Below are 56116 nucleotides of genomic sequence, written 5' to 3'. Positions count from 1 at the left end.
GGCGACGCCGAAGGCCTTGCGGATGATGATCGAGCACCACGGCACCGTCGCCTGATAAACGGCGGCAATGGCGCGGGCGCCATGGCGGATGGTACCGCTCTGCTCGGCTTCCGGCCCGATCAGGAAGCCCGGAATGTCGACGAAGTTGACGACCGGCAGATGGAAGGTTTCGGCCAGATCGACGAAGCGGGTGATCTTGTGGCTGGCATCGGCCGTCCAGCCGCCGCCGTAGTGATAGGGGTCGCTGGCGAGGATGGCGACCGGCCAGCCGTCCAGGCGCGCCAGTCCGGTTATGACCGAACGGCCGTAGAGCCGTCCCATCTCGAAGAAGCTGCCCTCGTCGACGCAGGCCTCGACGATGTCGCGCATCTTGTAGACGCGGCGGCGGTCGCGCGGCACGATGGAAATCAGCCGTTCGTCGCGCCGGTTCGGATCGTCCTGCGACGCAGTCCGCGGCGGCAGCTCATAGACCGATTGCGGCAGATAGGAGAGGAAACGCCGCGCGGCGGCGAAAGCCTCCTGCTCGCTCGCCACGGCGAGATCCACGGCGCCGGCGCGCATATGGATGTCGGTGCCGCCGAGTTCCTCCTTGGTCATCTCCACGCCGGTACGCGCCACCACCGGCGGTCCGGCGATGAACATCTGCGAGATGCCCTCCACCATCACCGAGAAATGGCTGGTGACGGTGCGCGCCGCACCCAGGCCCGCAACCGAGCCCAGCGCCAGGGAGATCACCGGTACGGTGGAGAGATTGGCCACCGCATGTTCGAAACCGGGCAGCAGCGGCACATAAGTGCGGCCTTCCATTTCCAGCGACTTCACCGACCCGCCGCCGCCCGTGCCGTCCACCAGCCGGATCATCGGGATGCGCAGCTCGAGCGCCATCTGCTCGGCATGCACCTGCTTCTGCCAGATCGCTGCATCGGCGGCGCCGCCGCGCACGGTGAAATCGTCGCCGCCAACCACCACCGGCCGGCCATCGATACGGCCGCGGCCGAAGACGAAATTCGTCGGGCTGAAATCCACCAGCTCGCCTTCGGCGTCGTATTTCGCCCGGCCGGCAATGGCACCGATTTCGTGGAAGGAGCCGGCATCGAGCAGCTGGTCGATGCGTTCGCGCACCGTCAGCTTGCCGCCGTCATGCTGGCGTTTGACCTTGTCAGGGCCGCCCATGCGGCGGGCGAGTTCCTCGCGGCGCCGGAGTTCGGCAATTTCAGCTTCCCAGCTCATAAAAGCCTGCCCCTTTGGCACTGGAAAGCGATGGAGTCTAACCGGCCGGCGCGGCCCGGACAATGGCCCGGATTGCCCACCGCTGCGTCAGAACCGGGGCCGTCCCGGGCGTATAGCCGGATTACACCCGCGCGATCGTCGCCAGGGCCGTGGCGACGATCTTCTCCACCCCGTCCCTGACGGCATAGACATCGGCGCGGGTCACTACCTGTCGCGCGCCGGCCTTTACCACGCTGCCGGTCGCCCGCAGCTTCTCCCCTACTGCCGGGGCCAGCAGATTGAGCTTGTACTCCGACGTCACCACGTCGCCGACCGCGGACGCGGCGGCCCAGGCACAGGCGGTATCGGCCATGTAGCCGACCAGGGCACCGTGCGCGAAACCGTGGTGCTGTGCCATCTCAGGCCGGATATCGATCTCGACGCCAACCTGGCCGTTCGAAAATGCAGTGACCCTTGTTCCGACCCATTTGGTGAAGGGGCTGATCTCGATCACCTTCTCCAGCTGCTCGCGGGTGAGCCGGACCTTCGGCACGGCAGCGACACTCATTGCAGACTCCTTTGCAGCAGGCGTCCGATCCGCCGCAGCGGCTCGGCGGATTTGCTCGTGCGCGAGAGAATGATCGCGCCTTCCAGCGAGGCGACGGCCCAGAGCGCCAGATCGGCGGCCTCCTGCGGCTTCCGGCCCTCTTTCTGCAGTTCCCGGACAATCAGGTCGGTCCAGGCCTCGTAGCCGGCCGAACAGGCCAGCCGCAGCTTTTCGACGAAGGCGCCGGTCTCGACGGCGACGATGGTGATCGGCGAGCCGTCCCGGAAGCCGGAGCGCTCCATCCAGCCGGCGATGATCCCGGCAACATTGCCGATGGCCTCGGCCATCGAACGGGCGCGGCCGATCTCCTGCTCCAGCGTGGCGGTGAACAGTCCGGCCGACCAGGCGACCGCTTCGGCAGCCAGCTGTTCCTTGCCGCCGGGGAAATGATGATAGAGCGAGCCCTTCGGCGCGCCGCTTTTCGCCACGATCTCGTTCAGACCGACGGCGGCATAGCCGCGTCGCGACATCAGCCGCGCCGTCATGTCGACGAAGCGCTCCCTGGTGGATTGCGGCTTGCGGGCGGAGCGCGGCAGGGTATTAGCCATGCCAAGATTATACAGACTGGTCTAGTTAGAGCAAGCGCCAGGAAACAGGGAGGCCTGCACCTCCCTGTTTTCCGGAAATCAGAAGGTTCCCGGATAGGCGCCGCCGTCCAGCAGGATGTTCTGCGCCGTCAGGTATGCGGCCGGAACCGAGCAAAGGAAGGCGCAGACCTGGCCGAACTCCTCCGCCGTGCCAAAGCGGCGGGCCGGGATGGTGGCGGCCTGCTTTTCGATCTCGGCTTCCAGTTCGGCGCCGGATTTCTTGCTCTGGTGGCCGATGGTTCCCTTCAGACGGTCGGTGAGGAAGCGGCCGGGCAGCAGGTTGTTGATCGTGACGCCATCCCTGGCCACCTGCCGCGCCACGCCGCTGATGAAACCGGTCAGGCCGGCCCGGGCGCCGTTGGACAGGCCGAGATGCGGGATCGGCGCCTTCACCGAACTGGAGGTGATGTTGACAATGCGGCCGAATTTCCGCGCTGCCATGCCGTCCACCACCGCCTTGGTCAGGAGGATCGGCGTGATCATGTTGGCGTCTACCGCCTTGATCCAGGCATCGCGGTCCCAGTCGCGGAAATCGCCCGGCGGCGGACCGCCGGCGTTGTTCACAAGGATGTCGATCTCGCCCGCGGCAGCCAGCGCCTGCTGCCGCCCCTCTTCCGTCGTGATGTCGCCCGCCACGGTTTTCACGGTGACGCCTGGCGCGGCGGCGCGGATCTTCGCTGCTGCTTCCTCCAGCGCCTCCCTGCCCCGCGCGGTGATCGTGACGTTGACGCCTTCCTTCGCCAGCGCCAGCGCGGAGCCGTAACCGAGGCCTTTGCTGGCGGCGCAGACCAGCGCATTGCGTCCCTTGATGCCGAGATCCATTCTTTCCTCTCCCGATTGCTACATGGCCCGATCCAGCATGGCGCGCAGCAGTACATTGCAGCCCGCCGCCAGATCTTCCGGCGTTGCGGATTCCACCTCGTTGTGGCTGATCCCGTCGGCGCAGGGAACGAAGATCATCGCCGTCGGCGCCACCCGGCAGATATGACCGGCATCATGTCCGGCGCCGGAGACGATATCCAGGTGCGCATAGCCGCATTCCTCCGCCGCCCTGCGCACCGCCGCGATGCAGTCGGGATCATAATGCAGGGCCGGCGAGTGCCAGATCTCGCTGCAGTCATGGCTCAGCCCCAGCGCGCTGCATATCTCACCGCACGCGGCCTCAAGTGCGGCCTTCATCTTTCCCAGGCCCTCGTCAGAGGGATGCCGGAGATCGACACTGAAGAAAACCGAGCCGGGAATGGTATTGCGCGAATTTGGCGAGACCTGCAGCAGACCGACGGTGCCGACGCCGGGCGGATGATCCAGCGCGATGCGGTTCACGGCATCGACGATCCGCGCCGCACCCAGCATGGCATCCCTGCGGCGGTTCATCGGCGTCGTGCCGGCATGGCTCTCGCTGCCGGTAACGGTCACCTCGAACCAGCGGATCCCCTGGATGCCCTGCACCACGCCGATGGCCTTCCGCTCGGCCTCGAGGATTGGTCCCTGCTCGATATGCGCCTCGAAGAACGCGCGAAACGGCCGGCCGCCAACCGGCTGGTCGCCGGCATAGCCGATGCGCTTCAGCTCCTCGCCGATGGTCTTGCCATCCAGATCGGCACGGCTGAGGCCGTATTCCTCGGTGAATAATCCGGCAAAGACGCCGGAGGCCACCATGGCCGGCGCAAAGCGCGAGCCTTCCTCGTTGGTCCAGACCGCCACCTCGAGCGGCGCCTCGGTCTCGATCTTCATGTCGTTGAGACTGCGGATGACCTCCAGTCCGGCCAGCACGCCGTAGACGCCATCGAACTTGCCGCCGGTCGGCTGGGTGTCGAGATGGCTGCCGGTCACCACCGGCGGCAGGTCATTGTTGCGACCGGGCCGGCGGGCGAAAATGTTGCCCATGCGGTCGATGCTGATGCTGCAGCCCGCCTCGCGGCACCAGCGCACGAAGAGATCGCGGCCCTCGCGGTCCAGATCGGTGAGCGCCAACCGGGCGCAGCCGCCCTTCGGCGTGGCGCCGATCTTGGCCATCTCCATCAGGCTGTGCCACAGCCTGTTGCCGTCGATCCGCAGGTTGGACTGCACCATGTCCGCGCCTATTCGCCGGCCGGCTGCAGGGTCGCGGCCGTGATGCCCCATTCCGCCAGCGCCTCGTCACCGCCCTCGCCGCGGACCGGCGGCTTGCGCCGGATGCCGGCGGGCGTGCGCGAGAAGCGCGGCGCCGCGGCGGGCTGCACCACGCCCTCGGGTGCGACGAAGGTCTGGCGAGCGGCCATATGCGTGTGCTGCGGCGCTTCCTCCAGCGAGAGCACCGGCGCGAAGCAGATGTCGCTGCCTTCCATGATGGCGCACCATTCATCACGCGTCTTCGTGCGGAAGGTGGCCGCAATCGCCGCGCGCAGGCTCGGCCAGCGCTTACGGTCGTGCTGTTTCGGCAGCGTCTTTGGATCGAGCCCCAGCTTTTCGATCAGTTCGGCGTAGAACTTGCCTTCGATCGAGCCGATGGCGACATAGCCGCCATCCTTGCATTCATATGTGTCGTACCAGGGCGCGCCGCTGTCCAGTATGTTGGCGCCGCGCTGGTCGGACCACATCCCGGCACCTTTCAGGCCGTAGAACAGCGTCATCAGGGACGCCGCGCCATCCACCATGGCGGCGTCCACCACCTGCCCCTTGCCCGACTGCTGCCGCTCATAGAGAGCTGCCAGAACGCCCATGGCGAGATAGAGCGAGCCGCCGCCGAAATCGCCAACCAGATTGAGCGGCGGCACCGGCTTGCCGCCCGCATTGCCGATGGCATGCAGCGCGCCGGTCAGGGCGATGTAGTTGATGTCGTGGCCGGCCGCCTTGGCCAGCGGTCCTTCCTGGCCCCAGCCGGTCATGCGGCCATAGACCAGTTTCGGATTGCGCTGCTGCGCCTCATCGGGCCCGAGGCCCAGCCGCTCCATCACGCCGGGGCGGAAGCCTTCCAGCACGACATCGGCTTTCGCAAACAGGTCGAGCACCAGCGCAATCGCCTTGGGATCCTTCAGATCCAGCGCCAGCGAACGCTTGCCGCGGCCGAGCAGCTCGTATTTCGGCTCCACCGGCAGGCCGAGATCGACCTCGCCGGTACGGTCGATGCGCAGCACATCGGCCCCCAGGTCGGCCAGCAGCATGCCGCAGAACGGCACCGGGCCGATCGCCGGCATCTCGATGACTTTCAGTCCGGCAAGGGGTCCGCCGCTCACTTCTTCTCTCCCCCGGCCTTGGGCTGACGCGGCTTCCATTCCGTCACCGGCAGGCCCGCCTTCTTCCACTCGCCCAGCCCGCCCTCGATATGGGCCAGCCGCTTCAGTCCCATATCCTTCGCGGTCTTGGTCGCCAGCGCCGAGCGCAGCCCGCCGGCACAGTAGAAGATGAACTGCTTGTCCTCGGCGAAGACCGGCTTGTGGTACGGGCTTTCCGGATCGATCCAGAATTCCAGCATGCCGCGCGTGGCATGGAAGGCGTTCGGGATCATGCCGTCGCGCTCCAGTTCCCGCGGGTCACGCAGATCGACGAAGACGGTATCCGGCTTGTCGAGATGCTTGGCCGCTTCGGCCGGGGTCAGTGTCACGATTTCCGCCATGGCTTCATCGAGCATGGCTTTATAGCCCTTGGGCATTGGCTCCTCCGTCTGGTTGCGACGATATTAGGTCCAAAAGGCAGCGCCACTCCAGAGTTCGCCGCGCCTGGCCGCCTGCCGTCACGGGTTCAGGCAGTTAAGGCAGGGCTGGGTTATCCCCAGCTTTCTTCCCGCGGTGGTGAACCGGAAGCGGCCTTTCGGGTTGGAGTCAAACGCTACGGCAAGTCCTGTCCCCGATGAGAGAATCCTGATGGCCCGAATTCTAGTGGTTGAAGATGATGCCGATATCCGAGAAATCCTCCGCGACCAGCTGGAAAGCGCCGGCCACGACGTGGTCGAGGCAGCCAACGGCAAGGCGGGCCTTCTGGAAATCCGGCGCCGGAACTGCGACCTCGTCATCACCGACATCTACATGCCCGAGAAGGACGGCCTCGAACTGATCAACGAAATGCATGCCGCCGACCATCCACCGCCGGTGATCGCCATCTCGGGCGGTGGCGACCGCGACCTCGCGCTGCGGATGCTGACCCTGTCACCGGTGCTGGGCGCCAAGGCCGTTCTGGCGAAACCCTTCACCGAGGGAGAGCTGCTGCAGACCGTCGAGGCCGTCCTGAAATCCATGAACTGGCGCCACTAAGCGCCTCACAGCGGCAGCAGCGACTGCCAGTCCCGCGACGGTCGCGGCCACAGGACCGGTTGCCAGGTCCAGCCTGCGGCGAGCACGGTGGCGCGCACGGATGCCAGCAGCGGATCCTCCGGTTCGATCAGCAGCGGGTTGTTCGCCCAGCGCTCCGGCGGGGTAAACCCGGCAGCGCCCTCCGGCGCTTCGCCGGCGCGGCCGACCAGCGGCAGGGCCTGCACGCTGCGCGCCTCGGGATCGAAGACCAGCTGCAGGCCGGTCAGCCATTTCCGCCCGGCGAGATGGTCGAGGTCCAGACCGCGCGGATCGTCGACACGACCCGACAGCATCATCGCGCCGGTGCCGTCCGGCAGAATCACCTGCAGCCGGTCGCGATGCTGCTCCAGCAGCATGACTCGATTGCGCAGCTCCGCCTCCGGCAGCGGTTCGCCCGTTCCGTGCTGCAGGGTCGTCCGTTCGAGAAGGACGCTGGCCAGTGCGAGATGCGCGGCGATCCAGACCGTGACGAGGAGGAAATGTCCCGTCCGGCTGTGCAGCAGCCGGAGCGGCCCCGGGAAGCGCCGGGCGCGCAGGGCCGGTGTCGCCTGCCGGCGTCGCGCCAGCGCCGCGGAATCCGGCGCATAGAAGGCGAACAGCGTATCGCCGATCACCAGCCACTGGCCCCTGGCGTAGGAACTCCCCTGGCGCTCTTGCCCGGCCCGGAAGGAAATGCCTGCCTCGGCATATTCGACGCCCGCGGCGGCAAAACTGGCAAAGCGCTGCTCGGCTGCCTCGGCGGCTGCTTTGGGCGAGCGGAAACGCGCCGCGATGGTGGCCGTGCTGTCGTGAAAGCGCGCCAGCTCCGCAGCCTGCGCGCCGGGAAACAGCGGCCGGATATCGCGGTACTCGCTGGCATGGCGGCCGAACACGGCCCAGGAATTCATGAAACCGCCAAAGCGGGTTGCCAGCGCCACGGTATCGACCTGCAGCCGGCGCGAGGCCCAGCGGTCGAACAGGTTGTAGAGCAGCACCGGCAGGGCGACGCCGCTGACCAGAACCAGCAGCATGGCGAGCCAGGGCCCGTCACCGCTCCAGTTCACCGCTATCCAGTCGATTGATTCCAGGGCCGTCAGGCCTCCCCACCCCTGTTACCTGTTACCCCGCAAGTCATTGGGCTGACAAGAGATCGGCCGGCGGGCAAGACGTTAACGATTTCTTTCCGCCAGCCGGGCTATTGGCTTGGCCATGGCACCCATTCCTCCGTCCTTCCACGCCGGCATGCGCCCGGAGACCTACCGGGTCGGCGGCCATCAGGTCAGCTACGAGCTGCTGACGACGCTGAAACAGGCCAGCCACCGCACGGGGGTGGATTTCGCCTATCTCGTCGCCCAGGCCGGACAGGAAAGCGGATTCAGGGCGGATGCCCAGGCACGGACCAGTTCGGCCCGCGGCCTGTTCCAGTTCATCGAAAGCACCTGGCTGGAGGTCGTGCGCGACCACGGCGCCAAATACGGCCTCGCCCACCATGCCCGGCAGATCGCCACCGACAGCGACGGCCGCGCGCGCGTCCACGATGCCGCGGCGCGGCGCGAAATCCTGAGTCTGCGTGACGATCCGCGCATCGCCGCGGCCATGGCGGCCGAATATGCCCGCATCAACCAGCAGACCCTGTCGCGCGAACTCGGCGTCGACCTGAAGAAGACAGATCTCTATCTCGGCCATTTCCTCGGGCCGGCCGGTGCCGGCAAATTCCTGTCCGCGCTGAAGGACAACCCGGCCCAGGATGCGGCTGCGCTGCTGCCCGAAGCCGCTGCCGCCAACCGCAGCGTTTTCTACACCGAAGACGGCCGCCCGCGCAGCGTGGGCGACATCTATGCCGGCTTCGAACGCAAGCTGGAGGCCAATGCGCGTGGCCTCGCCGCCGTGCCGCTGGATACCACTGCAGCCGGCAGCAACCGCTCGGCCGTCCAGAGCCACCTGGATGAGCAGCGCCGCATCATCGATCACAATGTGAAGATGATGGCGATGGAAATGCTGCACCGGATCATGCGTGGCGATCGCGACCGGGTCGGCCGCGATCTCGATTCCAGCTTCTGATCAGACCACCCGGGTCAGCACCGGCTGGCCGTCGAAATGGGCGGCCAGGTTCTTCAGCACCAGTTCGCCCATCGCATTGCGGGTCGCATGAGTCGCCGACCCCACGTGCGGCGCCAGCGCGACCGAATCCAGCTTCAACAAAGCTTCCGGCACATTCGGCTCATCGGCGAAAACGTCGAGGCCCGCACCGGCAAGCCGGCCCTCCACCAGCGCCTTCACCAGTACCGGTTCATCGACGACGCTGCCGCGCGCGATGTTGACGACGTAGCCTTTCGGGCCGAGCGCTTCGATCACGGCGGCATTGACGAGGTTTTCGGTCGCCTTGCCGCCCGGACAGGCAATCATCAGGATGTCGACATCCTTCGCCATGGCCACGAGGTCGTCGTAGTAGCGATAGCTGACGCCTTCCTTGCGGCGCGGACCGAAATAGCGGACCTCGACGCCGAAGGGCTCGGCGCGGCGGGCGATGGCCTGGCCGATGCGCCCGAGCCCCACGATGCCCATCACCTTGCCGCCCAGCTTGTCGGTCAGCGGGAATTTCTCCTTCGGCCAGCGGCCCTGCCGCACGAAGTGGTCGCCCTGGGGAATCCGGCGCATCATCGCCAGCGTGAGCGCCATGGCGATGTCGGCGACATCGTCGGTCAGCACATCGGGCGTGTTGGTCACGATAACGCCGCGCTCCTTCGCGCAGCCGATATCGATCGGGTCGTAGCCGACGCCGAAACTAGAAATGATCTCGAGCTTGGGCAGGGCCTCGATCAGGGCGCGGCTGGCGCCCACGCTGCCCGACGTCACCATCCCGCGCACCCGCGGCGAGACCTCCGACAGCAGAGCCTCCCGGTCCCTGGCCTCCCATAGCCGATGGATCGTATAGCGCTTCTCCAGTTCCTGCTGAATCGCCGGCGGCATGCCAACGGCCTGGACAATCTCGATACCCATGCAGGCGCTCCTCTCTGACAGTTCATCGGAGCCTAGCGGCAGGCTCGTTGCCCCCGCAAGCAGCAGGCAGACAGAAGGCGCGTTGCTGCGGCGCATCAGGCCCGTCATAATCGGGCGATCTTCCGACGGAGCCCGAATCATGCGCCCTGCCCTTCTCGCTCTCAGCCTCGCCGCAGGATTTCTCGCCGCCCTTCCGACGGCCGCACAGGAGAAGGTCGTCAACGTCTACAACTGGTCGGATTACATCGACCCAGAGGTGCTGAAGGAGTTCGAGGCGGAAACCGGCATCCGGGTACGCTACGACGTCTACGATTCCAACGATACGCTGGAATCCAAGCTGCTGGCGGGCAGGACCGGCTATGACGTCGTGGTGCCGACGCAGTATTACATGGCGCGCCAGGTCCAGGCGAAACTGCTGCGCCCGCTGGACATGGCGAAGCTTCCGAATGCGAAGCATCTCGATCCCGCGCTCATGGAGCGACTGGCGAAATTCGACCCCGGCAATCGCCACGCGGTGATCTATCTCTGGGGCACCAGCGGCATCGGGCTGAATGCCGACAAGATCAGGCAGCGCATGGCCAACCCGCCGGCCTATTCCCTGCGCATGCTGTTCGATCCTGAAGTGGTTTCGAAATTCGCCGATTGCGGCGTGGTGATGCTGGACGCGCCGGATGAAATCATGGTCGCGGCGCTGAAGTATCTCGGCCTCGATCCGAATGCCAAGGATGCCGGCAGCATTGCCAGAGCCGAGGAAGCGGTGATGAAGGTACGGCCCTACATCCGCAAATTCCATTCCTCCCAGTACATCAACGATCTGGCCAACGGCGACGCCTGTCTGGCCTACGGCTACTCGGGCGACATCCTGCAGGCGCGCAGCCGCGCCGAGGAAGCGAAGAACGGCGTCCGGGTGCAGTATCTGCTACCGCGGGAAGGCGCCCAGCAATGGTTCGACGTGATGGTGATTCCGGCCGACGCGCCGAATCCCGATCACGCCCATGCCTTCATCAATTACCTGCTGCAGCCGAAGGTGATCGCGAGGATCACCAATGCCGTGCAGTATCCCAATGCGGTTCCGGACTCGCTACCCTTCGTCGACAGGGAGGCCATGGCCGACAAGGATGTGTTCCCGCCGCCGGAAGCGATAAAGACGCTCTACACCGTACAGCCCTTCAGCCAGAGCGAGCAGCGCCTGCTGACCCGCGCCTGGACCCGGATCAAAGGCGGCCGCTGAGCGATGCCGCTGCTCAGTGTCGAAGGCCTGTGCAAGCAGTTTGGCGGCGAGACGGCAGTCGACCATGTCAACCTGACGGTCGAATCCGGTGAATCCCTCGTGCTGCTGGGTCCGTCCGGTTGCGGCAAGTCTACCCTGCTGCGCATGATCGCCGGGCTGGAGATGCCCGATGCCGGCCGCATCCTGCTGGATGGCGATGACATCACCCAGCTGCCGGCGCATCGCCGACCGGTCAACATGATGTTCCAGTCCTATGCGCTGTTCCCCCATCTCAGCGTCGCCGACAATGTCGCCTTCGGGCTGCGCCGCGAGGGCCTGCCGAAGGCGGAGATCGCGCACCGCGTCGATGAGGCCCTGTCCATGCTGGAGATCGCCGCCTTCGCCGGCCGCAGGCCGCACCAGCTGTCCGGCGGCCAGCAGCAGCGGGTGGCGCTCGCCCGTGCTCTTGTGAAACGCCCGCGCCTGCTGCTGCTGGACGAGCCGCTGGCGGCCCTGGACAAGCGCCTGCGGCAGCAGACCCAGGCCGAACTGCGCCGACTCAACCGCCAGACCGGCATCGCCTTCGTTTTCGTGACCCACGACAATGACGAGGCCATGGCGCTGGCCGACCGCATCGCCGTGATGCGTGCAGGCCGCATCTGCCAGATCGACCATCCGCGCCGCATCTATGACCGCCCGGTCGACCGTTTCGTCGCCAGCCTGCTGGCCGACATCAACCTGTTCCGTGCGGACGTGGACGAAATCCGCGACGGGCTGGCGTGGGCGCGCTGCGGCGAGCTGCGGCTCCATTTTCCCCGGCTACATTTTCCCGGTGGAGCTCCGGGCACCCGGCTGCTCGGCCTGCGCCCCGAGCAGATCGAGATCGCCCGCGAGCCGACGCCGCCCGCCGCAAATACCGCTTCGGGGATCGTCAGCGACATCGACTATATCGGCGACATGACCACGATATCCGTCCGGCTTGCCGACGGACAGGTGATCCGCGCCGCGCAGCTCAATGCGCTGCACGAGCCGCTGCTGGAACTGGACCAGCCGGTCTGGCTGAGCTGGGATCCGGACGCGCTGATTCCGCTGGCGGACGACTGAGCCATGACGCGCCGCGGCCTCGCGCTGATCGCATTCCCTGCTCTCTGGGCGGTGACCTTCATGGCCCTGCCGCTGGCGCTGGTGCTCAAGATCAGCTTTGCCGAGCCGCTGCTGGCGCAGCCGCCCTATACGCCGCTCTTCGAGGACGGCCGGCTGAACCTGCAGCTTGGCAATTACGCCCTTGTCTTTGCCGATGCGCTGTATGCCCGTGCCCTGCTCAACAGTCTGCTCTATGCCGGAATGACGACCCTGCTCTGCGTCGCATTCGGGTTGGCCATCGCCCAGGCAGTGACGCGGATCGCGCCGCGCTGGCAGCCCCTGCTGCTGACCTTGATCATCCTGCCCTTCTGGACCTCCTTCCTGATCCGCGTCTATGCCTGGATCGCGCTGCTCAAGCCGGAGGGACTGATCAATGCCGCGCTGCTTGGGCTCGGACTGATCGACGAGCCGCTGGTGATGGTCAATACCGGCTTCGGCGTGGTGATCGGCATGACCTACACCTACCTGCCGTTTGCCATCCTGCCGATCTATGCCAGCCTCGCCGGCCAGTCGCCGCGCCTGACCGAGGCCGCCATCGATCTCGGCGCCTCGCCGCGTGAGGCCTTCTGGCTCGTCACCGTGCCGCTGGCACGGCCGGGCATTCTGGCCGCGGCGCTGATGGTCTTCATTCCCACCATGGGTGAATTCATCATTCCCGATCTGCTGGGCGGTTCGGCCACCATCACGCTGGGCCAGACGGTCTGGACCGAATTCTTCTCCAACCGCGACTGGACCATGGCGAGCGCGCTGGCGATCCTGCTCATGTTGCTGCTGCTCGCCCCCGCCATCGCCCTGCAGCGGCTCGAACTGGGCGGCCGGCGATGAGAACCGGACCCGGCAAATTCAATATCGGCGCGCTCGCGCTCGGGCTCGCCTTTCTCTACCTGCCGATCCTGCTGGTGGTGATCTACTCCTTCAACGCTTCAAGGCTGGTGACGGTCTGGGGTGGCTTTTCGCTGCACTGGTACGAAGTGCTGTTCTCCAATCCGGCCTATCTGGAGGCGGCACTGAATTCGCTGCAGGTTGCGGTCGCCGCGGCCACGCTGGCCACCGTCATCGGCACGCTGGGTGCGCTGATGCTGACGCGGCTCGGCCGCTTTCCCGGCCGGCAGACGCTTGGCGGCCTGCTGCTGGCGCCGATGGTTCTGCCGGAGGTGATCCTCGGCGTCAGCACCCTGATGCTGTTCGTCGCCGTCGGGCTGGACCGCGGCATGCTCACGGTGGCGCTGGCCCATGCGACCCTCGGGACCGCCTTCGTGCTGGTGATCGTGCAGGCGCGGCTCATCGGGCTCGATCCCGATCTGGAAGCCGCGGCCCGGGATCTGGGCGCCGGACCGGTGCGCGCCTTCCTGCTGGTCACCGTGCCCAGCCTGGCGCCGGCACTGGCGGCCGGCTGGCTGCTCGCCTTCACCCTGTCGCTGGACGACGTGGTGATCGCCTCGTTCGTCAACGGTCCGGGTGCGACGACCCTGCCGGTGCGCGTCTATTCCGCCGTGCGGCTCGGCATCTCGCCCGAGATCAACGCGATCTCGACCATCATGCTGGCCATCGTCAGCATATTGGTGATCGTCGCCAGCCTGCTCGCCAAGCGCTCCTGGCCCGGGCGGCGCTAGCTCCCCGTCGCCGCATCGAAGCGGCGCCAGAATTCGGCCTCGTCGGCCGGCAGGCCGAAACGGACCCAGGCGGGATTGTAGTCGAAGATGCGCGTATGGACGCCCTGCTCGCGCAGCCTGGCCGCCAGCGCAGCCGCATCTGCCTTGGCGAGCCGGAACAGCGCGGTGCCGCCGAGTACATGGATGCCGCGATCGCGCATGGCCTGATCGAAACGCCGCATGCGGGCGCGCAGCTCCTGGCGCATGCTCTCCTGCCATGCCGTATCCTGCAGCGCTGCAGTTCCGATCATCATGGCCGGGCCGCTGACGGCCCATGGCCCCAGCGCCTGCTCCAGCGCAGCGGTTACGGTGCTGTCGCCCAGCACGAAGCCAAGGCGCACACCTGCGAGGCCGAAGAACTTGCCGAAGGAACGCAGGATGACGAGGCCCGGCCTGCCTGCATCGGCCGCCATGGAAACCTCCGGCACCACATCGGCGAAAGCCTCGTCGAGGATCAGCCAGCCGCCGCGGCTGTTGAGTTCGGCATGCCAGCGTCGCAGCAGTTCGGGGCCGAGCGCCCGGCCATCGGGGTTGTTCGGATTGACCGCGACCAGCACATCGATATCGCGCAGGCTGGCCGGAAGCGCATCCAGCACCGTCGCCGTATGGCCGCAGCTGCGCCAGACATGGGCATGCTCCGCATAGGTCGGCCCCAGCACGGTGACGCGGGCAGGCGCGAACAGGCGCGGCAGCCACTGGATCGCGGCCTGGGTTCCCGGCGTGGCGACGATGCCGGCTTCCGCCGGGCAACCATAAGCCTCCCGCGCGGCCAGCAGCAGCGCCTGCATTGCTGCCCGGTCCGGCAGCCGCGCCCAGGCATCCGGAGGCAGTTCGGGAAGCGGATAGGAAAACGGATTGATGCCGGTGCTGAGATCGATCCAGTCGCCGGCGTATGCGCCGGGAGCCGTGCGGAAGGCATCCAGGTCGCCGCCATGGGCGGGCCGATCCGGTTGACGGTCCGGCACCGCGTCGCCCATGGTGGCTGCATCCTTCATGGCGGGCGATCTTACGGTGGACGCTGCTGCAATCAACCTCTGGATCCTGCTCGTCGCGCTGGCCGCCGATGCGGCCTTCGGCTGGCCGGACACCTTGCATCGGCTGATCCGGCATCCGGTGGTGTGGTTCGGCGCAATCATCGGCAGGCTCGAAGCCCTTCTCAACCGGCCTGCATGGCGCAACTGGCAGCGCCGACTGGCCGGAGCCTTCACGGTCGCTGTTCTGCTCCTGATCGTTGGCATCGCGACCACGACGATCAGCGGCGTCCTGCGAGGCTTCGCCTATGGCTGGCTGATCGAAGCCCTGCTCGCCGCCAGCCTGGTCGCGCAACGAAGCCTGCATGATCATGTCGCCGCAGTCTCAAAGGCACTGGAACAGGATGGGCTGGGCGGCGGCCGCAAGGCCGTGGCGTGGATCGTCGGCCGCGATCCGGACAGCCTGGACGAGGCCGGCGTCAGCCGCGCGGCCATCGAGAGCCTGGCCGAGAATTTCTCCGACGGCGTCGTGGCGCCGGCCTTCTGGCTGGCGATCGGAGGGCTGCCCGGCATCGCGCTGTACAAGGCGATCAATACCGCCGACAGCATGATCGGACACCGGTCCGACCGCTACCGTGCCTTCGGCTGGGCGGCGGCAAGGCTGGACGATCTGGTCAATCTGCCCGCCTCGCGGCTCTCGGCTTTGCTGCTGATCCTGGCGGCCTGGTTCCGCGGCGGTGCGTCATCGCTTGGCGCGTTTGCGGCCGTCGAGCGCGATGCCGGACGCCACCGCTCGCCCAATGCCGGCTGGCCCGAAGCCGCCATGGCCGGCGCGCTTGGCCTGAAGCTGGCCGGGCCGCGCCGCTACGGCGAGCATTGGGTGGAAGACCACTGGATGGGCGACGGCCGGGAGATTGCGGATGCCGGCGACATCCGCCGTGCACTCGGCCTTTTCCGGAGCGCCTGCCTCGTCCTGGGGGCCGTCGTGCTGCTCAGCGCGCTGCTGCCATGAGGCTGTCGACGTCAAGATGCCGCTCGATGGCAGTCGCCAGCTCGTCCAGCGCCCGGTCCACGCCGGCCTCGTAATCGCCGGCAACAATCTGCCGGCCTGAAAGCTGCTCCAGCCAGGCCCTACGGAAGGCGTCGCTGCCGAACAGGCCATGCAGGTAGCAGCCCGCCACGCGGCCATCCGGCGACACGGCACCGTCGTGCCGGCCGCCGAGGCGCAGCAGAGGCCGCTGGGCATCCGGTCCGGTCGTGACACCGACATGCATTTCATAGCCGCGCACCGTTTCGCCGCTGAAACGCTCGATGCCCGAGACTTCCGTCAGAGCCTTCTCGCCCGTCAGCACGGTTTCGACATCCAGCAGGCCGAGGCCATCGATGCTTTCCGGCGTGCCTTCGATGCCGTTCGGATCGGCGACGCGTCGTCCCAGCATCTGGTAGCCGGCGCAGATGCCGAGCACACGCCCGCCGCGGCGCAGATGGGCGGCAAGATCAATATCCCAGCCCTGTGCGCGGAACGCCTTCAGGTCGGCAATGGTCGCTTTCGAGCCGGGAAGGATGACCAGCGCCGCATCGCCCGGCAGCGGTTCGCCCGGCGGCACGAAGACCAGTTTCACGCCCTCCTGCTGCCGCAGCGGATCGAAATCGTCGAAATTCGCGATATGGGGCAGGCGCGGCACGGCAATGACGATGCCCTCGCCCGGCTTCCCGGCAGCATCGAGGCTCAGCGTATCCTCGGCCGGAAGCCGCGATACCGCGGCAAGATGCGGCAGGATGCCGAAACTGCGCCAGCCCGTGCGCTGCGTAATGATCCTCAGCCCGTCATCGAACAGGCCGGCATCGCCGCGGAACTTGTTGATTACATAGCCGGCAACCAGCGCATGTTCCTCCGGCTCCAGCAGCGCCGCGGTTCCGACCAGGCCGGCGATCACGCCGCCGCGCTCGATATCGCCGACCAGCACCACCGGTACGCCCGCACGCAAGGCGAAGCCCATATTGGCGATGTCGTTGGCGCGCAGGTTGGCTTCAGCCGGCGACCCCGCACCCTCAACGATGATGAAGTCGGCTTCCCGCTGCAGCTTCGCAAAACTCTCGGCGACGAAAGGCCAGAGTGAGCGCTTCCTCTGCAGATAGGCGCGGGCATCGTCCTGCCCCTGCATGCGTCCCTGCACGACGACCTGCGCGCTCCGGTCGCCCTGCGGCTTCAGCAGCACCGGATTCATGTGCACGCTGGGCGCCACGCCGGCGGCACGCGCCTGCAGAGCCTGGGCGCGGCCGATCTCGCCGCCCTCCGTCGTGACGGCGGCGTTGTTCGACATGTTCTGGGGCTTGAAAGGCAGCACGCGATGGCCGCGTTTCGCCAGCAGCCGGATAAGCCCGGCGCAAAGCACCGATTTGCCGACATCCGAGCCGGTGCCCTGGATCATCAGCGCGCGGGCCGTTGCGCGCCCGGCCGTCATTTCAGGACGAGGGGCAGCCCCGCCGCCATGAAGATGACGTGGTCGGCTATGGCGGCCACCTGCTGGTTGAGGCGGCCCTGGCGGTCGCGGAACTCACGCGCCATCTGGTTCTCGGGAACGATGCCGAGTCCCACCTCGTTCGACACCACGATGACCGGGCAGCGCGCGCCGTTCAGCGCGGCCAGCAGACTGTCCGTCTCGGCATCGAGATCACCACCGGCATGCATCTGGTTGGACAGCCACAGCGTCAGGCAGTCGATCAGCACCGCCGCGGCATCGATCGGCACGGCCTGCAGTTCCTCAGCCACGCCCAAAGGCGCCTCGATGCTGCGCCAGCGACTGTCGCGGCGCCGCCTGTGCTCGCGGATCCGCTCGCGCATCTCCTCATCCCAGGCTTCCGCGGTCGCGATATAGACGAGCGGCCCGCTCTGTTCCGTGGCCAGCTGCTCGGCGAGCTGCGACTTGCCGGACCGTGCGCCGCCGATGATCAGGGTGACGCGGGCATCGCTGCGCAGCCCGGGAATGGCCGGGGCCATGGTCAGGCCTGTACCGGCTCGCGGACCTTTTCGCGCAGGGTAACGAATTCCTCGGCCGCGGTCGGGTGTATGCCGACCGTGGCATCGAAATCCGCCTTCTTCGCGCCGGCCTTGATGGCGATGGCGATGCCCTGGATGATCTCGCCGGCCTCCGGCCCGACCATATGGGCGCCGACGACGCGGTCGGTCCGGGCATCCACCACCAGCTTCATCAGGATGCGCTCCTCGCTGCCCGACAGCGTGGCGCGCATCGGCCGGAAGATGGTGCGATAGACATCGATCTCGCCAAATTTCTTCCGCGCATCCGTATCGCTCAGGCCGACCGTGCCAACATTCGGCTGGCTGAACACGGCGGCAGGGACGTATTCATAATCAGCCGCACGCGGCTTCTTTCCAAACACCGTGTCGGCAAAGGCATGGCCCTCGCGGATCGCAACCGGCGTCAGATTCATCCGGTTGGTGACATCGCCGACAGCATAGATGTTCGGTACGCTGGTCTGCGACCAGGCATTGACCACCACGGCCCCGTCGCGGTCGGTCTCGACGCCGACAGCCTCCAGGCCGAGCCCGTTGGTATTCGGGCTGCGGCCGGTTGCCGCCATGACGCAATCGACTTCCAGCGTACTGCCGTCGGTGAGATGCACGATCAGGCCGCCGTCGCCCTGCTCCACGCTGGTGACATCCGATTTTACCCGCAGGTCGATGCCGGTCTTGACGATCTCGGCCGCGAGGTGATTGCGGATGTCGTCGTCGAAACCGCGCAGGATCTGCTCGCCACGGTACAGAACCGTGACCTGGGAACCGAAGCCGTTAAAGATGCCGGCGAATTCCAGCGCGATATAGCCGCCGCCGATGATCACCACCCGCTTCGGCAGGTCCTTGAGGTGGAAGGCCTCGTTGGAAGTGATCATCAGCTCGGCGCCCGGCACCGCGGGCTTCACCGGATGGCCGCCGGTGGCGATCAGGATCTTGTCGGCGGTGACGGTCCTGTCGCCGATCACCACCGTATGCTCGTCCTTCAGTGTGGCGCGGCCATCGAAGGTCTTGACCCCGGCATTCTCGAACAGACCGCGATAGATCTTTTCCAGTCGCGCGATTTCCCGGTCCTTGGCCGCGATCATCGCCGACCAGTCGAAGCGGACCGGCGGCACGGTCCAGCCGAAACCGGCGGCATCCCGGAAGGCATGGGCGTATTCGGAGCCGTAGACCAGCAGCTTCTTCGGCACGCAGCCGCGGATCACGCAGGTGCCGCCGTAGCGATATTCCTCGGCCACGGCCACGCGGGCGCCATAGCCCGCCGCGATCCGGCCGGCGCGCACGCCGCCCGAGCCGCCGCCAATGACAAAGAGATCGAAATCGTACCCGCTCATGCCCGTCCAGGTCCTTCCTTGCTCTCCGGCGCAGCTTCTTCGACAGGCAGTTCATGCCCGCGACCGACGCTGGAGATCAGAGTCCGAACCTCGGGATAGCGGCGCGCCACAGCAATGTGGTGCAACCGCATCGCTTCGACAAGCGCGCCAGCCCGGCCCAGCAGCCGGTCGGCATGGGCGATCATCGCCGAATTGGGCCAGGCCCGCGGCCGAATGTCGCCCAGAGCCTCGAAGATCTCAGCCTCGCGACCGGGATTGCGCTGGGTCATCAGGGTAACGGCCGCAGCGGTGGAGCGCGACACGCCGGCAAAGCAATGGACCAGCAGATGGTTCACGTCGGTTCCCGCCAGACGCTCGCCCACTTCCAGGATCGCGGCGACGTTGTCCTCGCTCGGCATCGCCCGTTCCGGCTCATCCAGCACGATGTCGTAGAAACGGAAACCGGTACAGACGGCCCTGGGATGGAACAGCTGGTACTGCGGCTCCGGGGTGCCGGGATCGAGAATGCCCAGGATATGGGTGACATCGCCGGCAAACTGGTGCAGCTCGGCGACGCCGCAGATGCTCAGACGGAACGGCAGAAGTCCACGCTCAAGAACACTCATTCAACCGTCACCGATTTCGCCAGGTTGCGCGGCTGGTCCACGTCGGTCCCCTTCAGTACGGCCACATGATAGGCGAGCAGCTGCACCGGAATGGCGTAGAGGATCGGCGCCACGAAAGGATCCACCTCGGGAAGCTCCACGGTCGCGAAGGTACGCTCGTCGATATGGCCGAAGCCCCTGCGATCCGACATGAAGATCACCTTGCCGCCACGCGCCATCACCTCCTGCATGTTCGAGATCGTCTTCTCGAACAGGGCGTCGCTGGGCGCGATCACGATCACCGGCACGCCTTCGTCGATCAGCGCAATGGGACCGTGCTTCAGCTCGCCGGCGGCGTAGCCCTCAGCATGGATATAGGAGATTTCCTTCAGCTTCAAAGCCCCTTCCAGTGCCAGCGGGAAGCACGGGCCGCGGCCGATATAGAGTACGTCACGGGCGTCCATGATCTTTTCCGCCAGTGCGAGCAGGTCGTCGTCGTGATTCAGCACCTCCGCGGCATGGGCTGGCACCTCGATCAGCGCCGCCATCAGCCGGGCAGCCTCCTCCGCCTGCATCACCTTGCGGGCCTGCGCCACCGCCAAACTGAAGGCTGCCAGCGTCACCAGCTGGCAGGTGAAGGCCTTGGTCGAAGCGACGCCGATTTCCGGTCCCGCCTTGGTGAGCAGGCAGCCATGGGCCTCGCGTGCCATGCTGCTTTCCGGCACGTTGATGATCGCCAGCGTGCGGCCGCCGTTGTTCTTCACGTAGCGCAGGGCAGCCAGCGTATCGGCCGTTTCACCCGACTGTGAAATGAAGATGGACAGGCTGTTCGGATCGACCGGCGCCTCGCGGTAGCGGAATTCGGATGCCACGTCGACCTCGACGCCGATACGGCCATAGCGTTCCAGCCAGTATTTCGCCACCAGGCCCGAGTAATACGACGTGCCGCAGGCAACGATGGTGATGCGCGAAAGTTTGGCCAGGTCGATACCCAGATCGGGCAGATGCACGAGGCGGTCGGTCGGGCTGACGACAGTGTTGATGGTATCGCCCATCACCGCCGGCTGCTCGTAGATCTCCTTCTGCATGTAATGGCGGTAATTGCCCTTGCCGATCATCGCGCCGCTGATCGCCGTCGGGCGGATGGCGCGCTCGGTCGGCTTGCCGTCCTGATCGAAGAATTTCGCGTCGGTACGGGTCAGGACGACGCTGTCGCCTTCCTCGAGATAGGCGATCCTGCCTGTCAGCGGCGCCAGCGCCAGCGCATCGGAACCCAGATACATCTCGCCGTCGCCGAAACCGACCGCCAGCGGCGCGCCCCGGCGGGCGCCGATCAGCAGGTCTTCCTTGCCGTGAAACAGGATGCCGAGCGCGAAGGCGCCACGAAAACGGTTCAGCGCCGCCTGCACCGCCTGCTGGGGATCGTTCCCCTCTGCCAGATACTGGTCGATCAGGCGCAGGGCGACCTCGGTATCGGTCTGACTGTAGAACCGGTGGCCCTTGGCAAGCAGTTCCTCGGCGATCTCGCGGTAATTCTCGATGATGCCGTTATGGACCAGCGCCACGCGTTCGGTGGCATGCGGATGGGCGTTCTCCTCGTTCGGCGCGCCATGGGTGGCCCAGCGGGTATGGGCAATGCCGATCAGGCCATCGAGCGGCTCCTGGCTCAGCCGGGCTTCCAGCTTTGCGATCTTGCCTTCGGCGCGACGCCGTTCGATCGCGCCGTTCTTGCCCAGCGTCGCAATGCCGGCGGAATCATAGCCGCGATACTCCAGGCGCTTCAGGCCGTCGACCAGCAACGGCACCACGTCCCGCGTTGCCACAACGCCGACAATTCCGCACATACGCTTTCTCCTTAACTCTTCTTTCTGGCTGCGCGGAACCGCGCGGCATAGCCGGCGACACTCTCCTGGCGGCCGCGGGCAATCGCCAGAGCGTCGGCCTCAACGTCCTTCGTCACCACGCTGCCGGCGGCGACCATGGCGCCGTCACCGATCTTCACCGGCGCCACCAGAGCCGAATTCGAGCCGATGAAGGCGCCGGCGCCGATATCGGTGTGATACTTGCCGAAACCGTCGTAGTTGCAGGTGATCGTGCCGGCGCCGACATTGGCTTTGGCACCGACGCGGGCATCGCCGATATAGGTCAGGTGATTGACCTTGGCGCCGGCCTCGATGCGCGACTTCTTCACCTCGACGAAATTGCCGATATGCGCCTCCGGCCCGATCTCGGCGCCCGGACGCAGCCGCGCGTAAGGGCCGACCGTGGCGCCGGCCTCAATGCGCGCGCCGACGATGTGGCTGTGGCCCAGGATGGTGACATTGTCGCCGACCGTGACGCCAGAGCCGAAGATCACGAAAGGCTCGATCACCACGTCGCGGCCGAACACCGTGTCGGCCTGCAGGAATACCGTCTCGGGCGCCACCATGGTGACGCCGGCCAGCAGGGCGCGCTCGCGCAGGCGCCGCTGCATGGCGGCTTCGGCCACCGCCAGTTCGGCGCGGTTGTTGATGCCCATGACCTCGACCGGATCGGCCTCCACCACGCGGCAGGTCCAGCCGCGGGCGTTGGCATGCTCGACAATGTCGGTCAGCAGGTATTCGCCCTGGGCATTCTCGGCGCTGAGCTTTTCCAGCAGGGCTGGCAGGCGGGCGCCGTCAATGGCCATCAGTCCGGCATTGCAGAGCCGCACGGCGCGTTCCTCCGCACTGGCATTCCTGAACTCGACAATCCTCTTCAGCGCACCGTCGGCGGTGATGAGACGGCCATAGGCGGCGGGATCTTCCGGCGTGAAGCCGACGATCACGGCCGCCGGATTTCCGTCCGCCCGGCGCGCCGCCAGCAGGCGGGTCAGCAGTTCAGGCGTCAGCAGCGGCGTATCGCCGAAGATCACGATGACATCGCCGCTGAAATCCTGCAGGGCCGGCATCGCCGCCATGACGGCATGGCCGGTGCCGCGCGGCGGATCCTGGATGGCGGTAATGGCCGGAGCGGCCGCCCTGGCCACATCCTCCTGGTCACGGCCGATAACGACCACGACATGCTCGGGCCCGAGTGCGGCAGCGGCATTCAGTACATGGCGCAGCATCGGCAGCCCGGCCACAGGATGCAGCACCTTGGGCAGCCGCGACTTCATGCGCGTGCCCTGCCCCGCGGCCAATACGACGACAGCTACACCTGGTTTCGTCATGCTCCGGTTCCGTGTATGAAGGCGCGAATCACCCCTCGCGCGGCGGAGAGTGTCATTCCCGCGGGCGGGAACGGAAGTAAAAAGGTTTTTCCATCTGTTTCAGGGTCTTACCAATTGTAACCATGATCCGTAAAGCCATACTCTTCGATCTCGACGGCACGCTGGTGGACACCGCACCGGATCTGGCCGCAGCCACCGACTACGCGCTCCAGCGGGCCGGCCGGCCGGCCGTCGGCCTTGACGCCATCCGGCAGATGGTGGGCGACGGCGCCCGGGTCATGGTCGAGCGCGGTTTCGAGACCACCGGCGGCCAGCCCCCGGCCGAGGTGTTCGAGGCCGCCATGGCCGACTTCTTTGCCTGCTATGAAGCCAATCTGGCCGACAGGAGCCGCCCCTTTCCCGGCGTGACGACCTGCCTCGCCGAACTGGCCGAGCGCGGCTATCTGTTGGCGGTCTGCACCAACAAGTACGAGCATTTCAGCCGCTCGCTGCTGGATCAGCTCGGCCTGAGCGGCTTCTTTGCCGCAATCGTCGGCGGCGACAGCCTGCCCGTGCGCAAACCCGATCCGGGCCATCTGCGCGGCACTCTCGAGAAAATCGGCCAGCCGGTAGAGTGGGCCGCCATGGTGGGCGATTCAGCCAATGACATCGACGCCGCAAAGGCAGCCGGTCTGCCCAGCGTCGCCGTCAGTTTCGGCTATACGCGCATTCCGGCCCATCAGCTGGGAGCGGACCGGCTGATCGATCACTTCGCCGAACTGCCGGGTGCACTCGAGGCACTGGGCGGCTGAACGGTGATCACACGGGCGGGCGGCAGATGAACGCTGATCCGGGTTCCCTCACCGGACACGCTCTGGATGCCCAGCCAACCCTCATGCAGCCGCACCAGCCGGTCGCTCAGCGGCAGGCCGAGGCCGGTACCTGACTGGCTGCGGGTCAGCGCATTCTGGATCTGGCCGAAAGGCTGCAGCGCGATCTTGACCTGCGCCGGCGTCATGCCGATGCCGGTGTCCCGCACCACATAGGCAAAGCCGCCGCCCTCGGTCAGCTCAGTCGACAGCACGACCGTTCCCTGCGGGGTGAACTTGACCGCGTTGCTCGTCAGGTTGATCAGCACCTGCAGCAGCGCGCGGCGGTCGGCATGAAGCCGGATCGGCTGCTCGGGCAGCAGGATCTCCAGCCGCGTGTCCTGCTCCTCGATCCGTTCACGGGCCAGCCGGCCGGCCACCAGCATGATCTCGTCGGCGTCGAAATCCTCCTCCACCAGCTCGAACTTGCCGGCCTCCACCTTCGAGAGGTCGAGGATATCGCCGATGATCGCCAGCAGATGCTCGCCGCTGGCATGGATGTCCTCGGCATACTCGCGGTAACGCGGCACGGTCACCGGCCCGAGCATCTCGTTCTTGATGATCGACGAGAAGCCGATGATGGCGTTCAGCGGCGTGCGCAGCTCATGACTCATATTGGCAAGGAATTCCGATTTCGCCCGGTTCGCCTCTTCGGCGGCACGCTTCGCCGCCAGCGCACCGAGTTCCGCGCGTTCCTTCAGCTCCAGGACGCGGCGCTGCCGGAACAGCAGCAGCACCATGACCAGAAGCAGCGCCGCCGTGAAGGCGGTGAGCATGCCGACACCGTCGGCAAAGCGGTCGAGCCGGCGCTCCTGGGTGCGCAGCATGTCGCGCGTTGTGGCCCGCGACTCCTCCAGAAGCGCCGACAGTCGCACCTCCGCGTCGCGCGCCCGCTGCAGCATCAGATGCTGCACGGCCGCCGAGTCCGGCGCCTGGCCGGGAACGCCCTGCTCGAACCAGAGCGTGATGTCCTGCAGCGCGGGGTTGGCCACCGCATGCATGCTGGCGGCGCCGATCATGTTGTCGAGATTGTAATTGGCCCGCAGGGCGTCGGCCCGGTCGCGCGCGCGGCTGATCTGCATTGCCACCCGATCACGACTGTCCGCCCCCGGATCAAGGCGCCGCAACTCGATCGCCCATGCCAGATTCGAGATCTCGCGCACCACCTGTTCCGCATCGCGCTCCTGCTCGATCAGCGTCAGGGGCAGATTGCGCGCAACGGACGTCAGCGTGTTCTGCAGATAGGCGGCAACACCGACCGCCGCGACAGCAATAAGAACAACCGCGATGGTGATATGGCGCCGGTCGAACCGCACGGGCATCAGTCGATCCGCAGGCCGGATTTGGCATAAAAGGCGCGCGCGCCGTCATGGAGCGGAACGCTGCGCCCGCTGAGCGCGGAATCCAGGCGGATGTCGGCGCCGCGCAGATGGCCGCCGCGCAGAATGGCAAGGCCGCGTTCGCTCCACATCTGTTCCAGCAGCGCCGTTACGACTGCGTCCGGCAGATCGGCGCGCACCAGAAGGTGCGCACCCACCATGACCGAGGGGATGGCGGGCGACCCGTCATAGGCTTCCGCCGGAATCGTGCCCGGCGTCAGAAACGGGTTGGTTCTGACAAGCTGCTCCACGCGATCGCGTCCGATGGCAAGCAATGCGCCATACCCGCTGGCCAGGGACTCGCTCACCGCCTTTGTCGGCCAGCCGGCGACGATGAAGAAGGCATCGAGGCTGCCGGCAGCAATGCGGGCCTGGGCAAGATCAGGCTTGATATAGACGGGCCGCGTATCGGCCTCCCGCAAACCGTGCACCTGCAGCAGGTTGCGGACATGGATCAGGGTCCCCGAACCGGGTTCGTCCAGCGCGACCGGGCGGCCGCGGAGATCGGCCAGCGACTCCACTCCGGCGTCACGACGGACGACGATCTGCATGGCTTCTGAATACAGATGCGCCGCAAACCGGAGCCGCCGGTGGCGCGGCTGAGCGGTGAAAATCTCGCTCCCCTCATAGGCCCAGTGGGCGACATCGGCCTGGACCAGCGCCATCTCGATTTCGCCCGCCTGCAGCGCGGCCACATTGGCCACCGAGCCGTTGGAGATCTGGGCGACGGCGACCAGGCCGGGCACACCGCAGCGCTCCTCCGCGCAGTCCGGTCCGCGCTGTATGTCGCTGATTGCCCGGGCGATCAGGCTGCCGACGGGAAAATACGTGCCGCTCTGGCCGCCGGTGCCGATGCGCAGGTACCGCATCTCCTGGGATTGTGCAACGCCGGCCACGGACACCAGCAGTCCGGCCAGCAGCAGGCAGAGGCCAGGCCGCCCCGCCCGCTTTCCGCTGCCTTGCGCCATTGCGCTACTCGGCGTCCGGCTGGCGATCGGGGGCGGCCCTGGCGAAGGCGTCGAGCTTGGCGCATTCGGCGTCGATGCGCACCACGGTCGGACAGGCGGACAGGTCGCACTTGAAGCGGCGGGCATTCGCCACCTGCGGGACCAGGCAGATATCGGCTAGGGTTGGTGTGTCGCCATGGCAGAACCGCCCGGTGGCCGGGCTGCCGGTCAGCAGCTTTTCCACCGCCTGCAGGCCGGTCTCGACCCAGTGACGGTACCACTGGTCCTTCTTTTCCTCGGAAATCCCGAGGTCGCGGGTCAGGTAACGCAGCACGCGAAGGTTGTTGAGAGGATGGATATCGCATGCGATCGCCAGCGCCAGCGCGCGCACTCGGGCCCGTTCCGCCGCATCTCCGGGCAGCAGCGCCGGTTCCGGGTGGGTTTCTTCGAGATACTCGATAATCGCCAGCGACTGGGTGAATACATGGTCCCCCTCGACCAGGGCCGGCACCAGCTGCTGCGGATTCAGCCGTGCGAAATCATCGCCCAGCTGGTCGTTCTTCTGCAGATGGATGAAGCGATGGTCGTAGGCCAGCCCCTTGAGGTTCAGCGCGATCCGGACCCGATAGGCGGCTGAAGATCGAAAATACCCGTACAGCAGCATGAGACTCCTCCCCTCGTCGGATTTTAGCTGCAAACGTGGGAGCTTACAAAGGCTCCATGCGACCTTAGACCAATGAAAGGGTTGCTCCCGCAGGGTACCGGGCTCTATTGTCGGCGCGCCTTTCGGACCCCATCTGTTGCCGGGTCTATAAGGTGCGTACAGGGGTCAGGCATGCAGTTGACGATAAACGGCGAAACCCGCGAAGTGACGGGCGCGAACACGGTGGCAGAGCTCCTTGCGGCTCTGGAGCTGGATGCGCGCAAAATCGCCATCGAGCTCAACCGCGAGATCGTGCCGCGCTCCGCCTATCCGGGCACCAGGCTGTCCAGCGGCGACCAGATCGAGATCGTGCATTTCATCGGCGGCGGCAATGCTCCGCTGGACCCGGCCGCGGACGACTATTTCGAGGTAGCGGGCCGGCGCTTTCGCTCGCGCCTGCTGGTCGGTACCGGCAAGTACAAGGATTTCGAGCAGACCCGGCTCGCGATCGAGGCGTCGGGCGCCGAGATCGTCACCGTCGCGGTGCGGCGTGTCAACGTCACCGATCCCAAGCAGCCGATGCTGGTCGATTACGTCGACCCCAAGCGCTACACCTATCTGCCGAACACCGCCGGCTGCTATACCGCCGAGGATGCCGTGCGCACCCTGCGCCTCGCCCGCGAGGCGGGCGGCTGGAAGCTGGTCAAGCTGGAAGTGCTCGGCGACCAGAAGACACTCTATCCCGATATGGAGCAGACCCTCGCAGCAACGAAGCTGCTGGTCAGGGAAGGCTTCGACGTGATGGTCTACTGTGCCGACGATCCGATCGCGGCGAAGAAGCTGGAAGACCTCGGTGCCTGCGCGATCATGCCGCTGGCGGCGCCGATCGGGTCCGGGCTCGGCATCCAGAATCCCGTGAATATCCGCATTATCATCGAGAATGCGAAGGTTCCCGTACTGGTGGATGCCGGCGTCGGCACCGCGTCGGACGCGGCCATCGCCATGGAACTGGGCTGTGACGGCGTGCTGATGAATACCGCCATTGCCGAAGCCAAGGACCCGATCCGCATGGCGCGCGCCATGAAGCTGGCTATCGAGGCAGGCCGTCTGGCCTATCTCGCCGGCCGCATGCCCAAGCGGCGCTACGCGGATCCTTCGTCACCTCTCGCCGGCCTGATCTGATCGCATCGTAAACTGGACCTGTCCGTGGACATCGATATCTACCGCCTGATCGAAGACTACCGGGACTGGTTCTACGTCATCACCTTTATCTGGACTTTTCTGGAAGGTGAAACTTTCGTCATCTTCGCGGGCGCCGCCGCGAGCCAGAACCTGCTGAACCAGTACTGGCTGGTCGCCGCCGCCTGGCTGGGCAGCTTCGCGGGCGACCAGCTCTATTTCTGGATCGGGCGCCGATACGGGCACCGGCTGATGAAGCGGTTCCCCAAGCTGCAGGGCGGTGTCAACGTCGCCCTCGACATGCTGCACAAATACCATGTCGGCTTCATCCTCAGTTTCCGCTTCATCTATGGCGTGCGGAATTTCTCGTCCTTCGCGATGGGGATGAGCATGATCGGCTGGCCGCGTTTCGCCGCCCTCAACTTCATCGCCGCCGGCGTCTGGGCCAACTGCTTCGCCTGGGCGGGCTATCTGCTCGGCGTCGCCTTCGAGGCGGTACTCGGCGATATCGCCAAGGATTTCGGCCTCATCATGCTGGGCATCTTCGTCACGGTGGGCGTGACCCTCTTCATCGTCCATCGCCGCGGCAAGGCGCGTTTCGAGGCCCAGATCGCCGCCCAGCAGAAGCCGGTCAACCCGCCGGCTTCCGAATGAGGGGCTAAGGCCTCTCCCCTCCGTATCCGTCCATCTTCGCGTTCAGCTTGTCGATGATGCGGTCGAGCTGGGCGTATTCCTCGGGCGTCAGCGCCGTCAGCAGGTCTCGCTCGAAGCCCAGCGCCAGCGGCGCGATCTCGGCATAGACCTCCTGCCCCCGCGGCGACAGATCGAGCCGCGACTTGCGCCGGTCCTCCGCGTCACGGACCCGCGCCAGCAAGCCCTTGCGTTCCAGCGCCGCCACGGCACGGCTGACCGTCACCTTGTCCATGGCCGATCGTTCGGCCACCTCGTTGGCGGTCAGCCCGGGATGGCGCCCGAGATTGGCGATGACCCGCCATTCCGGAATGCCGATTCCGAAACGGGTTGCGTAATGCCGCGACAGCGCACCGCTGATCCGGTTGGTCACGATGGACAGCCGATAGGGCAGAAACCGTTCCAGAATCAGCGGTCCGCTCGACATGAATCCCCCCTTCTCCCGCCGCGGGCACTCCCGCCTTGATTTAGTTTCAATTGTAACTAATATCGTTGCCAATCGCAAATTCAAATCCGGGAGGACCGCATGGCCGACCTGTTCGACAACCCGATGGGCACCGACGGTTTCGAGTTCATCGAATATGCCGCACCCGAACCCGCCAAGCTGGCAGCCCTGTTCGAGCGCATGGGCTTTTCCGCCGTGGCGAAGCACCGGTCGAAGAACGTCACGCTTTATCGCCAGGGCGACATCAACTTCATCCTCAATGCCGAGCCGGAAAGCTTTGCCCAGAGCTTCGCCCGCATCCATGGTCCTTCGATCTGTGCCATGGCCTTCCGCGTCAGGGATGCCGCCCAGGCCTACAAGCGCGCCCGCGAGCTCGGCGCCTGGGGCGTCGAACCCCATGTCGGGCCGATGGAACTCGCCATCCCCGCCATCAAGGGCATCGGCGACAGCCTGATCTATCTGGTCGACCGCTACGGATCGCGCGGCACCATCTATGATGTCGACTTCGTGCCGATCGAGGGCGCCGAGCGCAATCCGAAAGGCGTCGGCCTGACCTATGTCGACCACCTGACACACAACGTGCATCGTGGCCGCATGGCGGAATGGGCCGAGTTCTACGAGCGGCTCTTCAATTTCCGCGAGATCAAGTATTTTGACATCGAGGGCAAGCTGACCGGGCTGAAATCCAAGGCGATGACCAGTCCGTGCGGCAAGATCCGCATCCCGATCAACGAAAGCTCCGACGACAAGTCGCAGATCGCCGAATACCTGCAGGCCTACCGCGGCGAGGGCATCCAGCATGTGGCGCTGGGCACGGACGACATCTACAGCACGGTCGGCGCCCTGCGCAGCCGCGACGTGCCCTTCCAGTCGACGCTGGACACCTATTACGACCAGGTGCCCGAGCGCGTGCCCGGCCATAACGAGGACCTGGCGCGGCTGAAGGAGCTGCAGATCCTGATCGACGGCGCTCCGACCCGGAATCAGGGCCTGCTGCTGCAGATATTCACCGAGAACGTGATTGGCCCGATCTTCTTCGAGATCATCCAGCGCAAGGGCAACGAAGGCTTCGGCGAAGGCAATTTCAAGGCGCTGTTCGAGAGCATCGAACTCGACCAGATCCGCCGCGGCGTGCTGAAGCCCAACGCGTAAGACATTTCGACCAGTCCAGTAAGGAGAAAACGCCATGGCCAAGACATGGATTCCGATGACCCACAGCGCGGGGGTGGCCTCGCGCCAGGCCCATGTCGCCCTGCCCGAAGGCACCTATGAGCGCGAGATGGGCAAGGAAGGCTTCTTCGGCCCGGCGGCGCATCTCTATCACCGCAACCCGCCGACCGGATGGATCGACTGGGAAGGTCCCCTGAAGCCGCGCGCCTTTGACACGGCGAAATTCGCCGACGCGGCCGATTGCCCCTGGAAGGCGAAGCTGCTGCTCGGCAACGCCCATGTGAAATACCGCCACCTGCTGCTGACCGCGGCGATGGACCATCTGGTGCGCAACGGCGACGGCGACGAGCTGCTTTTCGTCCATGCCGGCGAAGGCGAACTGTTCTGCGACTTCGGGCATTTCTCCTACTCCGAGGGCGACTACATCATGCTGCCGCGCGGCACGATGTGGCGGCTGGAGCCCGCCTCGCCCACCAAGCTGCTGCTGATCGAGGCGACCAACGACAGCTACCGCCTGCCCGACAAGGGCCTGCTCGGTCCGCATGCGATCTTTGACCCGGCCGTGCTGCGGATTCCGGAGCTCGACGATGCCTTCAAGGCGCAGCAGCAGAAAGGCCCGGCCAGCGGAGGCAAGGCCTGGCGCGTGGTGATCAAGCGGCGCGACCAGCTCTCCACGGTCACCTATCCGTATAATCCGCTGGACGTGGTCGGCTGGAAGGGCGACCTCACCGCGGTCAAGCTGAACTGGCGCGACATCCGGCCGCTGATGAGCCATCGCTATCACCTGCCGCCCAGCGCGCACACCACCTTCCTGGCGTCGCGCTTCGTCGTCTGCACCTTCGTGCCGCGCCCGATCGAGAGCGATCCGGAGGCGCTCAAGGTGCCGTTCTTCCACAACAACGACGATTACGACGAGGTGATCTTCTATCACCAGGGCCAGTTCTTCAGCCGTGACAACATCCATCCCGGCATGATCACGCTGCATCCCTGCGGTTTCCCCCATGGCCCGCACCCCAAGGCCTTTGCCACGGGTGCGAAGGCAGCCCGCAAGGAGACCGACGAGGTGGCCGTGATGCTCGACACCCGCGATGCGCTGGACGTCGCGCCGGCGGCGGAGAGCGTCGAGTTCAAGGGCTATGTCGGCACCTGGAATCCGGAAGGCTTCAAGCAGGCGGCGGAATAAGGCCGCCGGTAACCATTCTCATCATCCCCGCGGCGGCGGGCGTCCGGTTGCATGACCCGGGCGCATGCTTCCGCGGGGGCGACGATTCAGGACTATCGCGAAGGAGAACACTTTCATGAAACTCGCCTCGCTGCGCCATGGGCGCGACGGACGTCTCTGCGTGGTCAGCCGCGACCTGAGCCGCATGCTGCCGGTCGACCAGCTCTGCCCCACAATGCAGATGGCGCTGGACTCATGGGCCACGATGGAGCCGCGGCTGAAAGCCGTGTCGGATGCGCTGAACAAGGGCGAGGTGTCGGATGCCGTCGCCTTCGATCCGGACAAGCTGGCCGCGCCGCTGCCGCGCGCCTACCAGTGGTGCGACGGCTCGGCCTATCTCAACCATGTCGAACTGGTCCGCAAGGCGCGCGGCGCGCAGATGCCGCCGGAATTCCTGCATGACCCGCTGATGTACCAGGGCGGCTCGGACGACTTCATCGGGCCGACCGAAGACATCCTCGTGGCCGACGAGGCCTACGGCATCGATTTCGAGGGCGAGGTCTCGGCAATCACCGACGACGTGCCGATGGGCGTGTCTTCGGCCGACGCGGCGAAGCACATCAAGCTGCTGATGCTGGTGAACGACGTCTCGCTGCGCAACCTGATCCCGGGCGAACTGGCCAAGGGTTTCGGTTTCTTCCACGGCAAGCCCTCCACCGCCTTCTCTCCGGTTGCCGTGACTCCGGACGAACTGGGCGATGCCTGGAAGGACAGCAAGGTCTGCCGTCCGCTGGTCTCGCACCTGAACGGGAAGAAGTTCGGCGAGCCGGATGCCGGCGCCGACATGCAGTTCAGTCTCGCCGACCTGATCGCCCATGCCGCCAAGACGCGGCGGCTGCGCGCCGGCGCCATCGTCGGCAGCGGTACGGTGTCGAACAAGGACGCCTCGAAGGGCTTCTCCTGCCTCGCCGAGATCCGCATGATCGAGACGATCAACGACGGCAAGCCGAAGACGCCGTTCATGAAATTCGGCGACCGCATCCGCATCGAGATGTTCGACGCGGCGGGCAAGTCGATCTTCGGCGCCATCGACCAGAAGGTGGTGAAGTATTCGGGGGCGTAGCCCTTTTTACTGTCATGGCCGGGCCTGTCCCGGCCATGACGATTCAGGATGAGGCAATCCCCAGCGCGCGATCCGACACGAAGGGATTGTTCGCCCGCTCCTGCCCGAAGGTGGAAAGCGGGCCATGGCCGGGCACGAAGGTGATGTCGTCGCCGAGCGGGAAAAGCTTCTCGCGGATCGAGCGGATCAGGTCGGCATGGTTGCCGCGCGGAAAATCCGTCCGGCCGATCGAACCCTGGAACAGCACGTCGCCGACCAGCGCGACCCGCGACGGCTGGTGCACGAAGACGACATGCCCCGGCGTATGCCCCGGGCAATGCACGACATCCAGCTTCAGATTGCCGAGTTCGACGACATCCCCGTCCTTCAGCCAGCGGTTCGGCGTGAAGCTGCGGCAGGCCGGAAAACCGTACTGCCGCGCCGCCTGCGGCATGCCGTCAATCCAGAACTTGTCGTCCTCATGCGGCCCTTCAATGGGCAGTTTCAGCTGCTCGGCAATGTCCATCACCGCACCGGCATGATCGAGATGGCCATGGGTGACCAGCAGCTTTTCGAGAGTCACGCCGCGGCGCTTCGCGGCATCCAGCAGCCGCTCCGCTTCGCCGCCGGCATCGACCAGCGCGCCGCGCATGGTTTCGGGGCACCAGATCAGCGAGCAATTCTGCTGGAAGGGCGTGACCGGGTTGATTTCGGCGTGCAGGCGGGGCTGGGGCGCATTCATGCCCTACCGGATAGCCGGAGGCTGCCGCCGTTGCAATCGTCCTAGATACGGCTGTCCAGGAACTGGCCGAAGCCGCTACGCGGGGCCTGCAGGCCGGACGCCGGCTGGCTCTCGTCCGCTCCGGGCCGCGCCAACCCGGCGATGCCGGTTTTCCGCCCGTCATCGGCGCCGATGACGAAGCGGTTGCGCCGCTCGTCATCCTCTTCCTGCTCTGCCGGCGTCACCAGCGCGCGGATGTTCGGCACCGGCGGCGGCGGTTCGCTCAGCTTGTACAGCGGCCGCAGGCTTTCCTGCACGGACTGATAGATCGTCACGATCCGCTCGGCGACCTCCAGCCGCGGCGTCATCGTTTCGTCCTGCAGGAAGGTGACGGTCTTTTCGCCCGGCGTCGCCGGCACGGCCGGTTCGCCGGGGATCCGCACCGTCTGTGTGCTGGTGGTGATGCTGGCATACCGGTCGATGATGCCCTGGAGGCTGCCGGCGGTGTCGTCGCGCAGCGTGTCGTCGGCGGTCCCGGTGATATCTTCCAGCCTGCGCACCGCCTGCAGGGTCTGCTGCATGCGCTCGATGGCCGTAAGATCGAGCGCGCCGATCTTCAGTTCGTCGAGAGCCTCATCGAGAATGTCCGCGATGCGGCCGGCATAGGGATCGCCGCCGCTCCCGCCCGGAGCACTGCCGATGCGGTCGAGGAAACGCTCCAGCGCGACGCCGGCGCCACTCTCCCCCTCGAGCTTGCGCCGCAACCGGTCGATGGCCGAGTCCACGGCCTGCAGCGAATCGTTGTTCGGATTGCCGTCATGCAGGCGCGGATGCACGAGCTGCCGGATCACGTCCTCCAGCGCATTCCCTGCCTGGTGACTGGTGCCGCCGGAGAATTCGAGCAGGCCAAAACCGATGCCGAAGAACAGCGACGGATCCTGGAAGAAATCGTGCCAGTCATAACCGTCCCCCAGCACGCTGAACTCGATGCGGCGGATGATGCCCTCCAGCGCGTCCCGGGCCTGGCTCCCGAGTACATTCCCGAATTGCTCCAGCGCCCCGGAAAGCTGCGGGATGAAGCGCGACGGCGGGGCCGAGCCCTGGCTGCGCAGGCCATCAATCAGGGTCTGCAGTTCGTCCAGCGCGCGGCTGTCGAGCCTGCCCTGGCGGTGGGTAATCGTGTTGAAGCTGTCGGGCGTACCCGGACGACCGGGCGAGCCGCCGGTTGCCTCGATCACCATGCGCTGCCGCAGTTCGGCCTCGAGGACAACCCGTTCCTCCCGGGTGGCGATGCGACGCGTTGCGGCCAGCTGCGCGGAATTCTGCAGCGCCGTGAATACGTCGTTACTCACCCGCGGCCGATCGAAGCGCAGAATCGCCGACACCCGCTGCTCGCCCCCTTGCTGGGGCGCTCTCAACGGGATCGGCGGCAACGGATTCTTCCGATTGCCTGTCTGGTCCGCCGCGGAAGTTCCTGTCAGAGAGGCAAGCGCTGCTCGCCCAATGACTGCGTCAACCATGCGTTGTTCATAACAGAGTAACCAAAACAGGGAAATACCACTTTTTAAAAAGATTTAGCTAGTTTTCAGCCTTCAGGCCTACGGTTAGCAAAACTCTTCCTGCGTGTAAAAACAGCCGGCGCGGCAGCCTGGAAGGCACTTGCCGGTGTTTCACGTGAAACATTCCACGAACATCATGCCTGTCTGCGGACATGGCCATCCGACACCAGCCGCGCAGTCGTGGCCTACTGCGTTGAGGTGTTTCACGTGAAACATTCCGCGAACCTGGCGCGGGGCGGTACCGAAGCCACCATGTGATCAACGGGTTGCCCGGCGCTGGGCGATGGTGTACGGCAAGCGCTCCGGGTCCAGGGGAGCATTCGCAGCATGGCCAGTCAGCGGAAACAGCCGAAGCCGGGCAAGCCGAAGGGCAAGGCCCGGACGGTGTACGTCCTGAATGGTCCCAACCTGAACATGCTCGGCCTGCGCCAGCCGGAAATCTATGGCCGGGAGACCCTCGCCGATGTCGAGGCGCTCTGCCGCGCGGCGGGCGACCGGCTGGGCCTGGACATCGACTTCCGCCAGAGCAACATCGAGGGCGAACTGGTCGGCTGGATCCACGAGGCGCGGACCGCGGCCGTCGGGATCGTCATCAATGCCGGCGCCTACACCCATACCTCCGTCGCCCTGCTGGATGCGCTCAATGCCGCCGAGAAACCGGTCGTGGAGGTTCACCTGTCGAATGTCTACCGCCGCGAAAGTTTCCGCCACCATTCCTATATTTCCCAGGCGGCCAGGGGCGTGATCTGCGGTTTCGGCCCCAAGGGCTATGTTCTGGCGCTCGAGGCGCTGGCGGAGATCGTCTGACCTTTCGCCCATTCACGCGTTTATACGAAAGAGGAGTTTCCCATGGCGTCCGCGCCGAAGGACAAGACCGGCAAAAGCAGCACGAGCCGCATCGACCAGCAAATGATCCGCGATCTCGCGGAACTGCTGAACGAGACCGGACTGACCGAGATCGAGTGGAGCGAAGGTCCGCTGAAGGTCCGTGTCACCAAGGCCGGCGCGCCGGTCTATGCCGCCGCCGCGCCGGCCGGCTACGCCGCGCCCGCCCCTGCGGCGGGCGGCAATGCCCCGGCCGCGGCGGCAGCCGCTGATGCCGGCGACGCGGCCAACCATCCCGGCGCCGTGAAATCGCCGATGGTCGGCACCGTCTATGTCGCACCCGAGCCGGGCGCCGCGCCCTTCGTCAAGCTCGGCGACACCGTCAATGCCGGCCAGACGCTGCTGATCGTCGAGGCAATGAAGACGATGAATCCGATCACGGCGCCGAAGGGCGGAAAGATCACGAGAATTCTGGTCGAGAACCAGCAGCCGGTCGAATTCGGCCAGCCGCTGCTGATCATCGAATAACGGATCAGGCGTTCAATGTTTGACAAGGTGCTCATCGCCAACCGCGGCGAGATTGCGCTTCGCATCCACCGGGCCTGCCGCGAGATGGGGATCCGCACCGTCGCCGTGCATTCCACCGCGGATGCCGAGGCGATGCATGTGCGCATTGCCGATGAATCCGTCTGCATCGGCCCGCCGCCCTCGGGGCAGAGCTATCTCAACATTCCCGCCATCATCGCGGCCGCCGAAATTACCGGCGCCGATGCGATCCATCCCGGCTACGGCTTCCTGTCGGAAAACGCGAAGTTCGCCGAGATCGTCGAGGCCCACGGCATCGTCTTCATCGGACCGACCTCCGAACACATCAAGATGATGGGCGACAAGATCACGGCCAAGGAAGTGGCGAAGTCGCTCGGCCTTCCCGTGGTGCCCGGTTCCGAAGGCGCCATCGAGGATGAGGCACAGGGGCTGAAACTGGCCAACGAGATGGGCTACCCGGTGCTGATCAAGGCAACCGCCGGCGGCGGCGGCCGCGGCATGAAGGTGGTGCGCTCGCCGGCCGAATTCGGTCCCGCCCTGGCCCAGGCCAGGAATGAGGCGCGCAACGCCTTCGGCAACGATTCCGTCTATGTCGAGAAATATCTCGCCCGGCCGCGCCACATCGAGGTGCAGATCTTCGGCGACAGCCATGGCAATGCCGTGCATCTGGGCGAGCGTGACTGTTCGCTGCAGCGCCGCCACCAGAAAGTGCTGGAAGAGGCACGCTCGCCGGCCATCAACGATGCCGAACGCCGGCAGATCGGCGACCTTGCGGCGAAGGCGATCTCCAAGCTCGGCTATCGCGGCGCAGGCACGATCGAGTTCCTCTACGAGAACGGCCAGTTCTATTTCATCGAGATGAATACCCGCCTGCAGGTGGAGCATCCGGTGACCGAGATGATCACCGGGCTCGATCTGGTGCGCGAGCAGCTGCGCATCGCCAATGGCGCGCCGCTCGGCTACACCCAGGATGACATCAAGTTCAGCGGGCATGCGATCGAGTGCCGCATCAATGCCGAGAACCCGCGCACCTTTGCGCCCTCGCCCGGCCGCGTCACCGATTACCATGTTCCTGGCGGCCTCGGCGTGCGCGTCGATTCAGCGCTCTACACCGGCTACCAGGTGCCGCCGCATTACGACAGCCTGATCGGCAAGCTGATCGTGCACGGTACCAGCCGCAACGAATGTCTGATGCGCCTGCGCCGCGCGCTGGAGGAATATGTCATCGGCGGACTGGAGACGACCATTCCGCTGCATCTGGCGCTGATCAACGAACCCGATTTCGTGAACGGCGCCTACGACATCCACTGGCTGGAAGAATTCATCGCCCGCCAGAACTAGGCCTCCCGGCATCGGAGCGTTCCGGGCTAAGCTCTCGTCATGGTCAGCCCGCGCCCGGAACCCCTGACGCCCGAACTGCTGCTGCAGGCCTATGCCCGCGGCTATTTCCCGATGGCCGACAGCGCCGAGGACCCGGGGTATTTCTGGGTCTATCCGCAGCGCCGCGGCATCATTCCGCTGGACGGCTTCCACCTGCCGCGCAAGCTGGCGCGCGTCGTGCGGTCGGGACGATTCCGCGTCAGCGTGGATGAGGATTTTCCCGCGGTGATCGCGGCCTGCGCCGAACCCGGGCCGCATCCGCAGCGGCGCAATACCTGGATCAATGTCATCATCCGTGATGCCTATACCGAGCTGCATCGTCTGGGCTTCGCCCACAGCGTCGAATGCCGCGATGAGAGCGGCGCACTGGTCGGCGGCCTCTACGGCGTGCGGCTTGGCGCGGCCTTCTTCGGCGAGAGCATGTTCAGCCGCGCCACCGATGCCTCGAAAGTCGCGCTGGTGCATCTGGTCGGGCGACTGAAGGCGGGCGGCTTCTGCCTGCTCGATTCGCAGTTCATCACGCCGCATCTGATGCAGTTCGGCGCGATCGAGATTGCGCGCGAGCGCTATCTGGAGCTGCTGTTCGACGCGCTGCCGCGCAGCGCCGACTTCTACTGCCTGCCGCGGGAATCGCCGCCCGACGTCATCCTGCAGTCGATCACCCAGACGTCATAGACCGGATGCTCGAACGGGTTGAGGCCGGGACTGGAGGCGAACATCCAGCCGCGGAAGCGCTCGACCGCCTCCTGGTCCGGGCGCTGCTCGACGATCTGCAGATAGGCGGCGCTTTCCGGCGGATATTCCGGCGGACGCTTGCGGCAGGCATTCACGGTGACTTTCAGGGTGCCGAAGCCGATGGTCTGGTCGACCGGCGCTTCGAAGGTGTAGGTCCGCGCCGTGATCTTGTCCAAACCCTGCAGCACCGCGATGGGCATCGGCGTCGAGGGATATTCCGGCACATTCTCCGGCACCACCGTCTGCGCCGCAGCCGCGCCGGATGCGCAGACGATCAGGCCGGCAAGGAGAAGACCACGCATGCCGGTCACGATGCGCTTACTTGGGCAGGGGCGAAAGTTCGTTTTGCGGGGCAGCGCCCTCGCCGGCCTTGGCGTCGTTGCCGCCGCCGGTGGCGCTGAAGATTGCCTGGCCGATCAGGTCCATGAGGTTGACCGACCCCTGCGTGTATCTGATCTCTTCGCCGGGCTTCAGCATCCGATCGCTGCCGCCGGGCTCGACCGAGAGATAATTGCCGCCGAGCAGGCCCTCGGAGGCGATCTTCACCGCGGTATCCTCGGGCAGCTGGTAGCGCTCGTCGACGGTGAAGGCGACGATGGCCGCATAGGTCTGCGGATCGAGGCTCTGCCGCGTGATGGTGCCGATCTTGATGCCGGACAGCCGCACGTCGCCGCCGATCACCAGACCATCCGCCCGGTTGAAGCGCGCCTGCAGCTCATAGCCGCCCAGACCGCTGCCGACCCCGGCCGCCGTGTACGCAAAGGCCAGGAAGAACAGCGCCACCGCCAGGACGACGGCACCGATCAGCGTTTCAACCAGATTGCTGTTCATGCCAGCCTCTTTGCAATCGCCTGCCGACCCGGATCACTCCGGACGCCAGGCCTCGTAATCGCCGGTGGCCGGCGGACGCTGGCCGGCTTTCGCCATGCTGCCCTGCGGCCGGTAGGCGTAGGGCGTGCCGCTGAGATTGGGCAGATGCTCCTTCTGCCAGGCCTTGCGCTCGACGCCGTTCACGGGCGCGTCGTCGATCGTGTAATGCAGCCAGGCATGCCATTCCGGCGGCACCTTCGAGGCCTCCGGGGCGCCGTTATAGATGACCCAGCGCTTGCGACCGCCCTTCTCGCGGAAATAGCGGTTGCCGAACTGGTCCTTGCCGACGGGCTCGCCCTTCCACCAGGTGTAGAGCTTGGTGCCGATGAGACTCATGGATGCTTACCTCGACCGGGAATCCGGCTGAAAAACCCGGCCGGACTATGGCATTTCCGCCCCTTCCCCGGCAAGTCTCCCATGCGCCGCACAATCCGGCCTAACGCCCCGTAATCAGGGCGATTTCCTGGGCGAATTCACGCTGCAGCTCGCGCCGCGCGTTGGCTTCGAACTTGGGATACTTGGCGGCGGCGGCCTGCAGGGCGGGATTGTCCTTCGGCAGATCCTCGGGGCGGAGGATGTCGCCCCCTTTCACGCCGCCCTTCTGACTCACGCCCAGCACCGCCCGGGTCAGCACGGTATTGAGCAGCCGCTGCCCCTCGCCGCTGGCGAAATAGGCGTCCAGCGCCTCGATTTCTTCCCTGGTGTAGCTGGCCGCGGCGGCGTTGACCGTGGCGCTGCGGAAGCGCGGCCCCGCCATCGGCGCGCGCTCGCGCAGGGTGGCGGCCTTGCTCTGCTGCTCCGGCGTCTGGGTGGGCAGGAAATTCACGTAAAGCTGGACGATGGCGTCCACCCGCTGCTCGAGGCCGATGGTGGTCATCAGCCGGTCGGCCGCCTGGCGAGTCGGGGATTGCGGCTGGCCCTGAACCGGGAGGCTCAGCAGGAGAAGAAAAAAGACGAAGCCCGGACCGGGAAAGCGGCGCATCGGCGAATCCTGACAAACTCAACGATTCATTCTGATACCAGGATTGTGGCGAAAGCCTGTCAACCGGTCCTCTGCCTAGGGCTGGTAGATTTCCTGTTTGACCCCCTCCCGGCCGATACCCTAGATTTAGCCCCGTTGCGGCAGAATGGCGCTAGATATTGGGTTCCCAACCCGTCTTATCCGCCTTTTACAGACCACAACATCTTGATTTTTAGGCAAGTTTTTCGGGGCGGCGAGGAGACGGATCGATGCGTATTCAGCGGTATTTCACCACGGCTGGCAAGGATGCCTATGCGGGTCTCGAATGGAAGACCACCAGCAGTGAAATCCGCAATCCCGACGGCAGCACGGTCTTCAAGCTGGACCAGCTGGAGGTGCCCGCCTCCTGGTCGCAGGTCGCCGCCGACGTGCTGGCGCAGAAGTATTTCCGCCGTGCCGGCGTCCCGGTCGCCCTGAAGGCGGTGCCGGAAGAAGACGTGCCGGAATTCCTGTGGCGCCGCGAGGCCGACACGGAAGCGCTGGAGGCCCTGCCCGAAAAGGACCGCACCACCCAGGAAATGAGCGGCCGCGAGGTCTTCGACCGTCTCGCCGGCACCTGGGCCTACTGGGGCTGGAAGGGCGGCTACTTCGATTCGGAGGACGATGCCCGCGCCTATTTCGACGAAATGCGCTTCATGCTGGCGGCGCAGATCGCGGCTCCGAACTCGCCGCAGTGGTTCAACACCGGCCTGCACTGGGCCTACGGCATCGACGGTCCCGCCCAGGGCCATTTCTACGTCGATTTCAAGACCGGCCAGCTGACCAAGTCGGCCTCGGCTTACGAGCATCCGCAGCCGCATGCCTGCTTCATCCAGTCGGTGCAGGACGACCTCGTCAACGAGGGCGGCATCATGGACCTCTGGGTGCGCGAGGCGCGCCTGTTCAAATACGGCTCGGGCACCGGCAGCAACTTCTCGCGCCTGCGCGGAGAGAACGAGAAGCTGGCGGGCGGCGGCAGGTCGTCGGGCCTGATGAGCTTCCTGAAGATCGGCGACCGGGCCGCCGGCGCGATCAAGTCGGGCGGCACCACGCGGCGCGCCGCCAAGATGGTGATCTGCGACATCGATCACCCGGACATCGAGCAGTTCATCGACTGGAAGGTCATCGAGGAGCAGAAGGTTGCGGCCCTCGTCGCCGGCTCCAAGCTGGCGCAGAAGCACCTCAACGCCATCATGGCGGCCTGCCAGCTGGGCAGCGGTGACGACCGCTTCGATCCGAAGAAGAACGTGCAGCTGCGCCGCGAGATCGTCGCCGCGCGCAAGTCGATGATCCCCGAGAACTACATCCAGCGGGTCATCCAGTTCGCCAGGCAGGGCTACACGGAAATCGAATTCCCGGCCTATGACACCGACTGGGATTCGGAAGCCTATCTCTCCGTATCGGGCCAGAATTCGAACAACTCGGTGCGCGTGTCGGATGCCTTCCTGAGCGCGGTCGAGAATGACGGCGACTGGGAGCTGATCCGCCGCGTCGACGGCACGGTGGCCAAGAAGGTCAGGGCGCGCGACCTCTGGGACCGCATCGGCTACGCCGCCTGGGCGTCGGCCGATCCCGGCATCCAGTTCGATACCAGCATCAACGACTGGCATACCTGTCCGGCGGACGGCCGCATCAACGCGTCCAATCCGTGCTCGGAATACATGTTCCTCGACGACACGGCCTGCAACCTCGCCTCGCTGAACCTGATGTGCTTCCGCAAGGCCGACGGCCGTTTCGACGTCGAGAGCTTTGCCCATGCCGTGCGGCTGTGGACCATCACGCTGGAAATCAGCGTGCTGATGGCGCAGTTCCCAAGCCGCGAGATCGCCGAACTCTCCTACAAGTTCCGCACCCTGGGCCTGGGCTACGCCAATCTCGGCGCGCTGCTGATGTCCTGCGGCCTGCCCTACGATTCCGATGCCGGCCGCGCTCTGTGCGGCGCCATCACCGCGCTGATGACCGGCGTGTCCTATGCCACCTCGGCCGAAATGGCCGGTGAGCTGGGGGCCTTCCCCGGCTATGCGCCGAATGCCGAGAACATGCTGCGGGTGATCCGCAACCATCGCCGCGCCGCCCAGGGCGACCACTTCGGCTATGAGGGTGTCGCCACTGCGCCCGTGCCGCTGGATCATGCCAGCTGCCCCGACACCGCGCTGCTCGCTGCGGCCGAACAGGCCTGGGACCGGGCGCTGGAACTGGGCCAGCAGCACGGCTTCCGCAACGCGCAGGTCAGCGTGATCGCGCCGACCGGCACGATCGGCCTCGTGATGGATTGCGACACCACCGGCATCGAGCCGGATTTCGCGCTGGTGAAGTTCAAGAAGCTGGCCGGCGGCGGCTACTTCAAGATCATCAACCGCACCGTGCCGCTGGCGCTGAAGACGCTGGGCTACGGCGAATCCGAGATCAGGGACATCGTCGACTATGCCGTCGGCCATGGCACGCTGAACGGCGCGCCGGGCGTCAATCACGAGACGCTGAAGGCCAAGGGCTTCACCGACGAGGCGATTGCCAAGGCGGAAAAGGGCCTGCGCGGCGCCTTCGACATCAAGTTCGTGCTGAACCGCTGGACCCTGGGCGCCGATTTCTGCAAGAGCCTCGGCTTCACCGATGCGCAGCTGGATGATCCGGGCTTCGACCTGCTCACCGCGCTCGGCTTCTCGCCGGCCGAAATCGCCGCGGCCAATCTCTACTGCTGCGGCGCCATGACCCTGGAAGGCGCGCCGCATCTGCGGGACGCACATCTGCCGGTCTTCGACTGCGCCAATCCCTGCGGCAAGGACGGCACCCGCTTCCTGTCGGCGGAAGCCCATATCCGCATGATGGCGGCGGCGCAGCCCTTCATCACCGGCGCCATCTCCAAGACGATCAACATGCCGAACCTGGCAACCGTGGAGGACTGCAAGCAGGCCTACATGCTGTCCTGGAAGCTGGGCTGCAAGGCGATCGCGCTGTATCGCGACGGCTCGAAGCTGTCGCAGCCGCTGCAGACCCAGGTGCTGGAAGACGACAGCGCCGACGAGGCGGTGGCCGAACAGGTGGCCGAGGCCCCGGCGGCGGCGCGGGCGCAGATCGTCGCCGAGCGCATCGTCGAGAAGATCATCGCCGGCCGCCAGAAGCTGCCGCTGCGGCGCAAGGGCTATACCCAGAAGGCGATCGTCGGCGGGCACAAGGTTTACCTGCGCACCGGCGAATATGACGATGGCAAGCTGGGCGAGATCTTCATCGACATGCACAAGGAGGGCGCCGCCTTCCGCAGCCTGATGAACAACTTCGCCATCGCCATCTCCATCGGCCTGCAGTATGGCGTGCCGCTGGAGGAATATGTCGACGCCTTCACCTTCACCCGGTTCGAGCCCTCGGGCATGGTGGAGGGCAACGACGTGATCAAGATGGCGACCTCGATCCTCGATTACGTCTTCCGCGAGCTGGCGGTCAGCTATCTCGGCCGCACGGATCTTGCCCATGTGCAGCCGGATGACCTGCGCCACGACGCGCTGGGCGCGAAGGCGGCGCCGATGAAGCAGGAGGCTCCGACGGAAGCGATCAAGGTGGCCTCCACCGGCTATATCCGCTCGAACCTCTACGTGCTGAAGGGCGGCCAGAGTCGCGAGGCGACGGCGCAGCTGCAGGCAACCGGCACCGATGGTTACGCCAGCAGTGCGGTGATGAGCGTGACCAGCGAAACCGCCGTGACCGTGAGCGCCCAGAGCCGCGTCATGGAACGGATCGCCGAGGCCCGCATGAAGGGCTACGAAGGCGATGCCTGTCCCGAATGCGGCAACTTCACCCTGGTGCGCAACGGCACCTGCCTGAAATGCGACAGCTGCGGCTCCACGACCGGCTGCAGCTGACCGCCTGACCGTTCTCTCCTCCGGAGAAAGCCCCGGCGCCCAGAAATGGCGTCGGGGTTTTTATTTGCGGCAGCCCGCCCGGCTAGGCCGCGGCGTCGTCCCGCGCCAGCGTCGCCTGCACCTGGCGATCCAGATGCGCCACCAGTTCCGGCGGCAGGTCGAGCCTGGCCACCAGCGCCTCGAGCCAGGCCTTCTCGGCGGGATGGTCGGGATCGATCGCCAGCCGCGAGGCCAGATAGAGCTCCGCCCCCTGCTCGGGCAACTGCGCCGCCCTGGCCACCTCGTCGAGCGAAACCGGCTGGGCCAGCAGGTCGAAGACGAAGCCCTTCGCTTCGGCATCCATGCCCATGTTGCTGATCTCGGTGAACAGCCGCCCCTGCTCCACGGCATCCATATGGCCGTCGGCCTTGGCGGCGGCGATCATCGCGCGCACCAGCGCCAGCTCGAAGGGCTCACCGGAGGCCGCCGGCGCCGCCGAGGGTAAATACTGCGGCTCGACATTGCTGATTTCCGCCTCGCTGGCCACCGGCGCCGTTGCCGGTTTCTGGCCTTCCTGCCAGTTGCGGAAGGCGCGGTAAGCCAGCAGGCCGAGCGCGGCCGCCCCGCCATAGGTGACCAGGCTACCCGCCATCCTGCGGCCCTTCTTGCTGCCGATCAGCATGGCCAGCAGGCCGCCGGCGGCGAGCTTCTGTCCGCCGCTCATGCCGCCGAGGCTGCTTCTGGCAAGCTCACCCAGACTGCCAAGATCAAAACCCTGACCGCCTGCCCCTTCACGATCCCGACCGCCCGGGTCGAAAGGGCGACCGCCGGGATTGCCGCCGAGGAACTGGTTGAGCAGGGTTTTCGCATCGAACATGGCCGGGATCGCCTCCTGGTATGCGGGACGTGTCACATCGCCATGCAGCAACGCGGAGGTAAGCCTGCGCGTTCCTCTCTCTTCGTATTGTCCTGACAACTCCGGCCGCAATATGCCGGCCGTGGAGACCGGAGCGTCGTGGCTAGCCCTGCCCGAAGGCCAGTTTGAGCGCCACGCCCATTTCCGCCAGTGCCTGGTTCGCCTGCGGCATCACCTTACCCATGGTGATGAAGCCGTGGATCTGGCCTTCGAATTCGCGCAGGACAACGGAAACGTCGGCCGCCTTCAGGGCCATTGCATAGGCCTCGCCTTCGTCGCGCAGCGGGTCATGGCCGGCGATCAGCACATAGGCCGGCGGCAGGCCGGCCAGGCTTTTCGCCTTGAGCGGCGAGGCACGCCAGTCGTCGCGGTCGTCGGGGCCGTTCAGATACTGCTCCTGGAACCAGTCCATGCTGCTGCGCGTCAGCAGATGGCCCTCGCCGAACCTGCGGTGCGACTCCGTATCCATATGCATGTCGGTCGCCGGATAGATCAGCAGCTGATAGGCAATCTTCGGCGCGTCTTCCACGTCGCGCGCCAGCAGGCTGACCACGGCGGCCAGATTCCCGCCGGCGGAATCGCCACCCACGGCGACCCGGCGCGGATCGATGCGCAGTGTCTTCGCCTCGTCCACGACCCATTTCACCGCCGCGTAGGCATCGTCGATGGCGATGGGGAACTTGTATTCCGGCCCCATGCGGTAATCGACCGACACGACCGCACAGCGGCCCTCATTGCTCAGCGTACGGCAGACCACGTCATGGGTATCGAGATCGCCGATCACCCAGCCGCCGCCATGATAGAAGACGAGGACAGGCAGAACCTCCTTCTTCTCCACCTCGGCCGGCCGGTAATAGCGCAGCGGAATGGGACCATGCGGGCCGGGCGCCGCGATATTGTCGACCTCCGACACTTCGGGCGGTTCGGGCGTCACCGCGCTGCGCGTCTGCTTGTAGAGCTTGCGCGCTTCCTTGGGTGTCATGGTGGAATAGTCCGGCCGGTTGGCCAGCTTCACGGCGTCGAGGAACGCTTTCGCTTCTTGGTCCAGCATGGAGGCGTCTTTTCTCTTTCTCAGCCCAGGGCGGGAAACAGACCTTTCAACCCGTTGGCAAAGATTTGAACAGCCAGCGCGGCAAGCAGCAAGCCGAAAATACGGTTCAGGATGTTCAGCCCGGTCTGTCCGAGCCGCCGCCCGATCCGTTCGGCCGCCTTCAGGATCAGCCATACCGACAGGCAGATCAGCGCCAGCACGCCGACGCTGACGCTTTTATGCAGCAGCGTGCCGCCCCGCTCCATATGGATGATGGTGGCGGAAATCGCACCGGGGCCGACCAGCAGCGGCATGGCAATCGGCACCACGCCGACAGCGTCACGGTCGGTCGCCTCCGCCTCTTCCTCCGGCGTCTGCTGCTGCGGGCTCAGCCTGGCGTTGAGCATGCTGAGCGCCATTAAAAGCAGGACGATGCTGCCGCCGACCTGGAAGGCCGGCAGGCTGGCGCCGATCAGCCGCAGGATGAAGTCGCCGGAAAAGCTGGCGACGACCAGACCGGCGAACACTGCCAGCGCCGCCGTGCGCGCGGTCGCCGCCCGGTAGGCGCGCGACCGGCCGTTTGTCAGCATCAGGAAGAGCGGAATCGCCGCGAAAGGGTCGAGAATGAAGAACAGCGTTGCGGCGAAGCGGACGTATTCGACGATATCGAGCATGACCGCTTCGCCCGCAGGCTAGCCCTTCTTTTCCGCGTCCGGCGCAACCACGCGGATATGCAGTTCGCGCAGCTGCTTCATGGTCACTTCGCTGGGCGCCTGCATCATCAGGTCCTGGGCCTGCTGGTTCATCGGGAACAGCACGACCTCGCGGATATTCGGCTCGTCCGCCAGCAGCATGACGATGCGGTCGATGCCCGGCGCGATGCCGCCGTGCGGCGGCGCGCCGTACTTGAACGCATTCAGCATGCCGCCGAACTTGCCTTCCACGACTTCCGGACCGTACCCGGCAATCTCGAAGGCGCGGTACATGATCTCGGGGCGATGGTTACGGATGGCGCCCGAGGAAAGCTCCACACCGTTGCAGACGATGTCGTACTGATAGGCGAGGATATCCAGCGGATCCCTGGTGTTCAGCGCCTCCAGCCCGCCCTGCGGCATGGAGAAGGGATTGTGGCTGAAATCGATCTTCTTCTCGTCCTCATTATACTCGAACATCGGGAAGTCGACGATCCAGCAGAACTTGAAGACGTTCTTCTCGCAGATATCCAGCTCGTCGCCGATGCGGATGCGGGCCTGGCCGGCCAGCTTGGCGGCGGCCGCCTCCTTGTCGCAGGCGAAGAAGATGGCATCGCCGTCCCTGACGTTGCCGAGCTCCTTCAGCTTCGCGATGCGGTCGGCGTCGAGGAACTTGGCGATCGGGCCTTTCGCCTCGCCGTTGTCGAAAATGATGTAGCCGAGGCCCGCCGCCCCTTCCTGGCGCGCCCAGTCGTTCATCTTGTCGAAGAAGCTGCGCGGACGGGTTGCTGCGCCCGGCGCCGGAATGCCGCGCACCACGGCGCCGTTCTCGATGTTACGGGCAAAGACGCCGAAGCCGGAACCGCGGAACACCTCGGTCACGTCGGCGAGGATGATCGGGTTGCGCAGATCCGGCTTGTCGGAGCCGTATTTCAGCATCGCCTCGCGATAGGGGATGCGGGGAAAATCCACGCTGCCGCAGTCGCGGCCATTGGCGAATTCCTCGAACACGCCGTGGATCACCGGAGCGACGGCGTTGAAGACGTCCTCCTGCTCGACGAAGCTCATCTCGATATCGAGCTGGTAGAATTCGCCCGGGCTGCGGTCCTTGCGGGCATCCTCGTCGCGGAAACAGGGCGCGATCTGGAAGTAGCGATCGAAGCCCGAAACCATGATGAGCTGCTTGAACTGCTGCGGCGCCTGCGGCAGCGCGTAGAACTTGCCCGGATGCAGGCGGCTCGGCACCAGGAAGTCGCGCGCGCCTTCCGGCGACGACGCCGTCAGGATCGGCGTCTGGAATTCCATGAAGCCCTGGTCCGTCATGCGGCGGCGGATCGAGGAGATCACCTTGGAGCGCAGGACGATGTTGTTGTGCAGACGCTCGCGGCGCAGGTCGAGAAAGCGGTATTTGAGCCGGATCTCTTCCGGATATTCCTGCTCGCCGAAGACCGGCATCGGCAGCTCCTGCGCCTCGCCGAGCACCTCGATGGAGGATGCCACCACCTCGATCTCGCCGGTCGGCAGGTTCGGGTTCACCGTTTCCGGGGTGCGGGCCACCACCTTGCCGCTGATGCTGACAACGTATTCTGACCGCAGGCTTTCCATCTGCCTGAAGGCATCCGAACCGCTCTCCGCGACGCACTGCGTGATGCCGTAATGGTCGCGCAGGTCGATGAAGAGCAGGTTGCCGTGGTCGCGCTTGCGGTGGACCCAGCCGGCAAGCTTGACCTCCGCGCCGACGGCGTCGGACCGCAATTGACCACAGGTATGCGTACGGTAACGGGACATGACGGGCCTTCAGAATTGATCTGGCGGAATCACCGGAAAAATCCGGTGAAAATCGAGGCCGAACAGGCCCTTTCGACCGCGGAAAGTCAAGACCGAGCATAGGGGAAAATCGGCGCCCGCGGTAGCCTGCGGGGATTGGGCCGGGGCGGCGGTCATGCTAATAGCCCCACCATGAACGCCGACCCCACCCCGATCACCCAAACCGAAGACCTCGCCCGTTTCTGCGCCTCCCTGGCCTCGGCGGCCTATATCACCGTCGATACCGAGTTCATGCGCGAAACCACCTACTGGCCGAAGGTCTGCCTGATCCAGATCGCCGGCCCGGACGAGGCCCGGGTGATCGACCCGCTGGCCGAGGGCCTGTCGCTGGCCCCCCTCTTCGACCTGCTCCGCAACCGGCAGGTGCTCAAGGTGTTCCACGCCGCCCGGCAGGATCTGGAAATCTTCACCAAGCTGATGGGGGAAGTCCCCGCGCCGCTGTTCGACAGCCAGGTCGCCGCCATGGTCTGCGGCTTCGGCGACCAGGTCTCCTACGAGCAGCTGGCCTCCCGCCTGGCCGGGGCCCAGATCGACAAGTCGTCGCGCTTCACCGACTGGGCCCGCCGGCCGCTGACCGAGAAGCAGATCCGCTATGCGCTCTCCGACGTCACGCATCTGCGCAAGATCTACGACAAGCTCTCCGCGCGCCTGCAGAAGACCGGCCGCAGCGACTGGGTCGCCGAGGAGATGAACCTGCTGGCCGACCCGGCCACCTACGAACTGCCGCCGGAGAACATGTGGCGCCGGCTGAAGCCGCGCACCACCAAGCCGGAATATCTCGCCGTCCTGCAGGCGGCGGCCGCCTGGCGCGAGATCGAGGCGCGCAACCGCGACATCCCGCGCCAGCGCATCCTCCGCGACGAGACGCTGATGGAGATCGCCGCCCATCCGCCGAAGACAGCCGACGATCTGGAACGGATGCGCGGTGTCTCGAAGGGCTTCGCGGAAGGCAAGATGGGGGCAAGCCTGCTGGCGGCGATCGCGGCGAAGCTCGCCAGTCCGCGCGAGACCTGGCCGGTGCTGGAGCGCGAGCCGGAGCCGCCGCGCGGCATCGGCCCGCTCGTCGAGCTGCTGAAAGTCCTGCTCAAGATGAAGTGCGACGACCACGACGTCGCCCAGAAGCTGGTCGCCTCCTCCTCCGACCTCGACAAGATCGCTGCCGACGACAACGCCGATGTGCCGGCCCTGCAGGGCTGGCGGCGCGAGGTTTTCGGTGAGGATGCCCTGCGTCTGAAGCACGGCGAGCTGGCGCTGGCCGCCGAGGGATCGCGCATCAAGCTCGTGAAGCTGAAAGGCTGAGCGTCAGCGCTTCAGCACGCGCACCTCGCTGCTGCGCCCCAGCGCCTTGCCCAGCGCCTCCGTCCTGCGCTGGACCGCCTCGCCGTCCAGCACGGCATGCCGCGCCGGCAGTTCGAGCAGGATACCGTTGCCGTTCGGCCGCAATCTGCAGTCGCTCAGGATGCCCGGCACGCCGGCGGACAGGGTCTGCGCCAGACGGAGCGCCAGACCGACGCGCTGCGCATACTCGATCTCCTCGCCGTTCAGCAGCTGCGTGGCGGGAGCGGCAACCGGGTCGCTGGCGCCTCCGGTGTAGCGGACGAACAGCATCAGCGCGAGCAGCGCGCGCTCGTTCTGCAGGATGTTGCCGAAGGGCGCATGCAGGATCGCACCCAGCGAATCCTCGCCGCGGTATTCGGGGTGCACGCGCCAGGCCATGTCGGACAGGATCGCCGCCGCCAGCCGGATGCGCTGGCGCGCCGGCGGGTCGCGTTCGAAGATCGGCGCAATGAAGCGGTCGATCTCGGCGCCATGCTCGCCGAAACGGCTTTCGCGGCTGGCCATATGCCGGCAGAAGGCCAGCAGCGGATCTTCCGCCCGCTGCTGCTCGGCAAGCAGGGCATAGGCCAGGCCCTCGCGTAGACCGTTGGCGGAGAAGACCACATCCTTCGGCTCCATCGCCTTCAGGACCCGGCGCATCACCAGGGCGGCAAGCGGCAGCACTTCCTGGCGGCGGCGCGGCACGCCCTGGGTTCGCAACAGCGATTCCTTGCTCTGCTTGGCCAGCAGCCGGCTGAAGTCGTTCGCCTCGGCCCGGCTCAGCGTGTACTGGTGGATGATCTGCAGCGGCGACTGCTTCTGCGCCATATGCACGCGGGCAATGGCGCGCCATGACCCGCCGACGGCATAGAGCGATGTGCCCTTCCATTTCTTCAGCCAGCCGACTGTGGCGAGCTGCTCGTCGATATATTTTTTAATGGCGCCGTAGGAGCCGAGACTGGGAATGCGCAACGGCCCGAGCGGCAGGGTGACCCTGTCGCCCAGTTCGTCGCCGTTGATCGCCACCAGTTCGAGGCTGCCGCCGCCGAGGTCGCCCATCACGCCGCGAGCCTCGGGAATGCCCGACAGCACGCCGAAAGCCGAATAGGTTGCCTCCTCGATGCCGCTGAGGATGCGGACCTTCTCGCCGGTATCGCGCTCGATCTGCCTGACGAAGGCCGCGCCGTTGCTGGCCTCGCGCACCGCCGCGGTCGCCACGATCTGCAGGCCTTTGACCTTCATGTGCCGCGCAAGCGCCACGAAACGCCGGATCGCCGTCAGGGCCTGCTCCGCGCCACGGGAATCCAGCGCTCCGGTCTCGCTGAGGCCGCGCCCGAGCCCGCAGAGAACCTTTTCATTGAACATCGGGGTCGGAAGCCGCAGCGGTTCGTCGAACACGACGAGACGGACCGAGTTCGATCCGACATCGATCACGCCGAAAGGCAGGAGGGCTGGAACAGCGGAGGTTTTCGCGAGCGGCTGGACGGCCATCCTATCCTGTCTTCAGTTGCAGGCGCGGAATCTCTTCCGGCTTCTTCAAAGCCTTGCCGCGTCCGGACAGGCTGGGGTTGGTCATGAAATAGGTATGCGCGCTGAAGGCGTCCGCCCTGTCGGATGCGCGCACGTATTTGTCCTCGGTGCCGAGATACCAGCTCTGCGCCTCGTCCTTCAGGTTTGCGACCATGATCTGGTCGAGAATCTGCTCGTGCACGGTCGGGTTCTCGATCGGAATCAGCACCTCGACGCGGCGGTCGAAATTGCGTGGCATCCAGTCGGCCGACGAAATGAAGACCTTCGCCTTGGGCGACGGCAGCCCCTTTCCTGCCCCGAAACAGACGATGCGCGAATGCTCGAGGAAGCGGCCGATCAGGCTCTTGACCCGGATATTCTCGGACAGGCCCTTCACGCCCGGGCGCAGGCAGCAGATGCCACGCACCACGAGATCGATCTGCACGCCTGCCATGCTGGCCTGATACAGGGCGTCGATAACCACCTGGTCCACCAGGCTGTTCATCTTGGCCCAGATCGCCGCCGGCCGCCCGGCCTCGGCATGGCGGATCTCTTCGTTGATCAGCTCCAGAAGCCGCGGCCGCAGAGAATACGGCGAAATCGCCAGCTTCTTCAGATTCTCCGGCGCGGCATAGCCGGTAAGGAAATTGAACAGATAGGTGGCATCATGGCAGAGGTCTGGATCGTCGGTGAAGAAGCTCAGATCGGTGTACACCCGCGCGGTGTAGGGATGATAATTGCCTGTGCCGAAATGCGCATAGGTATGAAGCTGGCCGCCCTCGCGACGCACCACGAGCGAAATCTTGGCATGCGTCTTCAGCTCGATGAAGCCATAGACCACCTGCACGCCGACACGCTCCATGTCGCGCGCCCATTTGATGTTGGCCGCCTCGTCGAAGCGCGCCTTGAGTTCGACCAGGGCAGTGACCGACTTTCCGGCTTCCGCCGCCTCGATCAGGGCGCGCACGATCGGGCTGTCATCCGACGTGCGGTACAGGGTCTGCTTGATCGCGACGACATGGGGATCGGCAGCCGCCTGGCGCAGGAACTGCACCACCACGTCGAAACTCTCATAGGGATGGTGAACGACAATGTCCTTGTGCCGGATCGCGGCGAAGCAGTCGCCGCCGAAATCACGGATGCGCTCGGGAAAGCGCGGATTGAAGGGCGGAAACTTCCATTCCGGCTTGTCGTCGACGATCAGCTTCTTGATATCGGCCAGGCCCAGCAGGCCTTCCACGCCGATCACCGTCTGCGGCGGCACTTCCAGTTCCTCGCAGACGAATTTGCGCAGCTGGTCGGGCATGTCGGCATTGATCTTGAGCCGGATCACCGTGCCGCGGCGGCGGCGCTTGAGCGCCGTCTCGAACAGCCGAACCAGATCCTCCGCCTCTTCCTCGATCTCGATGTCGCTGTCGCGCGTGATGCGGAACAGCCCGGCGCCGAGGATCTCGTAGCCCGGAAACAGCTTGTTGAGAAACAGGCCGACCAGGTTCTCCAGCGTCAGGAAGCGGATCTCCTCACCGGGCAGGCGCACGAAGCGTTCGACCTGGCTCGGCAAGGGCAGCAGCGCGTTCAGGCTGCGGCCGTCACGAACCCGCCGCATCTGCATCACCATCGCGAAACCTAGATTGGGAATAAACGGGAAGGGATGCGCCGGATCGATGGCAAGCGGCGTCAGGACGGGAAAGACATGGCTGAGGAAGTAGTCCTCCAGCCAGCGGCGGTCGTCGGGCGTGAGCTGGCCCGGTTCCAGCACATGGATACCGGCTTCCGCCAGTTCCCGGCTCAGGCCGCGCCAGCATTCCTGCTGCCGCTTCATCAGGTCGGCCGCGGCTTCACTGATCACGGCCAGCTGCTGCGCCGGGGTCAGGCCGTCCTGGCTCGGCTCCTCGATGCCGGCCTTGACCTGGCCATGCAGGCCGGCCACCCGCACCATGAAGAATTCGTCGAGGTTGTTTGCCGAGATCGACAGGAAACGCACCCGTTCGAGCAGCGGATAGCGCTTGTTGTTGGCCTCCTCCATCACGCGGAGATTGAAGGCCAGCCAGGAAAGTTCGCGGTTGATGAAGCGCTCGCGGGCGCTGAGCGTCACCGGCGGCCCCTGTACCGTAACCGGTGCCATGGCCGCAGCGGCCGCGGCCGCCTCGGTCGCGCCCGTCACCATCCCGGGACTCTGGAGATTGTCCGCCACTTGCTGCATATCGGATGCCTCTGTCGTGATCGGCGCCCGCCCGGGCTCAAGCTGCCGGCCGACGCTTCGGGTATAGGTCTAACCATGCTTTATGTCAAAGCGGCGACGGACCTCCATCCCCGCATCGGGAGGTGCTAACCCCTTGGTTCGCCTGTGGCTTTTACGGCACGCCAAGTCCGCCTGGGACGATCCCGGCCTGGACGACTTCGCCCGCCCCCTGAGCCCGCGGGGCTGGAAGGCCTGCCGCCGCATCGCCCGCCACATGGCGCAGCGGGGCATCCGGCCCGACCTGGTCCTGTGCTCCCCCGCTACCCGCACCCGGCAGACCCTGGAACGACTGCAGAAGCATCTGGGCGAGGACTGGACGGTCCGCTTCGAGCCGCAGCTCTATCTGGCCGATCCTGCCACCCTGCTGGCCCTGGTGCGCACGGTGCCGGCCGCCTGCCGCGAATTGCTGCTGATCGGCCATAACCCGGGCCTGGAGGATTTCGCCCGGGACCTCACCGGCACCGCGGCCGGGGATGCCCTGAGCCGGATGCGGACGAAGTACCCGACCGGAGCGCTGGCCGAGATCACCTTTCCGGCCGCCGACTGGGCGCAGGCGGGACCCGGAGCGGGCTGCCTCGCCAGCTTCGTCACGCCGGCACAGTTGAAGGATGAGTGACCTGGGGCGACCTAGTTGCTGCTGCAGGGAAGCGGCATCTGCAGCAGCCTCGGCCAGGCTTCCTCCCAGCCACGGGCATGATCGGCCTGCACGCTGACGACGGCCGCGCAGGGCCCCGCCGCGCGGGCAAAACGCGTCACAATGGTTCCGGGTACGATCCGGTCGCCGGTGCCGGTGAAATGGAGCTGCGGCAGACGGGCGAGCCGCGGCGCCAGGGCCGCCACGTCGATGGCAGCGGGAAGCGGCGTGACGCTGTGGAAACGGTTGACCGCGGCCGGATCGAGATTGCCGGCAACGCTGCGCAGGCTGGCCACGTCGCCGCGCCTGGCCGCCAGCGCGGCGGCCATTGCCGCCCCGCCTGAATAGCCGACCAGATGCAGCCGCTGGCCCGGCTGCTTCAGCTGGTCCAGAGCACGATCCAGCGCCGCGACCGCTGGCTCGTCGAACTGCCGTTCGGTCCAGACCGGGATGCTGCAGCGTGAATCGTCCACTCCATACATGCAGGGCCGCGCCAGATAGATGACATTGGCGGCAGTATCGCGAGACGCGAGGGCGAGGCCGACGGGATTGAGCGGTGTCGGATCGCGCGAGGGGCGATGACGATCCAGCCAGGCCAGCCCGTCGCCTTCGATGTAAACGGTTGCGGGCTGCTCCGGCGCGGCAAGCCGACGCCACGCCTGAATGCGATGGATGCCGGTCTCGATGCTGACCGGCTGGAGCCCCGCTCCCGTTGCCAGCCGGTCGGCCACGGCCCGGCGGTCGCCCGCGCAGCCCGCCAGCCAGAGGCCGGCGAGCAGCATGATGCAGACCGTCAGCGGGTTTCGCATCGATCGAACCTAGCGAAGACAGCCCTACAGTTACAGCGCCAGCTTTGCCCGGCCGCTGAAGGTATGGTCCCGTGCATCCCGCGCCAGGCTGCCGCCATAGCCGAGGGTGAAGGTCAGTCCGTCGCCCATGTCGATCACGTCGATCCCGAGACCGATTTCCAGACTGTCGCGCGCCATTTCGACACCCGTCACCGAGAAGCGCGATTCCGGCAGCAGCGCGAACGACGCATCCATCGTCGGGGCGTTGCCGGCAAACTGATGCGCCCAGCCCAGGCTGACGATCGGCAGCAGCCGCGTTTCCTTCCCGACCTGTATGTCGAACTCGAAAGCCGCTCCGAGCCGGCTGACGAAGCTGTCACGCGTCATCGCGTGATAGGTCAGGTTTGCGGCGCCGGCGCCGGTTTCGGTCCAGGCATCCTGCCAGTAACGCTGCGTGGTAACGCCGGCAAAGGGACGCATGACGGCATCGAACCCGGCGCTGCGGGCGATCTGGACCGGCGTGCTGACCTGCAGGCCCGCCCCAAGACTCCAGCCGTCGTTCTCGCCGCTTGCCGTGCTGGTCGCCGTGCCGATGACGATGTTGCGGCTCTGCTCGGCATAATGGCGGCCACCCATGAGCGTACCGTCAAAGCGGATACCCCAGTCCTCCAGCCGGCCATACAGGCCCAGGAAGCCGGCCTTGGAACTGGCATTGCCCCCATCGTCGTCGATATCGGTACGGCTGCCGACATAGCCGAAGGATATGCCGGCGGTGATGCGCTCGGGCTCGACGCCGAAATCCAGACCGCCGGCAAAGCCGCCCGTACGGCTGTTCGAGCCGGCGACACCCTTCTTCGCATCCACGGAGCCGAAACCGCCAAGCACGCTGACCCAGGCGCCGTGATCGCCGCCCGGGGCGCGATCGCCGGTGGCGATGCCGCTGCGCCGGCCATTGTCGGCCGTATCGCCCGAGGGGCCGAACCGCACCGGTGCGCTTGCGCCCGGCATGGCGGCATTGTGGTTCAGGACCGTTGAAACCACCGACGAGGCCGCACTGGTCGGGATCGCCGCCATGGTCGTCGTGGTCTGCCCCGAGAGCGAGGTCAGCGCCGCTGCCTTCTGCGGCGCCGGCAGGGCATCCAGAACCGTGATCAGGTTGCTCAGCTGCGCATTCCCGCGCGCCGCATCCAGCACGTCGGCCGCGGCCGTACCGCTGCTTGTGGTCGCCGCCGGCACCAGCTTTTGGGATTGCGAGGCCTTCAGCTTGATGCTGGTGCCGTCATACAGCACGGCATCCGCAATGCTGTCGCCGCCGGCCAGGATCGCGGTGTCGAACTGTCCGGTCAGGCTGCTGCC

The 56116-nt window shown here is 66.0% G+C and carries 54 protein-coding genes and 1 pseudogene (1 of these 55 cut by a window edge); 21 read left to right on the top strand and 34 right to left on the bottom strand.

All coding sequences use genetic code 11. The annotated features are described in order from the left end of the window. From VKZ87_RS17495 to VKZ87_RS17465, 7 genes are all read right to left on the bottom strand, one after another. Positions 1 to 1230 carry the 5' portion of an acyl-CoA carboxylase subunit beta gene (locus VKZ87_RS17495; protein WP_324222560.1) on the bottom strand. 318 nt of this gene lie to the left of the window's left edge, so the window shows 1230 of its 1548 coding nt (coding positions 1-1230); its start codon is at positions 1228 to 1230; its stop codon lies off the left edge, out of view. A 121-nt stretch (positions 1231 to 1351) separates the two neighbouring features. Continuing rightward, complete coding sequence (locus tag VKZ87_RS17490; protein ID WP_324222559.1) at positions 1352 to 1777, bottom strand: PaaI family thioesterase; 426 nt, start codon at positions 1775 to 1777, stop codon at positions 1352 to 1354. Next, positions 1774 to 2364, bottom strand: coding sequence for a TetR/AcrR family transcriptional regulator (locus VKZ87_RS17485; RefSeq protein ID WP_324222558.1), 591 nt, complete (start codon positions 2362 to 2364; stop codon positions 1774 to 1776). The genes VKZ87_RS17490 and VKZ87_RS17485 overlap by 4 nt, the downstream gene beginning before the upstream one ends. Before the next feature lie 78 nt (positions 2365 to 2442). Next, on the bottom strand, positions 2443 to 3225 hold the full coding sequence (locus VKZ87_RS17480) for an SDR family oxidoreductase (protein WP_324222557.1): 783 nt from the start codon (positions 3223 to 3225) through the stop codon (positions 2443 to 2445). 18 nt (positions 3226 to 3243) lie between these two features. Further along, entirely contained in the window at positions 3244 to 4476 is a 1233-nt protein-coding gene (locus VKZ87_RS17475) for a Zn-dependent hydrolase (protein WP_324222556.1), read from the bottom strand. An 8-nt stretch (positions 4477 to 4484) separates the two neighbouring features. Beyond that, positions 4485 to 5618: a CaiB/BaiF CoA-transferase family protein gene (locus VKZ87_RS17470; protein WP_324222555.1), complete on the bottom strand. Its 1134-nt coding sequence runs from the start codon at positions 5616 to 5618 to the stop codon at positions 4485 to 4487. Beyond that, a complete protein-coding gene (locus VKZ87_RS17465) occupies positions 5615 to 6034 on the bottom strand; it encodes a rhodanese-like domain-containing protein (protein WP_324222554.1) in 420 nt (139 codons plus the stop codon). The genes VKZ87_RS17470 and VKZ87_RS17465 overlap by 4 nt, the downstream gene beginning before the upstream one ends. 211 nt (positions 6035 to 6245) lie before the next feature. Here VKZ87_RS17465 and VKZ87_RS17460 point away from each other — a divergent pair, with 211 nt between their 5' ends. Then, positions 6246 to 6632, top strand: coding sequence for a response regulator (locus tag VKZ87_RS17460; RefSeq protein WP_324222553.1), 387 nt, complete (start codon positions 6246 to 6248; stop codon positions 6630 to 6632). A 5-nt stretch (positions 6633 to 6637) separates the two neighbouring features. On the opposite strand, the gene VKZ87_RS17455 is transcribed toward VKZ87_RS17460, so the two are convergent. Continuing rightward, positions 6638 to 7714, bottom strand: a complete 1077-nt coding sequence (locus tag VKZ87_RS17455) for a hypothetical protein (RefSeq protein ID WP_324222552.1) — start codon at positions 7712 to 7714, stop codon at positions 6638 to 6640. Positions 7715 to 7859: 145 nt separating this feature from the next. Between VKZ87_RS17455 and VKZ87_RS17450 the strand changes: the two genes are divergently transcribed. Beyond that, a complete protein-coding gene (locus tag VKZ87_RS17450) occupies positions 7860 to 8711 on the top strand; it encodes a transglycosylase SLT domain-containing protein (protein WP_324222551.1) in 852 nt (283 codons plus the stop codon). On the opposite strand, the gene VKZ87_RS17445 is transcribed toward VKZ87_RS17450, so the two are convergent. Continuing rightward, positions 8712 to 9650: a 2-hydroxyacid dehydrogenase gene (locus VKZ87_RS17445; RefSeq protein ID WP_324222550.1), complete on the bottom strand. Its 939-nt coding sequence runs from the start codon at positions 9648 to 9650 to the stop codon at positions 8712 to 8714. It lies immediately after the preceding gene. Between the two features lie 139 nt (positions 9651 to 9789). Between VKZ87_RS17445 and VKZ87_RS17440 the strand changes: the two genes are divergently transcribed. From VKZ87_RS17440 to VKZ87_RS17425, 4 genes are read left to right on the top strand one after another with little or no spacing between them, the layout of a single operon-like run. Further along, on the top strand, positions 9790 to 10881 hold the full coding sequence (locus VKZ87_RS17440; protein WP_324222549.1) for a polyamine ABC transporter substrate-binding protein: 1092 nt from the start codon (positions 9790 to 9792) through the stop codon (positions 10879 to 10881). Positions 10882 to 10884: 3 nt separating this feature from the next. Continuing rightward, positions 10885 to 11964 (top strand): ABC transporter ATP-binding protein, encoded by a 1080-nt coding sequence (locus tag VKZ87_RS17435; protein WP_324222548.1) that lies wholly within the window; start codon positions 10885 to 10887, stop codon positions 11962 to 11964. A 3-nt stretch (positions 11965 to 11967) separates the two neighbouring features. Next, entirely contained in the window at positions 11968 to 12828 is an 861-nt protein-coding gene (locus VKZ87_RS17430) for an ABC transporter permease (protein WP_324222547.1), read from the top strand. Further along, positions 12825 to 13616: an ABC transporter permease gene (locus tag VKZ87_RS17425; protein WP_324222546.1), complete on the top strand. Its 792-nt coding sequence runs from the start codon at positions 12825 to 12827 to the stop codon at positions 13614 to 13616. The genes VKZ87_RS17430 and VKZ87_RS17425 overlap by 4 nt, the downstream gene beginning before the upstream one ends. On the opposite strand, the gene cobD is transcribed toward VKZ87_RS17425, so the two are convergent. After that, the gene (gene cobD, locus VKZ87_RS17420; protein ID WP_324222545.1) at positions 13613 to 14650 is read right to left on the bottom strand and encodes a threonine-phosphate decarboxylase CobD; all 1038 of its coding nucleotides are present in this window, start codon (positions 14648 to 14650) and stop codon (positions 13613 to 13615) included. The two genes, VKZ87_RS17425 and cobD, sit on opposite strands and share 4 nt — an antisense overlap. Between cobD and cbiB the strand changes: the two genes are divergently transcribed. After that, positions 14649 to 15638, top strand: coding sequence for an adenosylcobinamide-phosphate synthase CbiB (gene cbiB / locus VKZ87_RS17415; protein ID WP_324222544.1), 990 nt, complete (start codon positions 14649 to 14651; stop codon positions 15636 to 15638). The two genes, cobD and cbiB, sit on opposite strands and share 2 nt — an antisense overlap. Here cbiB and VKZ87_RS17410 read toward each other — a convergent pair. Genes VKZ87_RS17410 through glmU form a run of 6 tightly spaced genes read right to left on the bottom strand, consistent with a single transcriptional unit; the run spans position 15619 to position 22771 of the window. Beyond that, positions 15619 to 17091 (bottom strand): cobyric acid synthase, encoded by a 1473-nt coding sequence (locus tag VKZ87_RS17410; RefSeq protein ID WP_324222543.1) that lies wholly within the window; start codon positions 17089 to 17091, stop codon positions 15619 to 15621. The genes cbiB and VKZ87_RS17410 overlap by 20 nt on opposite strands. Continuing rightward, positions 17088 to 17627 carry a bifunctional adenosylcobinamide kinase/adenosylcobinamide-phosphate guanylyltransferase gene (gene cobU / locus VKZ87_RS17405; RefSeq protein ID WP_324222542.1) on the bottom strand — a complete coding sequence of 180 codons (540 nt, stop codon included), beginning with the start codon at positions 17625 to 17627 and terminating at the stop codon, positions 17088 to 17090. Before cobU ends, VKZ87_RS17410 begins: the two co-directional genes overlap by 4 nt. Positions 17628 to 17629: 2 nt before the next feature. Further along, positions 17630 to 18997, bottom strand: coding sequence for a glutathione-disulfide reductase (gene gor, locus VKZ87_RS17400; RefSeq protein ID WP_324222541.1), 1368 nt, complete (start codon positions 18995 to 18997; stop codon positions 17630 to 17632). Continuing rightward, positions 18994 to 19602: a protein-tyrosine-phosphatase gene (locus VKZ87_RS17395; protein WP_324222540.1), complete on the bottom strand. Its 609-nt coding sequence runs from the start codon at positions 19600 to 19602 to the stop codon at positions 18994 to 18996. Before VKZ87_RS17395 ends, gor begins: the two co-directional genes overlap by 4 nt. Continuing rightward, on the bottom strand, positions 19599 to 21425 hold the full coding sequence (gene glmS, locus VKZ87_RS17390) for a glutamine--fructose-6-phosphate transaminase (isomerizing) (protein WP_324222539.1): 1827 nt from the start codon (positions 21423 to 21425) through the stop codon (positions 19599 to 19601). Before glmS ends, VKZ87_RS17395 begins: the two co-directional genes overlap by 4 nt. An 11-nt stretch (positions 21426 to 21436) precedes the next feature. Further along, positions 21437 to 22771: a bifunctional UDP-N-acetylglucosamine diphosphorylase/glucosamine-1-phosphate N-acetyltransferase GlmU gene (glmU, locus tag VKZ87_RS17385; protein WP_324222538.1), complete on the bottom strand. Its 1335-nt coding sequence runs from the start codon at positions 22769 to 22771 to the stop codon at positions 21437 to 21439. 122 nt (positions 22772 to 22893) lie between these two features. Between glmU and gph the strand changes: the two genes are divergently transcribed. Continuing rightward, positions 22894 to 23562 carry a phosphoglycolate phosphatase gene (gph, locus tag VKZ87_RS17380; RefSeq protein ID WP_324222537.1) on the top strand — a complete coding sequence of 223 codons (669 nt, stop codon included), beginning with the start codon at positions 22894 to 22896 and terminating at the stop codon, positions 23560 to 23562. Here gph and VKZ87_RS17375 read toward each other — a convergent pair. The 3 genes from VKZ87_RS17375 to maiA are packed head-to-tail and all read right to left on the bottom strand — an operon-like array spanning position 23517 to position 26609. After that, on the bottom strand, positions 23517 to 24941 hold the full coding sequence (locus VKZ87_RS17375; protein ID WP_324222536.1) for a sensor histidine kinase: 1425 nt from the start codon (positions 24939 to 24941) through the stop codon (positions 23517 to 23519). The two genes, gph and VKZ87_RS17375, sit on opposite strands and share 46 nt — an antisense overlap. Beyond that, positions 24941 to 25966: a TAXI family TRAP transporter solute-binding subunit gene (locus VKZ87_RS17370; RefSeq protein ID WP_324222535.1), complete on the bottom strand. Its 1026-nt coding sequence runs from the start codon at positions 25964 to 25966 to the stop codon at positions 24941 to 24943. Before VKZ87_RS17370 ends, VKZ87_RS17375 begins: the two co-directional genes overlap by 1 nt. Before the next feature lie 4 nt (positions 25967 to 25970). Next, on the bottom strand, positions 25971 to 26609 hold the full coding sequence (gene maiA / locus VKZ87_RS17365) for a maleylacetoacetate isomerase (protein ID WP_324222534.1): 639 nt from the start codon (positions 26607 to 26609) through the stop codon (positions 25971 to 25973). 72 nt (positions 26610 to 26681) lie between these two features. Between maiA and thiS the strand changes: the two are divergent. The 3 genes and pseudogenes from thiS to VKZ87_RS17355 all read left to right on the top strand — a co-directional run. Then, positions 26682 to 26966, top strand: a pseudogene (gene thiS / locus VKZ87_RS18505) (sulfur carrier protein ThiS); the annotation flags it as partial. Positions 26967 to 26987: 21 nt separating this feature from the next. Further along, positions 26988 to 27770: a bifunctional sulfur carrier protein/thiazole synthase protein gene (locus VKZ87_RS17360; protein ID WP_414655661.1), complete on the top strand. Its 783-nt coding sequence runs from the start codon at positions 26988 to 26990 to the stop codon at positions 27768 to 27770. 24 nt (positions 27771 to 27794) lie between these two features. After that, positions 27795 to 28421 carry a DedA family protein gene (locus tag VKZ87_RS17355; protein ID WP_324222532.1) on the top strand — a complete coding sequence of 209 codons (627 nt, stop codon included), beginning with the start codon at positions 27795 to 27797 and terminating at the stop codon, positions 28419 to 28421. Positions 28422 to 28425: 4 nt separating this feature from the next. Here the strand turns inward: VKZ87_RS17355 and VKZ87_RS17350 are convergent, their stop codons facing one another. Beyond that, positions 28426 to 28884: a MarR family winged helix-turn-helix transcriptional regulator gene (locus VKZ87_RS17350; RefSeq protein WP_324222531.1), complete on the bottom strand. Its 459-nt coding sequence runs from the start codon at positions 28882 to 28884 to the stop codon at positions 28426 to 28428. 99 nt (positions 28885 to 28983) lie between these two features. Here VKZ87_RS17350 and hppD point away from each other — a divergent pair, with 99 nt between their 5' ends. From hppD to VKZ87_RS17335, 3 genes are all read left to right on the top strand, one after another. Next, entirely contained in the window at positions 28984 to 30054 is a 1071-nt protein-coding gene (hppD, locus tag VKZ87_RS17345) for a 4-hydroxyphenylpyruvate dioxygenase (RefSeq protein ID WP_324222530.1), read from the top strand. Positions 30055 to 30088: 34 nt separating this feature from the next. After that, positions 30089 to 31255 carry a homogentisate 1,2-dioxygenase gene (locus VKZ87_RS17340; protein ID WP_324222529.1) on the top strand — a complete coding sequence of 389 codons (1167 nt, stop codon included), beginning with the start codon at positions 30089 to 30091 and terminating at the stop codon, positions 31253 to 31255. 115 nt (positions 31256 to 31370) lie between these two features. Continuing rightward, the gene (locus VKZ87_RS17335; protein ID WP_324222528.1) at positions 31371 to 32357 is read left to right on the top strand and encodes a fumarylacetoacetate hydrolase family protein; all 987 of its coding nucleotides are present in this window, start codon (positions 31371 to 31373) and stop codon (positions 32355 to 32357) included. A 43-nt stretch (positions 32358 to 32400) separates the two neighbouring features. On the opposite strand, the gene VKZ87_RS17330 is transcribed toward VKZ87_RS17335, so the two are convergent. After that, positions 32401 to 33078 (bottom strand): MBL fold metallo-hydrolase, encoded by a 678-nt coding sequence (locus VKZ87_RS17330; RefSeq protein WP_324222527.1) that lies wholly within the window; start codon positions 33076 to 33078, stop codon positions 32401 to 32403. 41 nt (positions 33079 to 33119) lie between these two features. Then, positions 33120 to 34409, bottom strand: a complete 1290-nt coding sequence (locus tag VKZ87_RS17325; protein ID WP_324222526.1) for a hypothetical protein — start codon at positions 34407 to 34409, stop codon at positions 33120 to 33122. A 534-nt stretch (positions 34410 to 34943) separates the two neighbouring features. Here VKZ87_RS17325 and aroQ point away from each other — a divergent pair. From aroQ to aat, 4 genes are read left to right on the top strand one after another with little or no spacing between them, the layout of a single operon-like run. Next, positions 34944 to 35423 carry a type II 3-dehydroquinate dehydratase gene (gene aroQ, locus VKZ87_RS17320; protein ID WP_324222525.1) on the top strand — a complete coding sequence of 160 codons (480 nt, stop codon included), beginning with the start codon at positions 34944 to 34946 and terminating at the stop codon, positions 35421 to 35423. A gap of 42 nt (positions 35424 to 35465) precedes the next feature. Further along, positions 35466 to 35969, top strand: a complete 504-nt coding sequence (gene accB / locus VKZ87_RS17315; RefSeq protein WP_324222524.1) for an acetyl-CoA carboxylase biotin carboxyl carrier protein — start codon at positions 35466 to 35468, stop codon at positions 35967 to 35969. A 15-nt stretch (positions 35970 to 35984) separates the two neighbouring features. Next, positions 35985 to 37328 carry an acetyl-CoA carboxylase biotin carboxylase subunit gene (accC, locus tag VKZ87_RS17310; protein ID WP_324222523.1) on the top strand — a complete coding sequence of 448 codons (1344 nt, stop codon included), beginning with the start codon at positions 35985 to 35987 and terminating at the stop codon, positions 37326 to 37328. A gap of 39 nt (positions 37329 to 37367) precedes the next feature. After that, a complete protein-coding gene (gene aat, locus VKZ87_RS17305) occupies positions 37368 to 38042 on the top strand; it encodes a leucyl/phenylalanyl-tRNA--protein transferase (protein ID WP_324222522.1) in 675 nt (224 codons plus the stop codon). On the opposite strand, the gene VKZ87_RS17300 is transcribed toward aat, so the two are convergent. From VKZ87_RS17300 to VKZ87_RS17285, 4 genes are all read right to left on the bottom strand, one after another. Beyond that, complete coding sequence (locus tag VKZ87_RS17300; RefSeq protein WP_324222521.1) at positions 37979 to 38404, bottom strand: DUF2155 domain-containing protein; 426 nt, start codon at positions 38402 to 38404, stop codon at positions 37979 to 37981. The two genes, aat and VKZ87_RS17300, sit on opposite strands and share 64 nt — an antisense overlap. Before the next feature lie 16 nt (positions 38405 to 38420). Next, positions 38421 to 38933 (bottom strand): outer membrane lipid asymmetry maintenance protein MlaD, encoded by a 513-nt coding sequence (gene mlaD, locus VKZ87_RS17295; RefSeq protein ID WP_324222520.1) that lies wholly within the window; start codon positions 38931 to 38933, stop codon positions 38421 to 38423. Between the two features lie 33 nt (positions 38934 to 38966). Continuing rightward, positions 38967 to 39308, bottom strand: a complete 342-nt coding sequence (locus tag VKZ87_RS17290; RefSeq protein ID WP_324222519.1) for an NADH:ubiquinone oxidoreductase subunit NDUFA12 — start codon at positions 39306 to 39308, stop codon at positions 38967 to 38969. Positions 39309 to 39408: 100 nt separating this feature from the next. Beyond that, entirely contained in the window at positions 39409 to 39954 is a 546-nt protein-coding gene (locus VKZ87_RS17285) for a hypothetical protein (protein WP_324222518.1), read from the bottom strand. Between the two features lie 248 nt (positions 39955 to 40202). On the opposite strand from VKZ87_RS17285, the gene VKZ87_RS17280 reads away from it, so the two are divergent. Then, positions 40203 to 43826 carry a vitamin B12-dependent ribonucleotide reductase gene (locus VKZ87_RS17280; RefSeq protein ID WP_324222517.1) on the top strand — a complete coding sequence of 1208 codons (3624 nt, stop codon included), beginning with the start codon at positions 40203 to 40205 and terminating at the stop codon, positions 43824 to 43826. Between the two features lie 82 nt (positions 43827 to 43908). On the opposite strand, the gene VKZ87_RS17275 is transcribed toward VKZ87_RS17280, so the two are convergent. The 4 genes from VKZ87_RS17275 to aspS form a co-directional block, all read right to left on the bottom strand. Further along, positions 43909 to 44718, bottom strand: coding sequence for a tellurite resistance TerB family protein (locus VKZ87_RS17275; RefSeq protein ID WP_324222516.1), 810 nt, complete (start codon positions 44716 to 44718; stop codon positions 43909 to 43911). A 106-nt stretch (positions 44719 to 44824) separates the two neighbouring features. Beyond that, entirely contained in the window at positions 44825 to 45772 is a 948-nt protein-coding gene (locus VKZ87_RS17270) for an alpha/beta hydrolase (RefSeq protein WP_324222515.1), read from the bottom strand. Positions 45773 to 45792: 20 nt separating this feature from the next. Beyond that, positions 45793 to 46425, bottom strand: a complete 633-nt coding sequence (locus VKZ87_RS17265; protein ID WP_324222514.1) for a MarC family protein — start codon at positions 46423 to 46425, stop codon at positions 45793 to 45795. 18 nt (positions 46426 to 46443) lie between these two features. Further along, the gene (aspS, locus tag VKZ87_RS17260; RefSeq protein WP_324222513.1) at positions 46444 to 48231 is read right to left on the bottom strand and encodes an aspartate--tRNA ligase; all 1788 of its coding nucleotides are present in this window, start codon (positions 48229 to 48231) and stop codon (positions 46444 to 46446) included. Positions 48232 to 48402: 171 nt separating this feature from the next. Here aspS and rnd point away from each other — a divergent pair, with 171 nt between their 5' ends. Continuing rightward, positions 48403 to 49569, top strand: a complete 1167-nt coding sequence (gene rnd / locus VKZ87_RS17255) for a ribonuclease D (protein ID WP_324222512.1) — start codon at positions 48403 to 48405, stop codon at positions 49567 to 49569. 3 nt (positions 49570 to 49572) lie between these two features. Here rnd and VKZ87_RS17250 read toward each other — a convergent pair whose 3' ends face one another. Both VKZ87_RS17250 and VKZ87_RS17245 read right to left on the bottom strand, forming a co-directional pair. Next, positions 49573 to 51078 carry a Ppx/GppA family phosphatase gene (locus VKZ87_RS17250; protein ID WP_324222511.1) on the bottom strand — a complete coding sequence of 502 codons (1506 nt, stop codon included), beginning with the start codon at positions 51076 to 51078 and terminating at the stop codon, positions 49573 to 49575. A gap of 1 nt (position 51079) precedes the next feature. Then, entirely contained in the window at positions 51080 to 53221 is a 2142-nt protein-coding gene (locus tag VKZ87_RS17245; RefSeq protein ID WP_324222577.1) for an RNA degradosome polyphosphate kinase, read from the bottom strand. Positions 53222 to 53432: 211 nt separating this feature from the next. Between VKZ87_RS17245 and VKZ87_RS17240 the strand changes: the two genes are divergently transcribed. Next, positions 53433 to 53954, top strand: a complete 522-nt coding sequence (locus tag VKZ87_RS17240; RefSeq protein ID WP_324222510.1) for a histidine phosphatase family protein — start codon at positions 53433 to 53435, stop codon at positions 53952 to 53954. Positions 53955 to 53965: 11 nt separating this feature from the next. Here VKZ87_RS17240 and VKZ87_RS17235 read toward each other — a convergent pair whose 3' ends face one another. Further along, positions 53966 to 54781, bottom strand: coding sequence for an alpha/beta hydrolase (locus tag VKZ87_RS17235; RefSeq protein WP_324222509.1), 816 nt, complete (start codon positions 54779 to 54781; stop codon positions 53966 to 53968). Positions 54782 to 54811: 30 nt separating this feature from the next. Then, positions 54812 to 56116 (bottom strand): autotransporter outer membrane beta-barrel domain-containing protein (locus VKZ87_RS17230; RefSeq protein ID WP_324222508.1); only part of this gene is annotated, 1305 nt, incomplete at its 5' end.

The sequence above is a fragment of the Ferrovibrio sp. genome, from assembly GCF_035304305.1.
Lineage (GTDB): Bacteria > Pseudomonadota > Alphaproteobacteria > Ferrovibrionales > Ferrovibrionaceae > Ferrovibrio.
This window is presented reverse-complemented; position numbering and strand designations above follow the sequence as displayed.

Coding starts and splice junctions, on each gene's coding strand:
- cobD (WP_324222545.1), bottom strand. CDS start 14,650: ATGAAGGATGCAGCCACCATGGGCGACGCGGTGCCGGACCGTCAACCG.
- VKZ87_RS17395 (WP_324222540.1), bottom strand. CDS start 19,602: ATGAGTGTTCTTGAGCGTGGACTTCTGCCGTTCCGTCTGAGCATCTGC.
- aspS (WP_324222513.1), bottom strand. CDS start 48,231: ATGTCCCGTTACCGTACGCATACCTGTGGTCAATTGCGGTCCGACGCC.
- glmU (WP_324222538.1), bottom strand. CDS start 22,771: ATGACGAAACCAGGTGTAGCTGTCGTCGTATTGGCCGCGGGGCAGGGC.
- glmS (WP_324222539.1), bottom strand. CDS start 21,425: ATGTGCGGAATTGTCGGCGTTGTGGCAACGCGGGACGTGGTGCCGTTG.
- VKZ87_RS17435 (WP_324222548.1), top strand. CDS start 10,885: ATGCCGCTGCTCAGTGTCGAAGGCCTGTGCAAGCAGTTTGGCGGCGAG.
- VKZ87_RS17410 (WP_324222543.1), bottom strand. CDS start 17,091: ATGACGGCCGGGCGCGCAACGGCCCGCGCGCTGATGATCCAGGGCACC.
- VKZ87_RS17245 (WP_324222577.1), bottom strand. CDS start 53,221: ATGGCACCGGTTACGGTACAGGGGCCGCCGGTGACGCTCAGCGCCCGC.
- VKZ87_RS17475 (WP_324222556.1), bottom strand. CDS start 4,476: ATGGTGCAGTCCAACCTGCGGATCGACGGCAACAGGCTGTGGCACAGC.
- VKZ87_RS17280 (WP_324222517.1), top strand. CDS start 40,203: ATGCGTATTCAGCGGTATTTCACCACGGCTGGCAAGGATGCCTATGCG.
- maiA (WP_324222534.1), bottom strand. CDS start 26,609: ATGCTGCTGTACGGGTATTTTCGATCTTCAGCCGCCTATCGGGTCCGG.
- VKZ87_RS17300 (WP_324222521.1), bottom strand. CDS start 38,404: ATGCGTGGTCTTCTCCTTGCCGGCCTGATCGTCTGCGCATCCGGCGCG.
- accC (WP_324222523.1), top strand. CDS start 35,985: ATGTTTGACAAGGTGCTCATCGCCAACCGCGGCGAGATTGCGCTTCGC.
- gph (WP_324222537.1), top strand. CDS start 22,894: ATGATCCGTAAAGCCATACTCTTCGATCTCGACGGCACGCTGGTGGAC.
- hppD (WP_324222530.1), top strand. CDS start 28,984: ATGGCCGACCTGTTCGACAACCCGATGGGCACCGACGGTTTCGAGTTC.
- VKZ87_RS17450 (WP_324222551.1), top strand. CDS start 7,860: ATGGCACCCATTCCTCCGTCCTTCCACGCCGGCATGCGCCCGGAGACC.
- gor (WP_324222541.1), bottom strand. CDS start 18,997: ATGAGCGGGTACGATTTCGATCTCTTTGTCATTGGCGGCGGCTCGGGC.
- rnd (WP_324222512.1), top strand. CDS start 48,403: ATGAACGCCGACCCCACCCCGATCACCCAAACCGAAGACCTCGCCCGT.
- accB (WP_324222524.1), top strand. CDS start 35,466: ATGGCGTCCGCGCCGAAGGACAAGACCGGCAAAAGCAGCACGAGCCGC.
- VKZ87_RS17250 (WP_324222511.1), bottom strand. CDS start 51,078: ATGGCCGTCCAGCCGCTCGCGAAAACCTCCGCTGTTCCAGCCCTCCTG.
- aroQ (WP_324222525.1), top strand. CDS start 34,944: ATGGCCAGTCAGCGGAAACAGCCGAAGCCGGGCAAGCCGAAGGGCAAG.
- VKZ87_RS17265 (WP_324222514.1), bottom strand. CDS start 46,425: ATGCTCGATATCGTCGAATACGTCCGCTTCGCCGCAACGCTGTTCTTC.
- VKZ87_RS17285 (WP_324222518.1), bottom strand. CDS start 39,954: ATGCGCCGCTTTCCCGGTCCGGGCTTCGTCTTTTTTCTTCTCCTGCTG.
- VKZ87_RS17270 (WP_324222515.1), bottom strand. CDS start 45,772: ATGCTGGACCAAGAAGCGAAAGCGTTCCTCGACGCCGTGAAGCTGGCC.
- VKZ87_RS17335 (WP_324222528.1), top strand. CDS start 31,371: ATGAAACTCGCCTCGCTGCGCCATGGGCGCGACGGACGTCTCTGCGTG.
- VKZ87_RS17460 (WP_324222553.1), top strand. CDS start 6,246: ATGGCCCGAATTCTAGTGGTTGAAGATGATGCCGATATCCGAGAAATC.
- VKZ87_RS17445 (WP_324222550.1), bottom strand. CDS start 9,650: ATGGGTATCGAGATTGTCCAGGCCGTTGGCATGCCGCCGGCGATTCAG.
- VKZ87_RS17465 (WP_324222554.1), bottom strand. CDS start 6,034: ATGCCCAAGGGCTATAAAGCCATGCTCGATGAAGCCATGGCGGAAATC.
- VKZ87_RS17370 (WP_324222535.1), bottom strand. CDS start 25,966: ATGGCGCAAGGCAGCGGAAAGCGGGCGGGGCGGCCTGGCCTCTGCCTG.
- cobU (WP_324222542.1), bottom strand. CDS start 17,627: ATGGCCCCGGCCATTCCCGGGCTGCGCAGCGATGCCCGCGTCACCCTG.
- VKZ87_RS17425 (WP_324222546.1), top strand. CDS start 12,825: ATGAGAACCGGACCCGGCAAATTCAATATCGGCGCGCTCGCGCTCGGG.
- VKZ87_RS17235 (WP_324222509.1), bottom strand. CDS start 54,781: ATGCGAAACCCGCTGACGGTCTGCATCATGCTGCTCGCCGGCCTCTGG.
- VKZ87_RS17330 (WP_324222527.1), bottom strand. CDS start 33,078: ATGAATGCGCCCCAGCCCCGCCTGCACGCCGAAATCAACCCGGTCACG.
- VKZ87_RS17350 (WP_324222531.1), bottom strand. CDS start 28,884: ATGTCGAGCGGACCGCTGATTCTGGAACGGTTTCTGCCCTATCGGCTG.
- VKZ87_RS17490 (WP_324222559.1), bottom strand. CDS start 1,777: ATGAGTGTCGCTGCCGTGCCGAAGGTCCGGCTCACCCGCGAGCAGCTG.
- VKZ87_RS17430 (WP_324222547.1), top strand. CDS start 11,968: ATGACGCGCCGCGGCCTCGCGCTGATCGCATTCCCTGCTCTCTGGGCG.
- aat (WP_324222522.1), top strand. CDS start 37,368: ATGGTCAGCCCGCGCCCGGAACCCCTGACGCCCGAACTGCTGCTGCAG.
- VKZ87_RS17440 (WP_324222549.1), top strand. CDS start 9,790: ATGCGCCCTGCCCTTCTCGCTCTCAGCCTCGCCGCAGGATTTCTCGCC.
- VKZ87_RS17340 (WP_324222529.1), top strand. CDS start 30,089: ATGGCCAAGACATGGATTCCGATGACCCACAGCGCGGGGGTGGCCTCG.
- VKZ87_RS17290 (WP_324222519.1), bottom strand. CDS start 39,308: ATGAGTCTCATCGGCACCAAGCTCTACACCTGGTGGAAGGGCGAGCCC.
- VKZ87_RS17480 (WP_324222557.1), bottom strand. CDS start 3,225: ATGGATCTCGGCATCAAGGGACGCAATGCGCTGGTCTGCGCCGCCAGC.
- VKZ87_RS17375 (WP_324222536.1), bottom strand. CDS start 24,941: ATGCCCGTGCGGTTCGACCGGCGCCATATCACCATCGCGGTTGTTCTT.
- cbiB (WP_324222544.1), top strand. CDS start 14,649: ATGGCGGGCGATCTTACGGTGGACGCTGCTGCAATCAACCTCTGGATC.
- mlaD (WP_324222520.1), bottom strand. CDS start 38,933: ATGAACAGCAATCTGGTTGAAACGCTGATCGGTGCCGTCGTCCTGGCG.
- VKZ87_RS17485 (WP_324222558.1), bottom strand. CDS start 2,364: ATGGCTAATACCCTGCCGCGCTCCGCCCGCAAGCCGCAATCCACCAGG.